Raw genomic sequence first — 57,671 nt, 5'->3', positions numbered from 1 at the left:
TCGAATCGATTCCAAAGCGGGACTTCTCAAATGAAAGAAAAGTGGAGTGGGTCCAGAGAGCGAGTGACGAGTTGACTCAGATATTGGCTACTCCTGATGTGATGATGAAAAATCTGAAAGCTCCTTTAACGAAGGAAGAAGCAGAAGTATGGGTTGATGATTTTATTAAAAAGGAACAAGATATCCTCCCGCTATATGAGGAGGAGTTGAATAAGTATAGTGAATATTGGAAGCCTTATGTTGAGAACGGAGAATTCAATATGAAGGAGTTCAACCATATGAAAAACGACTATCCCCCCAAACTATGGTTGTTACGGGATGGAATATTCAATAATGCAGTTAAGCTATCGTATAACAGTGAAACGGACCGACTTGAAACTACATTGGATGTCGAATACTTCAGGATGATCACGAATCGTGAAGCCTTACCGGAAGGATATGAATTGTATATGATTACCCGTTTTGATTCAGTCATTAAAGCAGGGGAATTTACAGGGACATGGAAGGAAGCAGCTGATCGCTTGATGGACTACGAAAAGATATTAAAGGAACTGCCGGATAACTCAAGGTTCAGAGTAGAAGTGAAGCATGAATACGATACCCTCTATCAAAACTTTACAGATGGAAATGTGTATCAACCCATCTTTGATGAAAGTGATAAATTGAAATCAAATGTAGAAGAAACCTACCTATATATATTGAAAGAGTACCCAGATTACACAACATCCCTCCATCTGAAAGAGGTATATGATGAATTAAGGCATGAAAATTTCGTTAAGCCAGATCGTTGGGTTCAGACGACACCGGTCATTTTGTCTTCAGAGACAGAAGAACTATATAAAGAGAGCTAAGTTTACTCTGTTTTAATAATTTTAATAATTGGGAAGCATAACTAGTGAGAAAGCAATTATAGGTGGAAAATCGAAGAAAATGGGTTTAGTTGCAGAGGTTTGATAGAATAAACTTTTGCCGAATCACGGATTCTATGATATAATCTACAATTGCGTGTAAAGACGAAAAATAATATATATACTAGGAGTGTTACCATGACTACAAAATTCGAAACAGGAACTGTTGTAACAGGTAAAGTTACAGGCATTCAACCATACGGTGCGTTCGTTGCACTTGACGAAGAAACACAAGGATTAGTTCATATCTCTGAAATCACTCACGGCTTTGTTAAAGACGTTAGCGAGCACCTTTCAGTAGGCGACGAAGTAAAGGTTAAAGTATTATCAGTGGACGAAGCAGCTGGTAAAATCAGCCTTTCTATCCGTGCTACAGAAGAAGCTCCTGCAGCACCACAAGCAAAACCTGCAGCAGCTAAAAAACCTCGCCGTCAAGGTCAAGGAAGTGTAAAGCAAGCTAACGAAGAAACAACACCAGCTGGCTTCAACACTCTTAAAGACAAACTTGAAGAGTGGATCGAGCAATCAGAACGTGAAGATCTAATTAAGAAATAATATAAATAGTAAAGAGACTGTCTTTCTTATAGGCAGTCTTTTTTTTATTTTCTTATTTCAAATTTCTTACAATCGTATGAATTCCTTTTATAAAAGAGGGTTTTACAAATATATTATAGAAATAGTACTACAAGAGATAAATTGGGGAGGTGGTAAAATTTGAAAGAGAAGATAAGTAAGCTTATAGCCGGCAATGAATGTACTCATGTTCTTTATCCTTATCAAGACAGAAAACGGTATTTGAATAATGCCATAACGTATACACTTGAAGGAATTGAAAACGGGGAAATCGTCATCTTAATTGAAAACGAAAGAAATATGAATGTATTACAAAAACGCCTAAACACCCAATTAACTAGTAAACAATTGGAAAAAGTCCATGCTATCAGTAACTTTGAATTTTATCAATCAAGCGGAAGTTATCATCCTCCAGCCATTTATGAGCAATTAAAGAAAACCATTGCTCCTTATTTAGAACATGGAATTTCTTTCCGATCCTGGACCAATGTCGAATGGGGGGCATTGGAAGATCCTTGTTCCATCATCGAGTGGTTCGAAACAGAAACCGATCAAGTGGTTCATGAGCATAATATGACCGTAGTCTGTGCGTATGATTCAGAAAAGATGCCGGATCATCTGGAAGAGGCACTAAAGAAAAATCATGGACATCTTATGTCTGATGAGGATATTGTGCCCTCGAAAGTATACAGTAAAATTAAATATTCATAAAAATAACGATGATACTCATGATGAGATCATCGTGTTTTTTTTTGATGAGGGGAATCTGCCTATTGGTAGAGAAATTTATCATAAATTAACGAAAAATAAAGAATTTTTGAACAATATACTTGTCCGTACCTCCTAAATGACCTATAATAATAATGAAAGCGCTTAATTAACAGAAAAATACATAATTACAGGAGGATCTTAGATGCTTTATAATAATCCGAATACTGAAGGTTCATTGGTACAATTTAAGGACAAGTATGAGAACTTTATTGGTGGAGAATATGTGCCGCCGGCAAGTGGAGAATACTTTGAAAATGTATCACCTGTCACGGGGAAAGTTTTCACGAAAATTGCCCGTTCAAACAAAGAGGATGTAGAAAAGGCATTGGATGCAGCACATGCAGCAAAAGACGCATGGGGTAAAACCTCTGCTACGGAAAGATCCATTATCTTAAATAAAATCGCGGATCGTATGGAAGAAAACTTAGAAATGCTTGCAGTAGCCGAAACATGGGATAATGGTAAGCCGGTTCGTGAAACATTAGCGGCAGACTTACCTCTTGCGATTGACCACTTCCGTTATTTCGCCGGTTGTATCAGAGGCCAGGAAGGATCTCTTGGTGAGATCGATAATGATACGGTCTCTTATCATTTCCATGAGCCGATCGGGGTTGTAGCCCAAATCATTCCTTGGAACTTTCCGATTCTGATGGGTGTATGGAAGATTGCACCTGCCCTTGCTGCAGGAAACTGTGTAGTCTTAAAGCCTGCCGAGCAAACACCGGCTTCCATCATGGTTCTGATTGAACTCATTGAAGACCTGCTGCCTAAAGGTGTACTGAATGTGGTACAAGGATTTGGAGTGGAAGCAGGAAAACCTCTTGCTCAAAGTAAGCGTGTTGGTAAGGTAGCCTTCACAGGTGAAACGACAACAGGCCGCCTGATCATGCAATATGCTTCTCAAAACATTATCCCTGTTACATTGGAGCTTGGTGGTAAATCACCCAATATCTTCTTTGAAGATGTAATGGATCAGGATGATGATTTCCTTGATAAAGCAGTTGAAGGTTTCGTGATGTTTGCCCTTAATCAAGGAGAAGTGTGTACATGTCCTTCAAGAGCGCTAATCCAGGAATCGATCTACGATAAGTTCATGGAGCGTGCAATCGAACGCGTGAAACAAATCAAGCAGGGGAACCCGTTAGATTCAGATACAATGCTGGGTGCCCAAGCCTCTCAAGAACAATTGGATAAGATACTATCTTATATTGAAATTGGGAAAGAAGAAGGAGCGGAATTACTCATCGGGGGTGAGCAAAATACCCTGGATGGAGAACAGGAAGCAGGTTTCTATGTGAAGCCGACCGTCTTCAAAGGCAACAACAAAATGCGTATTTTCCAGGAAGAAATCTTTGGCCCTGTTGTTTCCGTTACAACGTTCAAAACGAAAGAAGAAGCCCTTGAAATCGCCAATGATACTCTTTATGGACTTGGAGCAGGTGTATGGACTCGTGACATGAACACGGCTTACCGTTTCGGTAGAGAGGTTCAAGCAGGACGCGTATGGACGAACTGTTATCACCAATACCCGGCACATGCGGCATTCGGTGGATACAAAATGTCCGGTATCGGTCGTGAAAATCATAAAATGATGCTATCACACTATCAACAAACGAAGAATCTACTAGTTAGCTATAGTCCTAAAGCGTTAGGATTCTTCTAAAATGGAACAGCGACTAGAGGCAACAGAACAGGCCCTCCATCTGATTGAAACGTTAAAAGGCAAGCATGGTGCACTCTTGTTTCATCAGTCTGGAGGATGTTGTGATGGCAGTTCTCCTATGTGTTTAAGTCAGGATGATTTGATCATCGGTGACAGTGATGTATTAGTAGGTACTGTAGCCGACTGTCCTTTTTATATGAACGAACAACAATATGAGTATTGGAAGCATTTCCGGATCATATTGGATGTAAAAGAAGGAAGGGGAGGAGTGTTCTCTTTGGAATCCACGGAAGGCGTACGCTTTATCACGGATTCTAAATTGATCAAATCATGAACGTGAAGGTTCTGGTTCTACTCTTCCAAACTCGATAATATTTTTTAGAGACAACTTATAGTATAGGTTGTCTCTTTTTTTATGCCTGATTTCACTATTTTTAATGATTATTAATTTGAAATTATTATAATTTGTGATTGACTTTCATTTTCAAATGATTAAAATAAAATTATAATCATTTAATAATAATTATAATTTAAAGGAGTGTTTTTTAGTGGATAAAAGAAAACTCACAACGAATCAAGGCGCCCCGATTGGCGATAACCAGAACTCAATTACAGCTGGAGAAAGAGGACCTGCACTGCTAGAAGATTATCAGCTAATTGAGAAATTGGCTCACTTCGACCGTGAAAGAGTTCCTGAGAGAGTCGTGCATGCACGGGGGGCTGGGGCACACGGTGTATTCATTACAAAAAACAGTATGAAAAAATTTACAAAAGCCGCACTTTTTCAGGAAGCTGGCAAAGAAACCCCTGTATTTGCCCGTTTTTCGACCGTCGTCCATGGCCAGCATTCTCCAGAAACCTTACGGGATCCCCGGGGGTTTGCCGTGAAATTTTATACAGAAGAAGGGAACTGGGATTTTGTCGGGAACAACCTTCCTGTTTTCTTTATTCGTGATGCGATGAAGTTCCCGGATATGGTTCATTCATTAAAACCTAATCCGCAAACGAATATCCAAGAACCTGAGAGATATTGGGATTTCATGTCCTTGACTCCGGAATCAACCAATATGCTCCTGCATCTCTACACGGATGAAGGAATCCCCGCGAACTATAGACAAATGCGCGGATCAAGTGTGCATGCGTATAAATGGGTAAATGCAGCTGGCAATACAGTGTACGTAAAGCTTAGATGGAAGCCGAAACAAGGAATTGAGAATTTATCTGCGGAAAAAGCAGCTGAGATTCAAGGGAAAGATTTTAACCATGCAAGCCGTGATTTATATGATTCGATTGAAGAAGGAGATTTCCCTGAATGGGATCTGTATGTTCAGGTACTGGATCCAATGGATATGGATTCCTTCGATTTCGATCCTCTCGATGCGACGAAGGACTGGTCAGAAGATGACATCCCATCTCACTTTGTCGGTACGATGATTTTAAATGAAAATCCAGAAAACATCTTTGCGGAAACGGAATCAGTGGGCTTCAATCCGGGAGTGCTTGTGAACGGAATGCTGCCTTCTGAAGATAAGTTGCTGCAAGGAAGGCTATTCTCCTATTCTGATACACAGCGTTACCGGATAGGTGCCAACTACCTCCAGCTCCCGATCAACTGTCCATTTGCTCAGGTGGCGAATAATCAAAGGGACGGACATATGCCGTTTAAGCAACAGACGGGCTCAGTGAACTATGAGCCTAACAGCTTCGATGATACACCAAAAGAAGTGGCGGGATATTCGGAAATACATCAGCCGATGACGGGTGAAAGGGGAAGACAGAAAATCCGGAAAACAGATGATTTCGGTCAGGCCGGACGCATTTACAGAAGCTACCCGGATGAAGTGAAAGAGCAAGTAGTGAAGAATATTTCCAGTGAACTATCACAAATCAACGAAAGAATAGCCTTGCGCGCGGTGTGTAATTTCTTCCGGGCAGATGTAGAGCTCGGTAAGAAGCTTGCGGAGAGTATTGGGGTGGATTTGACTCCTTATTTGCAGCATATGGAATAAGCATGGAGGAGAGAGTGCTGGTCTTTTTGTCAGTGGAGTGGTGCTGATGAAGGGGCTGGTGCTCTTTTATGTTTGGGGGGATCTTAGGTGGGGATGTAAAAGGGAGAAGAAGGATTCTAAACATTGAATAGTCCTCAATAATGATTATCTGCCATATTCAAGATTTACGTGCCAATTATAATTTTATCTGCCAATACTTTCATTTTACCTGCCATTTTCCAAAATCGACAAGAATCGCATTAGCAAACAACTCCAATCAAAAAGCCACTCCCCAAAAAAAGAGAAGTGGCCACACCCTCAAAATGAATTCCGTTCGATCCCGTACTTCCTAATCCGATACTGCAAATTCTGCCGGCTCATTCCAAGTGATTTCGCCGTTTTGGTAATATTAAAGTCATGGTATTTCAAAGATTTTTGAATATAATAGGTTTCTGCTTCTTCAATGAAAACCTCCAACGGCTTGATCTCGGTTCCGGATTGGTAGAGGAACTCCGATTCATCCTGGCTTTCACCTCCATCAGCTGTGTGGTGGATGCGCTGCCTGAAACCAAATGGGAGATGATTGAAACCGATTTCCTCTTCAAAGCCAACGAGATTAAACGCTCCCTCGATGACATGCTCAAGTTCCCTCACATTGCCCGGCCAGTCATACTGTTGGAAAATCTCCCTTACTTCATTCGAAATCCCCTTGATACTCATGGCAAAATGGTGGTTGTACTGGTCAATGAAATAGTTCACGATCTCCGATAAATCTTCTTTTCTCGAACGGAGAGAAGGGATAAAGATTGAAACAATGCTCAGCCTGTAATAGAGGTCCTTTAATAACCGTCCTTCTGCGATGGCGTCGATGGGATCCTCGTTCACCGTTGCCATCACCCGCACATCGTATGGAAGGTCCGTCCCTCGGGAAAAAAAGTTTAATAGCTTCTTCTGAAGGGAAGGGGTTAAGGAGTTGATTTCGTCGAGCAGGAGGGTTCCTCCCTGTGCTTGTTGGAAGAGGGATGGTCGGTGATCTTCCGGGCTGCTGCCTTCCCTTTCCTCGTGAAATAGGATTTCTTCAAGCATATCATCGCGTAATGATGAACAGTTCTGGGTGACGAAGGGACGGTTGGCACGTGCGCTGTCGTTATGGATGCTTTGAGCGAAAAGCTCCTTGCCGGTCCCGATTTCACCACAGATCAACACAGGGGAAGAAGTTCTTGCCGCCCGCTTTCCCGTTTCGACTGCGTCCTGCAGGCGGTGATGCTTACCGATAATGCTATCAAAGGTATATAAGCTGCTCGGGCGCTTCTGTATATGATCCCTCATCACCTTTTCGAGCTTGGTGATGTCCCTGGCAATTTCAATCGCTCCAATCAACACCTCATCATGAAAAATAGGGAATGTATCGTTCATCGTGGTGATTTCGATTCCATTTATATTAAAGTAAGTTTGCTTCACGTTGAGGGTAGGCTCCTTTGTGCTTAGAACTTTAAGAAGGGTACTTTCCTCCTCGGAATGAAATTGGAAAACATCCAGCAAATTTTTATCAAGGACGTCTTCAATTTCCATGCCTTCGATTTCGCGCATTTTACGATTGTAGATGATGGTTCTCCCGGTAGAATCGATGACATGAACGCCTGATTCGAGATGTTCAGCGACTTTTTCGTACATATACAAACGCTTTTCAGATTCCAGCATGCTGTCTCTCTCCTCTTCATTTTTGTTAGATCTTACTGCAAAACGAATCGTCTATTTGTCTTCTTTTTGCGCAAATTTTCCAACCCTTCGATGTTAGATTTAGGGGGTGGTATCAAAGGAATCCGCAAAAAGAGTGGAATTATAAGAAATTTTAAAAAAACTCTTGAAAAATGCAACTATCTTTTGCATTATTATAAGTGTAAGGGTTTTCTAAATGCAAATATTTTTTGCATGTCAGTTAACTAGCCTCGTCATATGGCATTAAAAATAAAATGCTTTTAAGCAAGGAGGAACTTTCATGTCAGTAAGTACTCATTCGATTATTGAACAAACCGAAAAATATGGTGCGAAAAACTATCATCCCCTACCAATCGTTATTTCAGAAGCAGAGGGCGTATGGGTCAAGGATCCTGAAGGGAATAAGTATATGGATATGCTTAGCGCCTATTCAGCTGTAAACCAGGGACATCGTCATCCAAAGATCATCCAGGCGTTAAAAGATCAAGCGGATCGTGTGACATTGACTTCACGTGCATTCCATAACGATCAATTAGCACCTTGGTATGAGAAGATTTGTAAGATGACAGGTAAAGACATGGCCCTTCCAATGAATACGGGTGCCGAAGCAGTGGAAACGGCGATCAAGACAGCTCGCCGCTGGGCGTACGATGTGAAGGGTGTAGCAGAAAACAGTGCGGAAATCATCGCGTGTAACGGGAACTTCCACGGAAGAACGATGACAGCTGTTTCCCTTTCTTCAGAAGAAGAATACAAGCGTGGATTCGGCCCGATGCTTCCAGGAATCAATTTGATTCCTTACGGTGATCTCGAAGCGTTAAAAGAAGCCATCACTCCAAATACAGCCGCTTTCCTTATTGAACCGATCCAGGGAGAAGCAGGAATCGTATTTCCTCCTAAAGGCTTCATGAAAGCAGCGTATGAATTATGTAAAGAAAACAACGTTCTATTCATTGCAGACGAAATTCAGGCAGGTCTTGCCCGTTCAGGGAAAATGTTCGCGTGTGAGTGGGAAGACGTTGATCCTGACATGTACATTTTAGGAAAAGCACTTGGGGGAGGAGTGTTCCCTATTTCATGTGTTGTGGCTAGTGAAGACGTATTAGGCGTATTCAACCCCGGCTCCCACGGTTCTACTTTCGGAGGAAACCCAATGGCATGTGCGGTTTCTGTCGCATCACTGGATGTACTGATCGATGAAAACCTGGCAGACCGTTCTCTTCAAATGGGAGAATACTTTATGAGTAAACTTCGTGAGATAGATAATCCTATGATTAAGGAAGTTCGTGGTAGCGGATTATTTATCGGAGTGGAACTGAAAGAACCAGCCCGTAAATACTGTGAACAACTGAAAGAAGAAGGACTGCTTTGTAAGGAAACACATGATACAGTCATTCGTTTTGCTCCACCACTTGTCATATCACAAGAGGACCTGGATTGGGCAATCGAGAGAATCAAAAAAGTACTCTCATAATTTCCGCTGGGGTTAAAAGTTTTTTTCTTAAATCAACTGGAACAGGCATGAAAATAAAAATTATTTCTTTCCCCAGTCAATGGTTAAAGATACGGTAATATGTTACAATTACAACGTTTCAGATCACATAATAAAGAGGCGAATGTTTACAATGGGAGAAAACCTTAATCTGTTTACTTCTACACAGCATGTCATCAATGATGCTTTATCCAAGCTAGGATATACGGAAGAAATGTTTGAACTTCTGAAAGAGCCGATTCGTATGTTGACCGTTCGTATCCCGGTTCGAATGGACGATGGCAGTATCAAAGTATTTACGGGCTACCGTGCACAGCATAACGACGCAGTCGGACCTACCAAGGGCGGAGTACGGTTCCATCCTGAAGTGGATGAAGAGGAAGTAAAGGCTTTATCCATGTGGATGAGCTTGAAATGCGGAATTGTTGATTTACCATACGGTGGAGGAAAAGGCGGGATCATCTGTGATCCAAGAACGATGTCTTTCACTGAACTGGAAAAGCTAAGTCGAGGCTATGTTCGTGCCATCAGTCAAATTGTCGGTCCTACAAAGGATATCCCGGCACCGGATGTGTACACAAACTCTCAGATCATGGCTTGGATGATGGATGAATACAGCCGTCTTCGTGAAAATGACTCACCAGGATTCATTACAGGAAAACCGATTGTTCTTGGTGGTTCCCAAGGTCGTGAAAAGGCAACAGCTCAGGGTGTCACCATCTGTATTGACCAAGCTGCAAAGAAACGAGGCATCGACATCAAAGGTGCACGCGTCGTCATCCAAGGTTTTGGAAATGCAGGCAGTTTCTTAGCGAAGTTCATGCACGATGCAGGTGCAAAGGTCATCGCCATTTCTGATGCCCATGGTGCCCTTCATGATCCTGCTGGTTTGGATATTGATTATCTGTTAGATCGTCGCGACAGCTTCGGTACAGTAACGACTCTATTTGAAAACACGATTTCAAATAAGGAATTATTGGAATTGGAGTGTGACATTCTCGTCCCTGCAGCGATTTCAAACCAAATCACTGAAGAGAATGTCTATGATATTAAAGCATCCATTGTGGTAGAAGCTGCAAACGGTCCGACTACCTTTGAAGCAACACGAATTCTTTCTGAAAGAGGAATCCTGCTTGTTCCAGACGTACTGGCAAGTGCCGGTGGGGTAACGGTTTCATATTTCGAATGGGTTCAGAATAACCAGGGGTACTACTGGACGGAAGAAGAAGTAAACGAGAAGCTTCATGCTAAACTTGTCGAAGCTTTCAACAATGTATATGAAACATCTCAGAATCGTCGAGTGAATATGCGACTCGCCGCATACATGGTCGGCGCACGCAAAATGGCTGAAGCCTCTAGATTCAGAGGTTGGGTGTAACGATCGCATCAGATAAGAACGTATTCTCAATTTATTGGGGATACGTTCTTTTTTCGGTATGTAAAGGGATTTTCTATTTAATATCGAAATGATTAGAGAGCATTGAATTTGGGTAAAATCATTGAAATTGACAACATATGAAAATCATCGTACGATAAAAATGTTCTTATGTTTAAACTGTTGAACATTAAAGATTCGGAGGGATTCTTGTGTCAACTGAAATGATTATTGAGGAAGCTTCTATTGAAGCAGTTGAATCATCACTGCAACATCATAAGCAATTTTTTAAGTCAGGGGTTACGCGGCCATTACAATATAGAAAAGACTTGTTAGAGAAGTTCTCAACAGTCATAAAAAACCATGAAGCAGAAATCATCGATGCGTTGAAAAAAGATTTAAATAAATCTGAAATGGAGACGTATGCGACAGAAATTGGAATCCTGCTTGAAGAGATTAGATTCGTTCTGAAGAATATAGACGAATGGGCAGAACCTAAAAAGGTCAAGACGGCGAAAACCCATATAGGGTCGAAAGCCTATACAGTTCCGGAGCCTTACGGGGTTACATTGATCATCGCACCTTGGAATTACCCGATCCAGCTTGCACTTGCACCTGTCATTGGAGCGATCGCAGCCGGTAATACAGCCATCATTAAACCGTCAGAATTAACTCCTGCTACATCAGCTTTATTAGCGCAAATGATCAATACTCATTTTGATCCAAGACAGCTTTTCGTGATTGAAGGAGGAGTGGAGACGACACAGCATCTCCTGAAACAGCCATTCGATTATATTTTCTTTACCGGGAGCGTTCCAGTAGGAAAAGTGGTGATGGAAGCGGCGGCAAAGCAGTTGATTCCCGTCACTCTTGAATTGGGAGGAAAAAGCCCGTGTATCGTGGATGAAACGGCTGATATACCTCTGGCTGCCAAGCGCATCGCATTCGGGAAAGTGACGAATGCCGGACAAACGTGTATAGCACCTGACTACCTGTTTATTCATAAAAGCAAGAAAGATGAATTTATCACTGAATTTAAGAAAACGGTTATTGAATTTTATGGAACTGAACCATTAAAGAGTGATAAATTTGGTCGGATTGTTAATGAGCGTCATTTCAATCGTTTAACAAGCTATTTGGAAGATGGTGAAATCCTTTTAGGAGGGAATGTGGATTCTGGGAGCTTAAAAATTGAACCGACTTTAATGAAGCCAAGAGATTTTACCGTACCAGTGATGCAGGATGAGATATTCGGCCCGGTTTTCCCAGTCATAGAATATGAGGAGCTTGATGAAGTCATTGACTTTGTGACAGAGCGACCGAAACCGTTGGCCCTTTATTTATTTTCTAGCAATCCAATTACAGAGGAGAGAATCAACGGATCGATTTCCTACGGTGGAGGTTGTGTAAACGATACACTTATGCACATCGTTACACCATATCTTCCTTTCGGGGGAGTAGGGGAGAGTGGGATTGGAAATTACCATGGAGAATCAAGCTTTTCAACCTTCTCACATTACAAAAGTATCTTAAAACAGACGACGAAGTTTGATTTAAGCTTCCGTTATCCAAGTGGAAGATTTGGTATGCAGATCATTAAGAAGTTACTGAAATAAGAAAGGTGACCCAGAGGATGGGTCACCTTTTTTTAGGTTGTACGGGAAATCCCGCTATTAGCGGGTTGGCTCAGTATGAGGTTCTCTTTCAAGCTCTTCCGTTGGTTTAAATAACAGCCCAAGGTTTATTAGACCGGCAATACCAACTAAACCGTAAATGATTCGAGATAGAGCGGCATCTTGACCACCAAAGATGGCTGCAACAAGATCGAATTGAAAAAAGCCGATAAGTCCCCAGTTCACAGCACCAATAATGGTAAGAACCAAAGCAATACGTTGAATTGCACTCATGTTGTTTTCCTCCTTATTGAATGGCTTATATATAAGTTTCCCATTGTGCTTATTCCTATACGATATTGACTTCAATAAAATTTCCTTGTGCAAGTTCTTTGCATTTTGGGGATGATATATTCGATAATAGGAAATGTGTTGAAGACATTTTGGGTAACGAAATAGTTCGGCCCTTATAAAATACAAGGAGGTAACAAATAATGAATGAATTTACTTTTTATAATCCAACCAAATTGATTTTTGGAAAAGGGCAAGTAGAACAGCTGAAAGAATTGGTACCTCAATATGGTAAAAAAGTGCTTGTCGTATATGGTGGCGGAAGCATTAAGCGTAATGGGTTATACGATCAGGTAATGTCTGTATTAAAGGATATTGACAGCGAGGTATTCGAACTCTCCGGAGTAGAACCAAATCCGCGTCTTTCCACAGTCAGACGAGGTGTAGAGATAAGTAAAGAAAATAATATAGAATTTATTTTAGCTGTAGGTGGGGGAAGTGTCATCGACTGTACAAAAGCAATCGCTGCTGGTGCAAAATATGATGGTGATGCATGGGATCTTGTAACGAAGAAATCTTTTGCCAAAGAAGCTCTTCCATTCGGAACAGTCCTGACTCTTGCAGCGACAGGCTCTGAAATGAACGCGGGATCAGTTATCACGAATTGGGAAACGAATGAGAAATATGGTTGGGGAAGCCCGGTTACATTCCCCCAATTCTCTATCCTGGATCCGGAGAATACCTTCACAGTACCGAAAGATCATACAATCTACGGTATGGTGGATATGATGAGTCACGTGTTTGAACAGTATTTCAATAATGCAACAAACACACCACTTCAGGACCGTATGTGTGAGTCTGTTCTGACTACTGTGATTGAAACAGCTCCTAAGTTGATCAATGATCTTGAAAACTATGAGTTTCGTGAGACGATTCTGTACTCTGGAACAATTGCCCTTAATGGAATGCTGCAAATGGGCTACAACGGTGACTGGGCTAGTCATAACATTGAACATGCCGTGTCAGCCGTTTACGACATCCCGCATGCAGGTGGTCTGGCAATCCTATTCCCGAACTGGATGAAGCATAACCTGAAAGTGAATCCTGCACGATTTGCTCAACTGGCAGAACGAGTATTCAATGTCGACCCTGCCGGTAAATCAGAAGAGGAAGTGGCACTGGAAGGAATCGAAAAGCTTCGTGAATTCTGGACAAGCATCGGAGCACCGTCCCGCTTGGCAGACTATGACATCGACGACAGCAAGCTGGACCTGATGGCCGACAAAGCCATGGTCAACGGCGAATTCGGTAACTTCAATAAACTGAACAAAGACGACGTACTTGCGATCTTGAGAGCATCACTATAATGAAATGTGGGAGGGACGGACCTTGTGAAGGTCCGTCCCTCTGTATTGGTTTGTACACCAATAATTAGGGGAATATAAGACGGTGAGTACGGTTGTTGAAAAAAGTTTTCAATGCACACGCTTACATAAAGGGAGCTTTCTTGATTCTCGGGTCAGCTTTCGATAAAGTGAAATAGAAGAAAATATTTTAATCGGAGGATGGTTATGACACACATTCGTTTTGATTATTCAAAGGCGTTATCGTTTTTTGGAGAACACGAACTTACATATTTAAGTGATGCCGTAAAGGTTGCTCATCATTCGTTACATGAACAAACTGGTGCAGGAAACGACTTCCTTGGATGGATCGACCTACCTGTTGAGTACGATAAAGAAGAGTTTTCCCGCATTCAGAAATCAGCAGAGAAAATTAAAAATGATTCCGATGTCCTTCTTGTCATCGGTATTGGTGGATCTTACTTGGGAGCCCGTGCTGCGATTGAAATGCTGAACCACAGCTTCTACAATGCTCTTCCGAAAGAAAAGCGTTCCACTCCACAGGTCCTGTTTGTTGGACAAAACATCAGCTCCACATACATGAAGGACTTAATGGACCTTCTTGATGGAAAAGATTTCTCCATCAATGTGATTTCGAAGTCCGGTACTACGACTGAACCAGCAATAGCTTTCCGTATCTTCCGAAAAATGCTGGAAGAAAAGTACGGGGTGGAAGAGGCACGCAAACGCATCTATGCGACAACGGATAAATCGAAGGGTGCCCTTAAAACATTGGCATCTGACGAGGGCTATGAAACATTCGTTGTTCCTGATGATATCGGCGGTCGCTATTCTGTTCTGACAGCTGTTGGACTGCTTCCGATTGCTGTTAGCGGAGTGGAAATCGAGACAATGATGAACGGTGCTGCACAGGCCCGTGAAGACTTCGGTAAATCTGAACTTACCGAGAACCCTGCTTATCAATATGCTGCTGTTCGTAACGCGCTATATAATAAAGGGAAAACAATCGAAATGCTCATTAACTATGAGCCTGGTTTACAATACTTCTCAGAATGGTGGAAGCAGCTGTTTGGGGAAAGTGAAGGGAAAGACCAAAAAGGGATTTATCCTTCTTCAGCTAATTTCTCAACTGATCTTCATTCTCTTGGACAATATGTTCAAGAAGGACGCCGTGATATTTTTGAAACAGTCATCAAGGTTTCAGAGCCACGTCATGAGCTGAAAATCGAGAAGGCTGACAGTGATTTGGACGGCTTAAACTATTTAGCCGGTGAAACGGTGGATTTTGTAAACAACAAAGCATTTGAAGGAACATTGCTTGCCCATACTGATGGCGGCGTGCCAAACTTGATCGTGGAAATCCCTGCGATGGATGCTTTCACATTCGGTTACCTGGTGTACTTCTTCGAGAAAGCATGTGCGATGAGTGGATACCTGCTTGGTGTGAATCCATTTGATCAACCGGGAGTGGAAGCATATAAAGTAAATATGTTCGCACTTCTTGGGAAACCAGGCTTTGAAGAGAAGAAAGCGGAGCTTGAAAAACGCCTTAAATAAGGAAAGAGCACTGAGGGAAATCTCAGTGCTCTTTTTACATTTTTCTTTCACTTTAGGAGAAACTATCCCTAAAAGAAAGGGGATGGATCCACGTGATAGAGCTTTCATCTAACATTGAAGGACAGCATTACCAACTGTATAAGCTTGAACAGCTATTAAAGCCGCTTGGATATTCGATAGGTGGTAATTGGGATTATGATCACGGCTATTTCGATTATAAAATTGATGACGAAGTGGGCTATCAGTATTTGAGAGTACCGTTTACGTCTGTTGACGGACAATTGGATTCAAGGGGGGCAACGGTCGAATTCGGGAAGCCGTTCCTTCTCTCTCATAAATACCAGCGTGGCTTGGACGATTACGCATCAACCGGAACCTTCTCAGGCTCGGTCAATCAATTTTCCGAACCACAAGATCCTGATGCAAGCTTCCCGGAAGAATATATTGAAGTTGGGAAAGAACTTGTAAAAGAGCTGGAGAACGTTCTATTTTCTAGTTAGAGATCACAAGCAGCTCATCCGTTTCTTCAACCAAAGTCGTCAAAGGAGGATTCACAGTCGTGATTTCTCCTTTTTTTATGCCTAAAAGGATGATATTGTTCTTTAGAAGATTTGTACTTAACGAATGAAAGCTCTCATTGATGTGTTCTTCTGAAACAGGTATCAGCTTTAAATTGTTACCTTTTAAATGATTCAATAATTTTAAGATGGTTTTAGACATACCTTGAGAAATGATACTGTTCATCATCACATAGCTTGTTTGCATATTCGTTTGTATTACTTCATCGGCACCTGCCCGTTTTGCATTCGCCACTTGATCTTTCTGGAGGATTTCAACGACCGTATATAAATCAGGATGATTCCCTTTAATCGCCAGTAGTGTTAACACGGAATTCATGTCTGCGGTCATCTCATCCTTATTCTGGTCTGCAGTAATAATGGCAATCGAAGCTTCATGAAGGTTTACTTTTTTTAAAATAGCATCTTTAAAAGGCGTCCCTCTTACGAAATGAATATGGTTATTATTATAGGGGTTCTTTTGAAGGGTTTCATCGATCAAAATGATATCGCACTGTGATTGAAGGGAAGTCAGCTGGTTAATCACTTCCCGCGTCCGCTCGTTCCATCCTACTATAACCACATGTTCTTTTCCCTTAAAGGTTGCCCTTCCTTCCAAATAAGCATTTTGTGTCATGACCGTTTCGGCTGCCAGTGTGACAAAATAAGTTGAAAGGAACCCTGCACCTACAAGGATGAGAACAATTCCAATCAATCTTCCTTCCCAGGTCAATGGAACAAAATCCCCATACCCGACCGTAGAAGTCGTAATGATTGCCCACCATATCCCATCAAATAGAGAGGGGAAGGTATCGGGTTCTATCAAATGAATGATCGTTCCGAATGAAACCATCAACGTAATGGCGATTGAAAATATCCGTACAACTAAAGGCCAGCGCAAGAATCCATGAAACATTTGCTGCACCATACTACCAGCTCCTTTTTCATCTGCACTGACCATTATTTCCTTTTCAGGTTCGTCTAAAACTCTGAAAGCCATTCTTTCTTTAATAAACTGTACATATATGCGTCATAAGCATGTTCATCCTGAAGGATATATTCCCTCAGTAAGCCTTCCTGCTTGAACCCAAGCTTTTCAACCACTCGTGATGAAGCCTTATTATAAGGGACGATCACTGCCCCTACACGGTTCATTCCTTTATCTGTAAATAAATAGTGAAGTACCGGAGATAGCGCCTCACCCATGAGCCCATGACCCCAATGTTCCGGGGTTAGATCGTACCCGATTTCGCAGCGCTTATACGTCTTGGAAATACCGTGGAATCCGCATGTCCCGATCATTCTATTAGACTGCTTCTCCACGATCCCCCAGCGCATGGGTCCACCTGTCCCAAGGTGTTTCTCGTAGTTTTCCACCATGCTGACAGCAACATCTTTTGATTCAATCGGACTCATCCCGAAGTATTGGAGAACCTCTTCGGAAGTGTATAGTTCATAAAGAAAAGACACATCATCCATTCCGATCTGCCGTAGTACTAATCGCTCTGTTTCAAATACTGGATATTTTTCCAAAATTACCAACCCCTTTGTACAAGAAAGTATACCATGGAAGAAGTCGGGGAGGGAGACCCAAATGAATGGAACGAAAAAGCCCCTGCCATACAGACAGAGGCTGCTTTATTATGACTTCATTCCCTCAGATTGTTCCGGTCTTCCTGTCTTTGAATAAAATGATACGTTTTTCAAGTCGGTCAAAAGGGATGGATCCAATTCAGAAACAGATGCTTGACCGGAAAGGGCCAACGTCAAATCGAGGTCGGCCAGTACATTCCGGATGACTTCCTTCACCCCTTGTTCACCAGCCAGGGTCAATCCATACATATAGGGTCTGCCTAAGAGAACGGAACTCGCTCCGAGGGCCAATGCTTTCACTACATCCGCACCCCGTCGGATCCCACTGTCAAATAGTACAGGGAGCCGTCCATTCACAACCTGACAAATCTTCGGCAATGAGTCTAAAGCCCCGATGGCTCCGTCAACCTGTCTTCCACCATGATTGGACACAATGATCCCATCCATTCCGTGAACGATGGCAAGATTTGCGTCCTCGGGGTGTAGTATTCCTTTTAGAAGAATCGGCAGGCTTGTATGATCTCGCAGGAACTCCAGGTCATCCCACGTCAAACTGGCATTGCCAAACACTCGTGCCCAAAGGGTGGCAGCTGCCTTCGCGTCAACCTCAGGAGGATCTTTCAGCATTGAACGAAAGACAGGGTCATTCACATAATTCCCAACTCCTTCTCCCGACAGAAAGGGAAGATACGCGTTTTCAAGGTCTGATTCACGCCATGCCATCATCGGGGCATCAAGAGTTACGACGATAGCGGAGTATCCGGACGCTTCAGCCCTCCCCAGCATACTGGCTGCAATCTCACGGTCGTTGCTCCAATAAAGCTGAAACCATCTTCGCGAGTTACCCATGACAGAAGCGATTTCTTCCATGGTGTAAGTTGAGGCTGAGCTTGCAATGAACGGTACATTCATGGATGATGCCGCACGTGCAGACGCAAGCTCCCCATCTGGATGAACGATGGATTGGACTCCGATGGGAGCGAGCATAAGAGGGGAGGAGTAGACTTCTCCCAATAAAGTCACCTTCAGGTCACGGTTTTCAACGTTATTCAGCATTCGGGGAACGATCTGCCAGCGGTTAAACGCATTTCTGTTGGCGCGCATCGTATCTTCACCCCCGGCACCTCCCGCTACATAATAATAGGGTCCGTCTTCAAGCTTTTCACGGGCCTTTTGTTCAAGCTCTTCAAACCGGAATGGAATGGAGGGACGGACCTTCCTCTGATAGATTTCATTTTGGACATGGTTCCCATACTGATTCATGGTATTCTTCTCCTTTCTTCTTTGCCGGAACAGGTGCAAATAATAAGAAGGAAGCGTATGTAATCGGCGAGCTTTTCCTTATAAGGAAAATGTTACTTATGGGATTCAGAAAAGTCAATTTATTTTAAAAAAGTACGAATCCGATCAAACGATCGGATTCCTTTGGTATTGATAAGTAAAGACGATATCTCTCCATGCATTATAGTAGTCGACGGTCGTACATTCATTGTCACTGGACTGGATCATGAACCGTCAACCATCTAAATACATAAAAAAAGGCGCCCTTATTTACAAATAAGGACGCCTTCTTTATGTATGGAGCATAGCGGGATCGAACCGCTGACCTTTTGGCTGCCAGCCAAACGCTCTCCCAGCTGAGCTAATGCCCCGTGAATCGGTCAAGATTAATTATAAGAAATGTTGATAGCGTTCGTCAATCTTTTTTTATAATATTCTTTGATTTAATCTATATAAATGCGGCGAACCATTGTCCGCCGCCCCCAGACATGGACTAAGCATACTCACTCCACATCTTCATCCTTTCATCTATTCAACAACTCTAACCCTTTCACCATTGCCAGTGCTTCTTGATCGGCAATCACCGTGACATGCTCGTGGCGATTCAAGATGGAAGCAGGGAAATTCTCAGAGATTTCTCCTTCTACTAACTTTTTCATGGCCACTTGTTTCGCATCACCTGAAACAAGGAGAAGGATTTCTTTGCTTTTCATAATCGAAGAAATGCCCATCGTGATGGCTTGAGCAGGAACTTCATCAATCGAGTCAAAATAACGGGCATTAGCCTCACGTGTAGACTCGGCGAGCTCGACAATGTGGGTGTTGGTATCAAAAGATGTACCCGGTTCATTAAATCCGATATGTCCGTTGCTGCCGATTCCGAGTATTTGAAGGTCGATACCGCCATGTGAACGGATCTTTTCATCATAGGCCTCACATTCCTTTTCCAGGTCTACTGCTTTTCCAGAAGGAATATGGGTGTTTTTTGAATCGATATCAATATGGTTGAATAGGTGGTCATTCATGTAATGGAAGTAGCTGTTAGGGTGTTTACCGGACAATCCGATGTATTCGTCCAAGTTAAACGAAGAAACATGTCGATAGGACGTCCCGTTCTGATTATGGTCATTTATCAATGCCTCATAAAGTCCTTGTGGTGTTCCGCCTGTGGCTAATCCAAGGGTCAGCTTATCGTATGTTTTTACTTTGGATAAAAGATAGTCTGCAGCGAATTGACTCATTTCCTGGTAGTCTTTCACTTCAATTAGTTTCATGAGTATCATCCTCTCGAATATAGGCTATTATCCCTTTACATATTGTTGTGTATACGTCTTTGTTTTCGTCTAATATGACGATATCTGCGTCTTTCCGAGGAGCAAGGCTACCTTTTCGATCAAAGACATTTAACTGTCTGGCAGGGTTTTCAGCTGTCATTTTGATCGCACTTCTCATATCTCCCGTAGTGAATTCCTGGATATTTGTAAAGGCGTCCCTCATCTTCAATACGCTTCCTGCTAAAGTGTCTTCGTCCAATAATGCTTTCCCGTCCTTAACCGTCACCATTTGGCCGCCAAGATCATACTGTCCATTCTTTAAGCATTTTGCTCTCATGGAATCAGTGATGAGGATCAATCGGTCGTCTGTAATTTGATCGAATGCCAACTGGACCACTTCAGGGCGAACGTGGATGCCGTCTGAAATCAATTCCACCATTAATTCTTTTCGAAGGAAGGATGCGCCGACAATCCCGGGCTCCCGATGATGAAGTCCCGACATTTGATTGAACAAGTGTGTAACATGGGACAGGCCTGCATCGATGGCTTCCCCGACCTGATCATAGGATGCACTGGAATGACCGACTGAAGCGACAATCCCATTCTCTTTTAAGTAACGGATCAGTTCGTATTCATCATCAAGTTCAGGAGCAAGGGTCACTAATTTGATATTCTCTCCTGAAAGAGCATGCCAGTTTTTGAACACTTCCACATTTGGCTTTTGGATACGATTCAAAGGCTGGGCTCCTGCCTTATCCTGGTTGATGAATGGACCTTCTAAATGAAGACCGAGTATTTCTGCCTGACCGAATCTTTGATGGTTTGACATATAGTCTGCCGTAGCCTTCAAGGCTTTTTCGATTGCACCGGATGCTTCCGTCATGGTTGTCGCAAGGAAGCTCGTGGTTCCTTCTTTCGGAAGTGTCCCGGTCATCGTATCAAGGGCTTCCCTGGTGGCATCCATTGTGTCGGCGCCATTTACTCCATGAATATGAATATCTATCATTCCCGGGACAACACTATACCCATGGGGAAGTGAAATCACTTTATATTCTTCTGTATTGGTTAACTGGGAACGTTCACCCATCTCGGTGATCAATCCATTCTCAATTTTGATATACCCTTTTTCATATACTGTATCTTCTGCATAGATGCTTCCATTTAGAATAAGCAGCTTTTCTATATTTGAGATCATTGAAATCACTCCTTGAGTACTTTACATCTCTACAATAACACCAGATAGTATAGATGTCTATACCAGTTTATGTTTGATCCATGAATTTATAGTGAAACTGTAATCTAACTTTATTAAATCGTTAATTTAACACTTACATTCATAAAATTGGTATAGACATCTATTCCTTTATGATGATATGATATGGACTGATTAAACGCTTTCAACTGAAACAAAAGGAGAGAATGATATGTTAGGATTCTTACAACGAATCGGTAAATCCCTCATGCTTCCAATCGCGGTTCTTCCTGCTGCAGCGTTATTGTTGCGCTTAGGTCAGGATGACTTATTAGGAATCGCGTTCATGTCCGAAGCAGGAGATGCCATATTTAAAAATTTAGCATTAATCTTTGCCATCGGGGTGGCAATCGGATTTTCGAAAGATGGAAATGGTACGGCTGGATTAGCTGGTGCCATTGGTTATTTGGTATTAACGGGTGGGTTAAAAGCCCTTGATCCCGATTCAAATATGGCGATTTTCGGGGGAATCATCTCCGGGGTCGTGGCAGGTTTATTATATAACCGTTTTAATGATATTAAACTTCCGGCCTGGCTGGGATTCTTCGGAGGCAGACGTTTCGTTCCAATCGTAACCGCTGCGTCCATGGTAGTACTCGCAGGGATATTTGGAATCGTCTGGCCGCCGATCCAGAGCGGGATCAACTCCATTGGTGAATGGATCATCGGGGCCGGGGCAACGGGAGTCGGTGTGTTTGGCTTATTGAATCGTCTTTTGATCCCGGTGGGGTTACATCACGTATTGAATACACTTGTATGGTTTGAATTTGGAACATTTAAAGATGCAGCTGGAGAAATTGTGAAGGGGGACATCCCGCGTTTCTTTGCGAATGATCCGACAGCGGGAACGTTCCAAACAGGCTTCTTCCCGATCATGATGTTTGGTTTGCCTGCAGCGTGCCTTGCGATGATCGTGACAGCGAAAAAACATTTACGGGCCAATGTATCGGGGATGTTAATCGGGTTAGCCGTCACTTCATTCTTAACAGGGATCACTGAGCCGATTGAATTCAGTTTCATGTTCTTATCTCCGGTTCTTTATGGAATTCATGCTGTATTAACTGCAAGTTCTATGGTCATCACGTACGTACTTGGCATCCATCACGGTTTCGGTTTCTCAGCAGGTGCCTTTGATTACATCTTAAATTTCAACATCGGCCAAAAACCTTGGCTGTTATTAGGGGTAGGCATTCTTTATGGAATCATCTATTTCCTCATATTCACCTTCTTGATCAAGAGGTTTAATTTGAAAACTCCAGGTCGTGAAGATGATGAAGATGTGGTAGTAGCAGATGAGAATTCAGGTGGAAATAGCAAATATGAAATAATGGCTGAACATTTCTTGAAGGATCTTGGCGGGAAAGAAAACCTGGCAGTGATCGATAACTGTGCCACACGATTACGATTACAAATCAATGACGTCTCACTTGTAGATGAAAAAGCGTTAAAAGCACACGGGGCTAAAGGTGTGATGAAGGTAAACAATAAAAACCTTCAAGTCATTGTCGGGACAGATGTAGAATTTGTTGCCGATGAGTTGAGAAAGTTAAATTAATGGAGAGAGCAGACGGGTTTATCTTATTTGGCAAAATCCGTCTGCCACTTTCATATAGATCTCGGATAATTGTCTGTTATAAACAGGGTGTATATACTAAAATAAAAGATAAACCGTTATTTCGAAAGGAGAAGCGTTCGTGGTAAATAAAAATTCTCCTCTTCCTTTGTATTATCAGTTAGAAGAGCACCTAAAACATCTAATACAGTCTGAAGAGCTAAAACCAGGTGATGCCCTTCCATCTGAGCGGGAGCTGGCTGAATCGTTCAAAATCAGCAGGATGACCGTGAGACAGGCGATTACCAATCTTGTGAATAAAAATGTGTTATATAGAGAAAAAGGGAGAGGGACATTCGTCTCTCATCGAAAAATCGAACAAAGTCTCCAAGGCTTGACAAGCTTCAGCGAAGACATGAAGAGCCGAGGACTAGAGCCAGGCAACAAATTATTGCATTTTGAAATTTCTCCTGTAGGTGAAGATATTCAGGAGCTTCTCTCGTTAGAAGAGGAGGAACTTGTGTACACAATGAAACGAATCCGTCTTGCAAATGGTGAACCGATGGCACTGGAAACAAGTTATATACCTGTGAAGCTGCTCCCAGGATTGAATCAGGAAATATTGGGAAAATCATTGTATCACTATATTGAAAGCGAGCTGAATCTTCACATCAGCCATGCCACGCAATCAGTGGAAGCGGCCATTGTGACGGAAGAGGATGCGTTGCATCTAAAGGTGAAGAGCGGGGAGCCGGTGCTGCTCATCCAGCGTGATTCATTCTTAGAAGACGGTACCCCTTTTGAATTGGTACGATCGATTTATCGAGCTGATAAATATAAATTCAAAATTAACCTGGACAGACTGTGAAAAAGAGTAGGAACCCCATTTTGTAATGGGCTCCTACTCTTTTTCTCTATAATCCTTTTGTTAATAAGGGTATACGCTTACGATATTTTTCGATTAATCCTTCGTTATGATCATCTGCACCATCCACGTTTCCGCTGATGAAGATAGGCGGCTCAAACCCATCTTCCACCATGTTTTCAATGGCACCTGCCATGACGCTGTTCAATATCGCCGCGCCGATGACGGTTGAGGATGGAGAGAACGGTACAGACACTCTTGGATCAGTCATTACTGCATCACCTACAACTGAATGATTATTTATGGCAAGGTCCACTACTTCACTCAGAAATTTCCCACTGGAATGTCGGGACGTTTCCTTCTTTACGTAATCAAAGGAACTTATGGACACAACATAAGCGTTCCTTTCTTTGGCATGAAGAGCTACTTCGATGGGAACGGGATTTTTTCCTGAAGTGGAGAGAACGATCACCACATCATGAGGCTGAATATCTTGCGCATGCATAAACTCACCCGCATACCCTTTTGCTCTTTCTAACTGAGAAGATCGTACGGCTCCTTCATGAAGCATGAGCGGCTCAATCAGAATAGGATTGATCGGAACGAGTCCGCCTGCTCTGTAGAACACTTCTTCTCCAAGGATGTGAGAGTGACCGCATCCGAAGAGCTGGATGATGCCATCTTGTTGGATGGAAGAAGATATCTTTTGAGCAAGCTTTGCCATTTTTTCAGCTTCTTCTGTTTGAACAACATGTAACTTTTCCTGGATTTTTTCAAAATATGTAGAAATCATTTTCTTCCCGCTTTCATTTTTTCTCTCAGCATATCATATTTCTTGTGATCGTCTTAGAAGAGGGAATAAATACTGACAAACCCTACAAATACTGCTGCAATGAATGAAAAATAGGCAGAAGCTTTCTTGTTGGAATTGTATTCTGAAAATCCCATCACAAACATCATGGCACCTAAAGAAAGCAGCATGACGGTCATAATGAACTCAGGTGGATCCTCACTTACCAACCCGTACAGGGCAAAAGCGATAGCGATGGTGGAAAAAAGGATTCTTAACTTGAACAGCATGACATTCACTCCTGACACTATAGATAAGACAATAATAACATTTCTTTCCACTCTTATTTGAAAATCTTTGCTCTGTACACTTTACATGTTATCTTTACGCTGAATCGTGGTAACATAAGGAGTAATGAACTGTACGGAGGACATCTATGCGTATTTTTAGAATTTTAAACAACAATGCTGTTGTAGTGGTGGACGGGCCGCAGGAGAAAATTGTGATGGGGAGCGGGATTGCTTTTCAGAAGAAGAGAAATGATATCATCCCCAAGAACAAAATTGAAAAGATCTTTGTCCTTCATGAGCAATCATCAGAGAAATTCCAGCAGCTCCTGGCTACCTTGCCGGAGGAACATATAGAAATCGCTGAAAACATCATCAGCTTTGCAGAGGGACATTTAAATGCCCCTCTTAGCGATCATATCCATATCGCACTGACGGATCATCTTTCATTTGCGCTTGAAAGACTGCAGCAAGGAATCCCAATCCAAAATAAGCTCTTGAACGAAATCAAGCTGCTATATAAAAAAGAATATGAAGTCGGGGTGTGGGCAAAAGAAGAGATCAGGCAGAAAATCGGTATCGAAATCCCTGATGATGAGGCTGCTCATATTGCCCTTCATATTCATACTGCAAAGATGGATGCCCCGTCTATGAGCGAATCGTTGAAGCATGCAACGATTCTGAGGGAATTTGTCGAGCAGGTAGAGTCCTTTTTGTCCATAAAAGTAGAAGAGTCGAGCATCAACTACCAACGATTGATCACCCATCTCCGTTTTGCGTTAAATCGGATTGAGCAGGGAGACCAGTTTGATCCCATTGATGAAGACATGCTTGAACTGATACAGATGAAATACCAAAGGGCTTACGAGTGCTCAAAGGAAATTACAAAGTATCTGCAACAAGAATACAGCATTGACTTCCCACCTTCAGAGGTTGCGTATATCGCCCTGCATATAGAGCGCCTCATAAAGTAAAGGGTTGACGGTATCGCTTTCATCTTGTAGAATGAACTCATCAATTTCATACAGTAGGATTGTTACTGTTCATGCAGGCAAGACCTAGAATCTTTAAGACGATAATGGTAAGCGTCTCTCTTTGACCTACTTCTATCCTCTTGAGGGTACTAGGTCTTTTTTTATTGATTCTTTTAAAGGTTCTTTTTGAAACTTTGTTGCTTGTGCATAAGCTAGTGTTGGGTGATTTCCGCTGCAGGTGCTCGCTTTCCGCGGGGCGTGAGTTGAGCCTCCTCGGGCTTTGCCCTGTGGGGTCTCAACTTTCCCGCAATTCCCGCAGGAGTCGAGCACCTTCCGCTCCAATCAACTTAGTATGAATCCTTAAATAGGAATAAATAAAAAACAAGAAATTTAGCAAACAACCTCATTTAAGGTGATCAAAGATAGCATTCCTATTAAGGAAGGAGGATTTTGCTTTTGTTACATTGTTCAGTGACATGTTTTAGCTCTGTCACGACAAACTCTTAAAGATGGTGAGGGGAACTGCGAAGACTCCTGCGGAAGTACGGTCGTGCCGAGACCCCGGAAGCGAAGCTGAGGAGGCTCGGCCGAACGTCCGCGGAAAGCGAAGCAGTTCCCCTCACCATCCAGAACTCTCTGATTGACAGAGCCCGAGCAGACCATATGTAAAATCAACAATCTTTGAGAAAAGAGTCTTTTTAATTAAATATTTTTTTGAAAACACAGGAGGGATTCATGATGAATTATCGTGAAGTTGCAGTACAGCTTGTCCCGTTATTGGGCGGCGAGAATAATGTTGTAAGTGCCACTCATTGTGCGACGCGTCTTCGTCTCGTGATTGACGATGAAAGTCAGATAGATAAAAGTGCCATCGAGGAATTGGATGGTGTGAAAGGTGCATTCTCTAGCTCCGGTCAGTTCCAGATAATATTCGGGACAGGGAATGTAAACAAAGTATTTGAACATTTCGGCCCTATTGTTGGAGCATCGGTTGAAGATAAGTCTCCAACAGGTGAGTCTCACAGCGATGCAGCCAAACGGAAGATGAACCCGTTTGCCCGTTTTGCCCGTACACTCTCAAACATCTTTGTACCGATCATCCCGGCAATCGTAGCGGCTGGTATGTTAATGGGGCTCCTTGGCCTGATGAGAACATATAAATGGGTCGATCCTGAAAGCGGTCTATTCGTTATGCTGGACATGTTCTCTTCTGCAGCCTTCATCATTTTACCGATCTTGATCGGGATGAGTGCTGCGAAGGAATTTGGTGCGAATGGTTATCTAGGTGCTGTTATCGGGGGAATCATGACCCACCCTGCATTACTGAATCCATGGGGTCTTGCCGATGCCCAGCCGGACACCCTTGATTTCTTCGGATTTGGTGTAGAAATGCTCGGATACCAAGGTACGGTCATTCCTGTATTATTAACCGTTTACTTAATGGCAAAGATTGAAAAAGGCTTACGCAAAATTGTACCGAATACCGTTGATTTATTGGTGACTCCGTTCTTGACGGTCATCCTCACAGGATTTACTGCACTCTTGATCGTTGGACCACTTGGAAGAGTCCTTGGCAACGGAATCACAACGGTTCTGGATGTTGTCTACAACACAGCTGGTCCGATAGCGGGACTGATATTCGGTGGATTGTATTCAACGATCGTATTAACCGGTGTTCATCACAGCTTCCATGCCATCGAGGCTGAGCTGTTATCAAACATCGGCGGAAACTATTTGCTGCCGATTTGGGCAATGGCGAACGTCGCACAAGGTGGGGCAACACTCGCCGTCTTCTTTAAAACGAAAAATAAGAAAACGAAGGAAATTGCTGTACCGGCAGCCGTGTCTGCTTTCCTGGGGATTACAGAGCCGGCGATTTTCGGTGTCAACTTGAAGCATCGCCGACCATTTATAGGAGCAGCCATCGGTGGAGCGCTTGGTGGAGCGTACGTGGTATTCACTCAAGTGATGGCGAACGGAATAGGACTAACGGGTATTCCGATGTTCGCAATTGCTCAAGATCCACTTAACTATGGAATCGGATTCATCATCGCTGTAACTGGCGCATTTGCAGCAACCCTATTACTGGGGTGGAAAGAAGAAGCAAAATAGAAATCTTTATCCTTACTAGTCATCTGACTAGTAAGGATTTGCTATATTTAAAGTAGAATCCATCGAAATGAGGAGGAACTCGATATGAAACAAGGAATTATCTCACTGGGTGAAGCACTGATAGACTTCATCCCTCTAGATGAACAAAATACCACCTATCAAAAAAGTCCCGGAGGAGCTCCTGCCAATGTGGCAGTTGGACTAGCTAGATTAGGCGCGAGGTCTACCTTTTTAGGAAAAGTGGGAGATGATGTATTAGGGAGGTTCCTGCAAGAGACTCTTCAGGAATATGGGGTTCGGACCAATCAAATGCTTTTAACTCCTGATGCCCGTTCGGGAGTCGTATTTGTTACGAACGGAGACGACGGGGAGCGCAGCTTTGACTTTTATATTGATCCTAGTGCCGACCGATTCCTCCAGGTGAATGATATAGACGAAGAGGATTTCTTAACCCATAAAATTCTTCATTTTGGTTCCATCTCCATGATCAGCTCTCCGGCGAAGGAAGCGACGCATCATGCTGTGAAAGTGGCGAAAGAGAATGGCTTATTGGTTTCGTATGATCCGAATTTACGATTGGGATTATGGGATTCTGAGGAAAACGCCCGAGAAACGATTAAGAGCATGCTACCTGAAGCGGATGTATTGAAGATCTCTGAGGAGGAACTGGAATTTATCACTGGTGAAAAGGAGATTGAAGCAGGGGTAGCCAAACTGAAAGCATACAATATTCCTTTCTTGATTATCACGATGGGGGCAGAAGGAAGCTTTGTGTACGTAGGAGATGCCCGTCAGTATGTACCTGTCATGAAGGTGAAAGCAGTGGATACAACAGGGGCAGGGGATGCGTTTGTATCCGGGATCCTCTATTCCGTCGATCAATACAAAGGGGATATTGCATCCTTATCAATAGAAGAAGCAGCCCGTATGGCCAGGTTTGCAGCCGTTTCCGGTGCACTTGCTGCCTCCACTAAAGGTGCGATGACTGCTTTGCCTACTCTTAATGAAGTAAACCGTCATCTAGGGAAAGGTGAAGGACTATGACAAAAGATGAACAGCTGCGAATGGAAGCATATGAAGAAATAGAAAAGCACAAGGGTGTTGTAGAGCAGGATCCATACCGGCTTCATTATCACCTCATGCCGCCTGTGGGACTGCTGAATGACCCGAATGGATTCATCCAATTTGAAGGAGTCTATCATCTTTATTACCAATGGATGCCCTTTAAGACAGGGCATGGCGCGAAGTTCTGGGGACATTACTCGTCAAGGGACTTAGTGAACTGGACGCATGAAGACATCGCCCTCACGCCTGCAGAGTGGTATGAGAAAAATGGTTGTTATTCCGGAAGTGCCATAGAGCATGACGGGAAAATATATGCGTACTATACAGGGAACGTGAAGGACGAGGAAGGTAATCGGGAATCCTATCAGTGCTTAGCTCTTTCAGAAGACAGCATTCATTTTGACAAGAAGGGCCCCGTCGTTCACTTACCGGAAGGATTTACAGCCCATTTTCGCGATCCCAAGGTGTGGGTACAAAATGGAACGTATTTTATGGTCGTAGGTGCACAGACAACAGAATTAAAAGGGGCTGTCGCTTTATTGCAATCGGAGGATCTCCTTGATTGGGAGTATCGGGGTGTTCTTACCGGTGGAGGACAGGGGAAACTTGCCAATTTCGGTTATATGTTTGAATGTCCTGACCTTTTTAAGTTAGGAGATCAGGACATCCTGATTTTCTCCCCGCAGGGAATTGAAGCTTCTGGAATGAAGTATCAGAATGTATATCAGGCAGGGTATGTTGCCGGTCAGTTTGATTCAGCTACAGGAACGTTTAAACATGGGGACTTTGAGGAATTGGACCGCGGCTTTGACTTCTATGCTCCACAAACGACAGTCGATGACAAAGGACGCCGTATCCTATTTGCCTGGATGAGTGTACCTGATCAAAATGAACAGGATCATCCCACCACTGAACATAAATGGCTTCATACAATGACTCTGCCTCGGGAGTTGAAGTTTGTGAACGGTAAAGTGAGACAAGTCCCCCTTGAAGAATTACGGGATTTAAGAGCAGGAGAAGCGATAGAACACAAAGTTGAATTGGATAAAGAAAGCCGGGAACTCAATGGGGTAAACGGAAAAGCGTTTGAAATGGACATCAGGGATCTGTCTTTTTCTGAAGGGTGGATTGATCTTTCCATTGGAGATGGATGCAGACTCGTTTATTCTGTCGGGGAAAAGATGGTGACTCTTGAGCGTAAAAGCTATGTAAATGGAGTGGTAGAGAAGCGGCGATGTAAAGTGGTGAATTTGGATTCGTTGAGGGTATTTGTCGACACTTCTTCCATTGAAGTATTTATTAATGAAGGAGAAGAAACGTTTACAGCCCGATTCTATCCATCACCAAATAACGATACTGTAAAGTTCGGAGCCTCTAATCAGGCTCAATTTACCATTAGAAAATGGGATCTGGACCATGTAAACTTGAAGTAGACCGCCGATTCGGTGGTCTATTTTCTTTTTCAACATAATAGATAGATGTTATAGTAAGATAATATAAATCAGATTTCCTGAAAGGATTTTTCATGATGAAATATAAAATGATTGTACTAGACTTAGATGATACATTATTACGAGATGACCAAACGATTTCGGGGCGTACAAAAGATGCTTTACTTCAAGCACAGGAAGCTGGAGTGAAAGTTGTCCTGGCATCCGGCCGCCCAACGTTTGGAATGAGATGGGTTGCAAAAGATCTGAAGCTTGACCAGTATGGAAGCTATATTCTTTCTTTCAATGGATCGAAAATAATAGATTGCAAGACAAACGAAGAGAAATACAGTCGAACATTATCAGCTGAAACCGTTCATCGCTTATACGATTTGAGTAAACGGGAAGAGGTTGGCATTCTGACATATGCTGAAGATGCGATTATTGTAGAAGAACCAAGTGAATTTGCTTCTATTGAAAGTGAACTGACAGGACTGCCTGTAAAGGTCGTTCCAAACTTTAAAGAAGCGATTCAGGAGCCGGTTGTAAAGGCACTTATGTTAAAAGAAGCCGATCGATTGGTAGAAGTCGAGAAAAAGCTTCAAGCAGAACTGGAAGGTGAACTGAGTGTGATGCGCTCCAAGCCATTCTTCCTGGAGTTTACGCAGCTTGGCGTGACGAAAGGGGCAAGCCTTGACTACCTGATCAAGCCAATGGGCATGAAAGCAGAAGAGGTGATTGCCATCGGAGACAGCTATAACGACCTTACCATGATTGAATTCGCCGGTCTTGGCGTTGCGATGGGAAATGCTCCGGAGGATATTAGAGAGAGAGCTGATTTTGTTACAGCTTCTAATATGGAAGATGGTGTAGCAGAAGTAGTTGAGGAGTTCGTATTGAACAGATTGTCCCGCGTTTAATGGATTTAGGGTGATTGGAGTCCTTGAATTGGCTCTAGTCACCCTTAAAAAAAGCCGAACCTCAAAAAATCAGATTCAACCCCTATCCCTACTTATCATCGCACTCCCGATCATACTCCATTCCCCGCTCCCCACTTGAACCGCTTCCTTTAGGGGCTACCTGATCGATATCCGGAAGCTTCCTGTTGACTAATTTCGGAGGAAGGGGCTGAATTCCGAGAAAACAGTTGCAGTCGATGCTGATGCATTTGTCGGTTTGATATAGGGCAAATAAGTCATCGACATCGTCGGTAATGTATCCGTCTATATCTATTCCGGTCAGTAGACGCAGTGTTGCACAGCCATCATCGATATCGATGAGCTTAAAGAATATGGTGCAGCTGGAGTGGAGGTGTGCTCGAAACGGCTCGCTATCTTCCTTTGTGTATAGTATAAATGGAATGGTGTCTATCTTGTCGTATTCACAAATGAACGTAAATTTCTGAGTGGCCAATTGGAATTGTTCCAGTAATAATTCATTCAGGGTTTCGCATATACAGCTATCGTGATGACAAATCATCGCCTCAAATCCTCCTTTCACCTGTCTCTTATCATTAGTGTATTTTGGTCTGGAAAAGTGGTGTAGTGCATATATAACGGTTTAGATTGATTCTAAATAAAATTGAATGTCTTTAGAGGCATCTTTTGCACGCCTCTCTGATTCCTGCACGGACTCCCCGCTCGCCATAACATACCCATAGCGATGCCCCATGGAAGTTGGAGGGCGAAGTGTTTTTCCATTTTTGGGTTTTATATATACTTCAATGATGCCTTCTTGTTGTTCCGCCATGTTTTTTCCAATCACTTTTAACAGCTTGCCAGTTTTGTTGACAGTCATGTAGTAGGTGTAGATATGTTTTTCCCATTTGCGTTCGCTATGTGGAAGTTTACTAAGATATACCCTTAACGTTTCCTCCACTATGCTCAGTCCATATGCTTCTTCTATCATTTTGTTCATTGCTCCCCCGGAGATTCGGGGGTTGACTTCAATGAGTTTCCATTTATTCTTCACCAGCCGCATTTCTAGATGGCAGCTTCCGTTAACAAAGCCCAGGTCATTGACAATCTCTCCAACCTTTCTGACCAGTACCGGATGATGGTATACGGGTGAAACACTATACCCTGTGACAATGAATCGTTTATGATAGTCGATTTGCTGTTTGACGACCACTGTGATCACGGGCTTGCGGTCTTTGATGACCACTTCTATTAAGTATTGAGGTCCCTCTAAGTATTCTTCTACAAGAAGGCTTGGAGGTTTTTTTCGCTTTAATTTTTTTATGCCTGTTTTAAGCTCATCCTCATTACGAATAAGGAGGACATCTTTGGACCCGTTAGAAACAGGTGATTTTAATACAACAGGATAGGAAAAGGTCTTTACACCATCTTTAGAAAAGGGAGGCTCCATTTTCATGAAATCAGAAGAATATTCTTTTCCGGTCAGTTTCGTTCGGAGCACTGTTTTATCCATACAATCAGCAATCGGTTCCAAGGAAATTTCGGTTCCACAGAATTCATTAGACAACCGGGCTGCTACATAAACGTAAGAATCAAGAAAGCTGATGATGCACGCAATTTTCTTTCCTTCCTGCTGAAGTGTAGATATTTCTCTCCTGATTTCTTCTTCTTGCCTTAAATCTACTTCGTACATTTCGTCGACATCCTGAAAGAGTTCTCTTTCTCTAATAAACTTCCTGCGATTAGTAAATAGAATAGTGGAGTAGCCCAATTTTTTTCCTGCTTCAATACCGTCCCGTGGGGAGCCTGATTGGTTTGTACCTATATAGATGATGTATTCATTCATGGGGGAAAAGCAGCTCCTTTTTGTGTTTAATCTCTACTCAGTATATGAGCTGTTTTTTTATAAGTATGGGCAACTAAAGGTGAAAACAGATAATTGGACGAGAATTTGCTAGACTCCTGTATAAAAAAAGAAGCAGCTTGACTACCACCTGAAAGGATGGGGTGAATAGGAGGGAAGCAGCTCTTTACATATATAAAATATTTAGGAATATCATCATTGAATCAGCCTACACCCCCAAAGTATCAACAGAATAAACTGTACAGTAATGCAATGCTCGTACCCATCCTGAGCTATGAAAGAGAATATGATAAATGAAGGAGCGTACCTTGAATGAAGTCTATCATTTTTATAGAAACCACTAAGTCAGGTTCAAGCAGGGAAGCAATTAAGACGGCAGACCGACTAGGGTTTTATACCGTCCTGTTCACTGAAAGACCAAATTTTGTGGCGAAGCGGGAGGAATTTCCCGATGTCCATTTGATGAAATTATGCGATCTCAGCGATATGAATGTACTGCAAAAGGAAGTAAAATCCCTGATTTTGAAAGGGATAGAAATTTCCGCTATTGTGAGCTATGTCGATCCGCATAGTTACACAGCATGTACCCTTGCCGATCAATTTAATGTAAATCATTTTTCAACTGAAGGAATGAAAAATATTCAAAATAAAATTCAATCACGGGAACTGCTGAAGAACTCATCGGTAACTCCAGAATATTGGACGGTTGTAACAAAGGCGGAAAGTGAGGAGTTAGAACCGAAAATCAAGAATAAGTTCCCTCTGGTCATGAAATCCCCGAAATCTACCGGCTCTAAAGATGTGTACAAGGTTGGAAATCTAATAGAGTATCGGAAGCGGTATAATACGCTGAGTACCCTTTATGAAAATCAGCCGATATTAATAGAAGAATACCTTCCGGAACCGCAGTATCTGGTGGAAGTGGTGGTACACAAAGGGAAGGTTCATATTATGGCAATCATCAAACAGGATATTCAATACAATAGACGCTTTATTGTGATGGGCTATAAATTAATACTGAATCCAAGGGTAAGCTTTTCAAATGGTCTGATGAAAGCGATAAAAGAGATCGTTTCCAAGCATGGGCTCGAGACCGGACCTTGTCACTTAGAGCTTCGCCGCAAAGGAAATCAGTGGAAGTTGATTGAAATAAATGCACGTATTTCAGGTGCCGGAATGAATAATATGATCAAAGCAGCCTATGGAATCAATCTGGTTGAAGAAATGTTGAAAATGGCGCTGGGAAATGATCCGGATTTAACGCCTAAGTTTCAAAAGAATGTGTACATGCAGTACGTCACGGTGGAGAAAAAAGGGACACTTGAGAAAGTTACAGGAAAAAGTAAAGCCCTTGAGTCCAAGGGGGTTGTAGAAGTTTATGTCAAGCCCCGTAAAGGATCAGTGATTACACCGCCCTTGTCTATGGGACACCGGTATGCCTATGTAACCGCTGTTGGAAATACAGCAATAGAAGCTGAGGCGAACGCGAAGAAAGCAGCTGCAGAGATTCAGTTTTGGATTAAAGAGTCTCCGAAGGAAAAGATCACAACAGTCATTCAATAAGAAAAAGGGAGGGTGAGGGTGTACATTTTCCTCCCTTTTTTTACGTACATGTCAAAAATGTTTACCTGGTAGATAAAAACGCCTTGTTTAAGCTTTAGCGGCTTTAAACAAGGCGTATCATTTTTATATTCATCTTTTCTCTTGCGATGGTGTTCAATCTGTTAGGTGTTAACCAAAAATCTTCTTGCAATGTTCCACCGTATCCACCATCTCAAGGCCGCTTGCTCCTTTAATCAGAAGCGTCCAGTTTGGTTGGATGATCTTTTCCAGTTTTGCATTTAATTCATTCATATAATGTCGGTTAAAATGAAAGATTCGCTGCTTGTTCATACCGGCTTCCCTGGCGCCGGCTCCAATGTTTTTGGAAAGGTTGCCATAGGTAAAGAGGTAATCAATCTTTTTTTCAGCAACATATCTTCCTATTTCCTTATGAACGGCTTCATGTTTATCTCCAAATCCGGCCATGCTTCCCAAGACGGCCACTTTCTTTTCGCCCTCCAATTGCGTAAGTACGTCGAGTGCGCCTTTCATGGCATCAGGGAAAGCATGTACCGTATCGTCGATCAGCGTGATGTTGTTTTTCAGCTGCATAACATCAAGCCTGTGCTTTGGCTTTTTCACTTCATTCAAACCTTGTTTAATCTCTTCAGGCTTAAAGCCGAGAAGGTCCGCAATGGCGATGGCGAGAAGGGCATTGTAAACATAAAATTCTCCATGGTATGGAATGGAAAAGGTATGCGATTTACCAGAAAGCTTTAGGTCAAAGCTGATTCCTTCCACGTTGTAGCGGAGATTTTTTGCCTGGTAATCTGATGGGGAATGAATGCTGACCTTCTTCAGTACTCCCGTGAAATTCTTAGTGTGAAGAAGCTTCGAATTCTTGTCATCTCCATTTAAGAATAAATGTCCATCACGATCCATTCCTTTAATAAGCTCAGATTTAGCAGCAGCTATTCCTCTGATATCGCCATTGAAGTTGCCAATATGGGCAGTACCGATATTGGTGATCGCTCCTATATTAGGCTGGATTATCTTGCAATGCTTTTGGATTACTCCGGGAAACGCCATTCCATACTCAAGTACAATAGCCCGATGAATGAAGTTGATTTCATCCTGGTGCTTTTCTGTATGATCGGTACGGTTCCAATAATCACTGGATTCGAAGATAATCCAGCGGGTTCTTAGAATCGCTGCGATGAATGATTTGGTCGTTGTTTTGCCAGAACTTCCAGTTACAGCAATGATCGGTCTTTCAACGGAGAAATCTTTATCCATAGTAATCCTCCTTTCATTATTTACTTGGATTTTTCCTTGGCTAAATAGATGCAGTATTGTATGGTGTTTTTGACAACATCCATCTCAAGATAAAAGGTCGGGGGACATCCTGGTCTCCAGTTCACTTCATAGATCCATATTTTCCCCAGGTCATCCAAAGCAACATCAATTCCAAGCTCATCAATGCTTTCTGAATAACGTTCCTGTTGCAATTCGTCCAAATGACGGGCAAGGAGCAAAGAAAAGTTTTCTAAATAGCGCTTAATGTTAAAGTAATCATGATCTCCAAATTCCTGCTTCAAAAAAGGAACCAGATAATTCATCGAACCACCGCTGTTAATGTTTGAGACAATTGTTCCCGGTGCGCCGATTCTCGGATAGATAGAGGTAATGACCCATTTCCCATCACCGTCTTTTTGAACGTGTAGACGAAAGTCAAATACGCTTCCATCTTTTGTCCTGCAATTGATATAAGGCTGGACGAGAAATTCTTCTTCTTCAATATTAGCTGAAACAAATGCCTTTAATTCATCATAGGAATAAAGATGATCGTCTGAGTTCAGTAACACTCTGAAATCATTTCCGACACGTTCAATATAAATGATAGATATACCTTTACGCCCGTTTACAGGTTTAAAGACAATCTTCCGATAGGCTTCCAAAAAAGAAAAGAAGTGATTCGTCCCTCTTACGACCTCTGAGGGAATCAAATATTGTGTGAACTCTCCAGCTTCCTTCAGTCGTTTATAGACCGCCATTTTATTGCCGATCGAATGGGTGGTAAATGGAATAGTCTTCTTCAGCTTCTGAATAACGTCATTGGATTTAGCAAGCTTTTCAGGGCTTCCTGTGTTATAGATAACATCAGGAAACGGAAAGGTTCCCTCCACCCACTTTCCGTCTTTATATTCAAATCCGGAAATGGTTTTCGTTATTAAATTTACTCCCCCTGGAGAAAAATAGACCATCTGCGTTCCTTCTGCTTTGGCAACAGCTGCATAAGCGTATGATTTAATAACACTATCAGGATGCTTTCGGTGGTGCAGCATTCCAATTCGAATCAATTGACTAACCTCCCTAAAGTATTTTCTTCTTTACTAGTAAATGATGGTCGTCCTGTTTAGGGAACGACACTTGTGATGAGGAACATCGCCTTTTTTACATCATTCAACTCATGAATAGATGCTATTCCATAAAAGTCTATAGAGATAACTTGTGTGTCCCCTGAAGCAAACCTCCAGCCCAAAAAGAATGACATTTCCCGATTGGCTCGTGATGATTGCAGCCTTTCCTTGTGCTTGATCATAGTCAGGCCAGTATCCTGCAAGTAACGAATCAGGATTATTCTTAAATCTTGCGACCACCTTCATATTGCCCGTATTCGTAAACCAGGCTGGCCGGTATACAAAACCGGTATCTTCAGCGGGATATCCTTTCGTTATCGGATGGTTCTCATAGTGAATCTGCAATAATGCATTTTTATTCCAGCCGCCTGAATGAACTTCAGCTTCACTCAGCTCAAGAATTGAGGTCAAGGCCTTGGAAGCACCAGCGCCTATTCCGATCACTTTTCCACCCTTTTGTACAAAGGTATGAAGGTTATTACGGCAGGCTTCCTGTTGAGCGGGGGAATCAAGTACGAAATCGCGGTAAACACTCCTTATTTTTAATGGAGGATAAAATAAGTGCTCATACCCGTTGTAAACAAGAACATTCACAGAGGATAATGCTTTTTCTGAGGCTAAATCCTTCGCCCTGAATTCGTGGAACGGGATATTCATTTGCTGCAGGGCAAGCTTCAACCCTGAATGAGCCTTTTTATGAAAAAGACCATCATCTATAAGGATGCCTACAGAAACAGGTGCAACAGCTTCTTCGGGTTTAGAGCCTTTCTCCACAAATTTGAAAGGTTTCATACCTGCATCTACCTTTTCAAATACAGGGTGACAGTTTACCCCCCAGCTTAATGGAAGACTCCAGGCGCAAAATTCAGATATTCTTTCAGATCCTGACGAGAGATCTTCCCCTTGCGTTAGGAAACAGTAAGCTAAATTCGCACGTGCTTGATTCATTGGAACGATGGTGGTGCCTGCTGGAAATGACTGTCCTTCATACGTGAAATCTTTCGTAGAGGAGTATAGCTTTATTCCATTCTTCTGGAGATGTCGGGTTAGTTTCCTGAAACCTGATTGACGCTCGCCCTTTTCTGCCAGTAAGTAGTACTTGGGGAAGTGACCAGGTGAGTGCGTGGGATGAACATTCTTGATTCCACGCTGGAAAAAGGCAGCTTGATTGTTGTTCATTTCCTCTCTGTGCTTTGAAATATAGCTAAGAGCAGCTGAAAGAGCTAATAGAAGCCAGGTGATGCCATCCTCTGAGCGGCTCGGTGATTCAATGGTCATCCCGAGTGCACCATGCAGCATGGAATACATCGAACAGCCATATGGACTATAGTCATCCCATCCCCCTTTTCCATCTCGGTAAGGGATGTACGTCCCTTTTATCGACTTGAACCTCTTTGAAGAAAACTTTTCCTTTTCTTCTATTAGAAAGGCTTCCATGTGCTGAGCAAGGGGCAGTGCCCCTTTCAGATATAAATCATATTCATATGCCGGGTTGTGAGGTGGGGTACAGGGTTCGATCAAACCTATGTGAGAGGATTCTTTCCATACATACCCATGCAAGTCCAATACGACTGCCGGTTTTTCCTTCACAATGAGCTTGACGATGCTCTCTGTTTCAGGCTGTGATTGCGTAATGAAATCCCTGTTAATATCAAATCCCTCTGCATTATAGCGGGTATTATGCACATATCCGTCCGGGTTACAGCAAATGACACAAAATACGATCAAATCATCCAGCCATTTCGTACTATCGCCATCTCTTTGAATCTTATTCAAAAAACGCAGTAAAGCTGTCGATCCGGTGGCTTCATGTCCATGAATGGAAGCGGTAATGACAATGGGTATTTTCTTACGTCCCCTTACAGAGCTTTTCCTGTTTTGAACTATTTTTGTTCCGGAATCGGTTGGCTTTTGAATCGTAACACACCAAATGTCCCGCCCCTCAATGGACTTGCCGATTGAGGAGAGGGAAAGGAGTGGACACTGTTTCGTTTTCTTCTCTATTAATGCTTCTAGTTTTCTATAAGAAAGTATAGTACTTCCCATGTAGTCAAAGCCTCCTTTCTATAGTTAATTCAAGGGGAGGTCATTCTGCTATGGACAAGTGTCCCTTTAGGACAAAATGATGCATTTTCACTGCCGGATGACTTTGCAAACCTCACCTGCTTTTCGACTCACCCGATTTCTTGAAAACACAAGGGGCAGCAATCTTGTGGCAACAGCCTTATGTAAATAGCCTTTAGCCGTTTCCTCCTGGAAAACTTGTACATACACTAATACATAGAAGCTATTAACAGGTCAGAAAGAGGTGTATACCCATTAATATATCGATCGAGAAATCCACATTTAAGGAGCTGGAACCTCTCATTCTACTTGCTGGTAAAGATGGAATGAGGGTGAATGACGTACCGGGATCTGTGTGGTTTTGTGCAATAGTGGATGGAGAGATGGCTGGCTTTGTTTCTTGTTATATAAGAGAGAAGCATGGAAAAGCGGTATTTAAAAGTGATTATGTACGGGGGGAATACAGACGGAGGGGCATCTATCGAAAACTCTTTGAAACGAGATTGAACTACGTAAAGAAATTCAATGTGAGAAAGATTAAAGCTTCCTGTACCAAAATGTCTTTAGGATGCTTCTTATCTTACGGATTTAAGAAAACAGAAAGCAGGTCAACGAAATATACAGATGTTTTGATGTTTGTAGATTAGATTACTAGATGAGCAGGAGGAACGAAATGATAACGCTGAAATTAACGGATATCAAAAGGCTGTTGAATGGAAGGCTGATAAGCGGCTCTGAAAATATGGACATCCATGATGCGATCATTTTCCATCAGCATAAGTTAAAGAAGAGTCATACACTGGTTTTCATGGATAAAAGGAAGGCGATCAGTGAGAAAAAATGGAAGAGAATGATAAGAAATGCTCCTTGCGCCGTGATAACAGATCATGATCAAGATGCTGTAATAGGGGATGAGGGATTGACCATCATCCAAGTAGGAAATGTTAGAGAAGCCTTTATGAAGTTTGTAACAGATTACCGGAAAGTATGCTCACTCCCGATAGTGGCCATCACAGGGACATGCGGGAAAACAACGACCCGGGAGATGCTTACTCATATTATGGAGGAGAATCATTCTGTCACTTCAACGGAGTGGAATGATAACGCCCCCCATAGGTCTTTTGAATACCTTATGAAGATAAATGAAAGCACAGACTTCGGGATATTCGAAACAGGCTTGGGCGGACCGGGTGATCTACGCTATCACTGTAAGGTTTATCAACCGGACATAGGGATCATTACCAACATCGGAAGTTACCATCTTGATCGTTGCAAGACCTTCGAAGGATACCTTGCAGCTAAAGCTGAAATGCTTGAAGGATTGCAGAATAAAGGAACGCTACTCTTAAATGCAGATGATCCGAACATTTCTAAAATCAGCTTGGAGGAGTATAAAGGAACCGTTCATTATTTCAGTATCCATAAGCATTCTGACTTCAGGGGAACCTCAATATCCATCAGTGAAGAAGGAACCCGTTTCACCTTACAAGCAAACGGCAAAGAATACCCTGCCTTTATCCCTCAAATCGGGGAGCATCACGTCTACAATGGATTGGCTGCTTTACGGGCAGCGATGGAACTTGGGGAAGACATTGAAACGGGAATCAGAAGGTTAAGTAGCTTTGAAAATATTGAAAGACACTTTGAACTGTGTAAGGGACGGAACGGTTCAACCATCATCGATGATACTTGGAACGTCAACCCTACCTCATTAAGGGAAGCCATTAAAACCCTTTCTATTATAGGAAAAGGTAAGAAACGGGTTGCTCTACTCGGAAATATCGAAAGGCTTGGCGAAGAGTCAAAGGATGTACACAAGCAAATCGGAAAATACGTGGTCGAATGTGGAATAGATGTCCTGATCACGTATGGAAAGAAAGCGCAGTATATAGCGGAGCAGGCAGCAAGGGAAAGTCAAGATATCATCGTGTATCCTTTTACCAGTATAAAAGGGATGGAAAAAACGATTTTGAATCATCTGGATGAAGACACATATGTGCTGGTGAAGTGCCGGGCCGGAAGTAGACCCTTGATGAGATTAAGAAAACGCTTGATGGAACCTGAGTAAGAATGGAAAAGGGAGGGGTGAATCGTGAAACGTTTACAGCTAAAGGAAGTAATAGAGGTGGTGGGAGGGCACTTGGTTCATGGTTCAAAGGATGTAGTGGTGAAAGATGCAGTCATTCATCATCTCCATCCCATCATTCAGAGCCACACCATGATCTTTTTAGATAGAAGGAAGCCATTCAACTATGAAAAAATACAACATCTAGAACCCTTTGTCATCATTAGTGATGCAAAGAATAGCAGGGAGAAATATCAGGAAGCCTTTGCGGTGATTGAGGTGGAAAATATAAGAAAGGCCATATTTGCATTTGCTGAATATTATAGAGGGTTATTCAGCATACCCGTTATTGCCATTACTGGAACGGATGGTAAAACAACGACTAAAGATATGATTGTTCATATTTTACAAAAGCAGTATTCCGTTCAGTCCACTGTAAGAAGCAGAAATGCGCCAAGGAAGTCCTTCGAATATCTGATGGGAATCGATGAGGATACAGACGTTGGTGTCTTCGAAACCGGCTTGGGGGCTCCCGGGAATCTTCGATATCATTGTGATATCTTCCAGCCTACCATCGGAATCATCACGAACATAGGAATCTTTCATTTGGATAAATGTAAAACATTGGATAATTATATTTTGGCAAAGGGAGAAATCATTGAAGGTTTAAAGAACAAGGGGACTTTACTGATAAATGGAGACGATGAAAATATTGCAACACTTCCATTAAAAGACTATAAAGGGAAGCTGGTTTCCTTTGGAAAATCTACAGGGTCAGATTTGAGAGCTACTGATATAAAAATGGATTCAAGTCAAACCAAGTTCACGATGACATATGAGTATAAACAATATTCCGTGGTTCTGCCTTGTTTGGGTGAGCATCAGGCTTATAATGCGATGGCAGCGATCGGTGCTGTCATGGATGTGGGTGTGGAAATATCTGATGCCATCAACGCATTACAAACGTTTAATGTACTGGAGAAACACTTGCAAGTGAAGAAGGCGATCAATGGTTCAACTATCATTGATGATACATGGAGTTTAACTCCCGGAGCATTAAGAGAAGCATTGAAAGTTCTTCAATCGATTGCGGATGACAGGAAAAAGATAGTATTGATCGGAGATATCGGGCGGTTGGGAGATCACACGGCAAACACTCATTTAGAAGTGGGTGAGATGATCTCGAGGCAAGACATAGATGTTCTGATAACCTATGGACATAACGCTAAAAGAGTCGCTGAAAGAGTAGCAGAAAAAAACTTTTTCATTGAAGTATACCCATATTTAAATATTAAAGACGTCTATCAAAAGGTCATCTCATTATTATCACCAGATAGTTTATGTTTGTTTAAGTGTTCAAATACAGATAATGACCTAATGGGCCTCAAAGAACATTTTTATCAAGAAAGATGACATGGAAAGGAATCAGCATGATGAACGATAACATTAGGACAGGAGTGAGAGAATGAAACCTCTGCCACTGAAAGAATTGATCGGTGTGATGAATGGAAAGCTCGTATACGGGGATGAAAATTTCATCGTGAAGGATGCAATGGTTTCACACTTACACAGAATAAAAGAGAAACATACGTTAATTTTTCTAAAAAGACGCAAAGCCTTTCACATTGATAAGGTGAAAAGATACTCGCCTTATATCATCGTAACCGATAAAAGCGATGAGGAACTGAAGGAGATAGAAGCTGCCGGTATCATAAGGGTCCAAAATGCGGATGACGCCTTCTGGGCCTTTACCCGATATTACCGGCATTTATTTGAACTGCCGGTCGTCGCGGTTACAGGTACATGTGGAAAAACCACTACCAAAGAAATGCTTTCCCACCTCTTATCCCCCACACATTCCATTCAATCTACCACTAGAAGCAGGAATGCCACCAGGAAATCCTTTCAATATCTAATGGGAATCGACGAAAATACAGATGCGGCCGTATTCGAAACGGGTCTGAACGGACCGGGGAATCTTCACTATCATTGCAAAGTGTTTCAGCCTACGATTGGAATCATTACGACGATCGGTGTCGATCATTTGGATAAATGCAAGACGTTAGACGGATATATTAAAGCAAAATCCGAGATCGTATCAGGTGTCAGGAAGGATGGCACTCTTATATTAAACAGTGAGGATAAAAACACAAAGAAAATATCTCTCACAGGTTTCACCGGGGATATTATCTATTGTGGAACAAGTGAAGGTGCTGATTATAGGGCAAGTAATATTGTTTACAAAAAGAACGGAATGTCATTTATCTTGCATCATAAAGAGAAGACATACAGAACGTACTTACCGGGTTTTGGGGAACACCAGATTTACAATGCGCTGTTTGCTCTTGCAGCAGTCCATAAAATCGGGCTTAATCTTCGGGAAGCCGTTTTACGATTGCGGACGTTTGAAAATCTGGAACGGCATCTCCAGGTTGAAGAGGGCATCAATGCCTCTACGATCATCGATGATACGTGGAGCTCAAACCCAACATCAGTCGCAGCAGCCATAGAAGTACTGGAAACTCTGGGAAATAATAAAACAAATGCTTTACTATTAGGTGATATTGCCTATTTAGGAAATCATGTCAGGAAAGTTTATCATGATTTGGGAAAATTAATTGCTTCTGCAAAAATCGATATCTTAATTGCAGTCGGGGAAAATACGAAGCATTTAGCAGATCAGGCGAAAAAATACGGGTTTAAAGGAAAAGTATTCACAGCAGCAACAACAGCTCTTGTAAAGGAGTATGTCGAAAATCTGCTAGATGAAAAAACCATCCTTTTAGTTAAGGGTTCTATGATGGATACAGAATTAATAGGGCTTGCAAAGTCTTTTAAAATGAAAGAGTAAACAAGTGGGTTTAAAGTCCTATAATCTTACCCCTGCATGTATGACAAAGCATCCTTGGCAATTATTACATCCATTTTTGGGTGAAAATCAATGTTATACTTTCTGTGGATAATTATTAGAAAATTTCACTTTATTCACAGGAGGTAGAAACATGAAGAAATTAATGACAACAGCGGTATGCACAGTTGCTTTGACGTTCAGCTCTGTGTCTATTCCGCTTGTGCAGCAAGCAAATGCAGCAACGGCTCCCCAACAAGCTGAGGTAGAGCAAAAAGCTGATAATATTATATCGACTGCAAAGGGTTTAATAGGTAAAGCGACATACGAAAGGTATGTTTATAATCCGCCACATCAATTTGGCTGCAGTGGATTCATTTACTATGCCTTCAAACAGAACGGTATCGACCTTGCAACAAGGGATACGAACGTACAGGCTCAATTAGGTGAGTATGTACCAAAGGATCAGCTTCAAAAGGGAGACATTGTTTTCTTTGACTCAAATCCCAATGATAATGATCCTGTTACTCATAATGGAATTTATATAGGCGATAACAAGATCATTCACATGGCAGACGAAGAGAATGATATTCTTATTTCAGACCTGGATGGAAAAGAGTATTACCAGAAAAACTATAAAACCGCACGCCGTGTACTTCCTTCCTTCATGTATGATCAAGCAACTTCATCAACTGCAGAAAAGGTAGTTGAAATTGCGGAAGGTTTAATCGGGAAAGCTTCCTACGGTACGCCCTATAATGAAGAAACCTTGACCTTCAATGGTGCAGGACTGACTTATTATTCGTTTAAGCAAGTAGGAATCGACCTTAAGTCAAAAACAGCCAGTGAACAGTCAAAACTGGGTGAACCGGTTAAACGTCAAGACCTTCAAAAAGGTGACCTTGTGTTCCTTTCGAATAATTCAAGTAACGGAAAGATTGTTCATGTAGGTGTTTATGCCGGGAATAATCAGATCGTACACGCTGCCGGTTCTCAATCTGGAATCAAGAAGAGCGTTATTCTTAACGGCTACTACGATGAACATTATGTTACTGCGCGCCGGGTGATTGATGTTCAAGCAGCCAATACAGAAGATAATACTGAAACGACAGAAACTGAGGCACCTTCTGCCCCTCAGGAAAAACCTGAACCAGGGACTGATGTTCAACCATCAGCACCTGAAGAAAAACCAGAGAACACTGAAGACAAGCCTGCTCCTGCCCCTGCCCCAAATAAAGGCACAGAAGTTTCAAGCCTGGCAGAAGATCTTTTGGATAAGGCTCAATATGGATATTCATATGATGAAAGTACATTGAGCTTCAACAGTTCGGGACTTGCTTATTATGTATTTAAACAGAACGGCATCGATCTTCAGGATAAAACTGCAGCAGCTCAAGCAACAAAAGGACAAGCCGTCAGTAAATCCCAGTTGGAGAAAGGCGACTTAGTGTTCTTCTCGAATTCTTCAAGTAATGGAAAGATTGTTAACACGGCGATTTACGTAGGCAACAATGAAGTAATCATGTCCGCCGGCAAGAGCGTGGGGGTAGTTAAGCGAAACCTGGATAGAAGCTGGTATCAAGAAAATTACGTAACAGCCCGCAGAATCATCGAATAGAGCTTGTATACAAGAGTCTAATTCTAAAATGACCGGAGTCCTTGAGGGGAATCCGGTCATTTTTTTGGGTTATGGCGACTTTGAATAAACAGGAAAAATATGTATAAAATCCAGTGATCTATGATACTATTAAAAATAATAATCCAACAGGGGGACAATCCATTGAGGGGTATTGGCAGTATTTTACTTAAATTCTTCTTATCGATCATAGGCATTATTTTTATCGGGGGACTCCCCGTTCTTCTTTCCGGCATCGGTCACCGTGAATTGAGGTTGCAGGCGTATTGGCAATCCATTAAAGAGATCGTATTTGCCCTGTTTAACCCAGGGGAATTAACATATGTCATTATCGGTGGCCAAAAGGAACGCGACTTGTTTCCTTATTTATGGGAGCCGATCACCTATTCGTTATTAGTCTTGTTTTCTGCCTTTCTTCTGGCCAGCTTCTTAAGTATTCTCCTCACGATCCTCACCATGTTGTTTTCTCAAAAAAACCGGAATCGAATCAAGTTTATGTTTTATTTATTCGAATCTGTTCCGGATGTATTGGTTATCCTGAGTGCTCAATTACTTGTTCTTTTTGTCTATAAGCAAACGGGGGTACTGTTTTTTGAAATTGCTTCAGTTGATATGGAACGCGCCTTTCTTCTGCCGGTTCTGGTTTTGGCGATTCTGCCCACCGTTCAACTGTTTAGGATGTCTATTCTTTCATTTGAGACTGAAGAAAGAAAAGACTATGTCACATTGGCACAATCCATCGGCCTCGGGAAACTGGTGATATTAACTTTTCATATATTAAGGAATGCGGTTATCTCCGTGTTCTTTCAATCAAAAAAGACCATCTGGTTTATGCTATCTAATTTATTTGTGCTGGAGCTGCTATTCAATATAGCGGGAATAACACGCTTCTTAAAGTCGACGTTACAGCCAAAAATGTTTACAATTGCGGTTCTTTCCATTTTCATTCCTTTGTTTGTCTTCTACTCAGTGGGAGAAATCGTTCTCTCTAAAAAAGCGAATAAGGGGGAGGAAATATAATATGAAGAAAAGTGTGTGGAAAAATCCATTATTTCTAATCGGATTTACATTTATAGCCCTCATGCTCGTGTCCAGTTTTATATATACGCTGGTGTGGGGGAATGAAGTAAGAAGATTGTATTTCATTAGTGTTGAAGGTGTTGTCATGGAATCCTCCCCGATTTCACCGAAATGGCTATTTCCATTTGGAACCGATCCACTGGGGCTTGATATGCTCGGTAAGATCATCATCGGGGCCAAGTACACGATATTAACCGCATTAGTGATTGCCTTTTTACGTGTATTATTAGCACTTCCGATCGGATTCATTCTCGGGACCTTCCTGGTGAAGTATAAGAAATACATCAATGGCTGGATCGATTCCTTCCATTACATCCCCTTGACGATACTAGCCTATTTTTTGTTGGAACCGATTCTTTGGGAACCGTTTGGCGGGTTTCCTAACTCAATCGTTGAACGTTTTATCATTGAAATATTGATTTTGACCTTCCTTATTGTGCCCATTTTGTCATCTTTGTTTGGCAATGAAGTCTCTATGCTCTACAAACAGGAATTCATCATGAGTGCGAAAACACTTGGAGCGGGAAACTGGAGAATCATTTTTAAACATATTTTACCCGGAATGAAAGAGAAGCTTGTGGTCGTATTCGGACAGCAATTCATGCAGACCCTGATCATCTTTATTCATTTAGGGTTACTGACCCTGTTCCTCGGGGGAACCGATGTAGATTATCAAATGGTCCATGATCCTCCAAGGTCCATCACCTACGAATGGTCAGGGCTGATCGGGGACTCCTTCAGGTACCTTCAAGGAGCACCGTGGGTTCCACTGACACCGATTCTTTTCTTTTCTGCCACAATGCTATCAGTTTCTTTGATGATAGAAGGATATGTTCAGGCAACGAGCGGCCAATCTTATTATAAAGAGAAATTCAAAGCGGCTTATCGCCCATTTAATGAAAGAAAAAATCCACCGGTGCAGGCAGACTTTGAAAAAGTAAAAATGTAGAGGGGATTGCGCATAGTACTAGTGTAAGAAAATAAAAGAATATGGTAAAAATTTCAGTGTATCTATAGGTTTGTAAAAGAGAATTCCGGGGAATAAGTTTACACTGTGTAAACAATATAGAAACACTATTAACATTTCTAGTATATATATCCACAAGATTGGGAAAGTATGGGTCGTTCACGAATCGTTCAAAATGAACAAAGCCTTGACAGCTCAAGCTTTCCTGCTTCTTTTAATACGGAATGTCGAATTTTCATGAAATATTTTTGTTACGAATCTCAACAAAATGTTATACACATGAAATTATTTTTTGTTATAATACTCGTTGTTGATTCAAATGAATTTACATTTGCTAAACAAATTCTTAATAAACTTTCAGTCATACATGATTTAAATAAATTCTAATTAAAAAGGTGATGAAGCATGAACTTCTTAAAAAGACAGTTTGATGATATGCGTACTGGGAAGTTATCGTTCTTCTTTACAGTCGTTATACTATTTTGGATTAAGACTTATGCCGTATATTTAGCTGAATTTAACTTGGGAATACAAAATGCGCTTCAGCATTTTCTTTTATTTTTCAACCCATTAAGTTCTGCCCTATTATTCTTTGCCTTCGCATTATTCTGGAAAGGCAAAGGACGATATATTGCGTTTATTGTTATTAATTTATTAATGTCCTTCGTTCTATACGCGAACGTCGTGTACTACCGATTCTTTAATGACTTTATTACAGTACCTGTTATTTTACAGGCTAAAACGAATAACGGTCTTGGTGGCAGTGCGCTTGAATTGATCAGTCCGATCGATATTTTATATTTCTTAGATCTATTCATTATCATTGGATTGATGGTTCTTAAGAAAGTGAAGCCACAGGAGAAATTGCGTTTCCGTTCAGTATTTGCGGTCATGACATCTGCAGTCCTGGTGTTCTTATTGAACTTAGGGTTGGCAAACATTGATCGTCCTGAATTATTGACTCGCAGTTTTGACCGTAACTATCTGGTGAAGTATCTTGGTACTCACAACTTTACGATTTATGATATTGTTCAAAACTCTAAAACGTCTGCTAAGCGTGCTATGGCCGACAGTAATGAAGTGTCAGAAGTTGAAAATTACGTAAAAGCAAATAAAGTAGAGCCAAATCCTGAATACTTTGGTAAAGCCAAAGGGAAAAACGTTATCTACATCTCCATGGAATCCCTGCAAACATTTATGATTGGCAGAGAGTTAAATGGAGAGGAAGTTACACCATTCTTGAACTCTCTAGTGGATAGTAAAGAAGCGATGTACTTTGATAACTTCTTCCATCAAACAGGTCAGGGGAAAACATCTGATTCTGAGTTTATTATTGAAAACTCATTATTCCCTCTTCCTCAAGGTGCTGTATTCATGACGCATGCTAACAATACGTATCAATCAGCTCCTTCGATCCTAAAGGGAAAAGGGTATACGTCAGCGGTATTCCACGGTAACTACAAAACATTCTGGAACCGTTCTGAGATGTACCGTTCAATGGGGTATGACAAATTCTTCGATGCAACGTATTATGATATGAGTAATCCAGAAGAACAGCTTCCTTATGGATTAAAGGATAAGCCGTTCTTTGAAGATTCAATTCCGATGCTGGAAAGCTTAAAACAACCGTTCTACACAAAATTCATTACGTTATCCAATCACTTCCCGTTTGACCGTCATGAGGAAGATGCTAATTTCCCTCAGGGTGAAACAGGTAACGGTGTAGTAGATCGATATTTCCAAACGTCTCATTACATGGATCAGGTATTAGAAGACTTTGTGAATGATTTAAAAGAAAAAGGTCTATATGAAGATACGATGATCGTCCTTTATGGTGATCACTATGGAATTTCTGATAACCATAATAAGGCGATGTCCGAGGTATTAGGTAAAGAAGTGGGTAACTATGAAAGTGCTCAGCTGCAACGTGTACCATTGTTCATTCTTAACTCTGGCGCAGAAGGTGGAGTTAACCATACGTATGGTGGACAGATTGATCTTCGCCCTACAGTTATGCACCTTCTGGGAGAAGAGACCAAAGACTATCTAAGCTTTGGTCAGGACCTTCTTTCTGAAGAGCGCAAGCAAATCGTACCTTTCCGTAATGGTGATGTCATTACAGATAAGTACTCTGAAATTAAAGGAGTTTGCTACGATAACGAAACAGGTCAACCTGTAGAAGAAGGAAACAATGCATGTGAAGAAGCAAGTAAGGAAGCGAACAAACGCTTAGAGCTTTCCGATAAAGTGGTTTATGAAGATTTACTTCGTTTCTATAAACCCCAAGGGTATAAACCGATAGATCGTTCAGATTATCAGTATAATAATCCTAATCCAAAGAGCTCAGAAAATCCTGAAGCTTCACAAGAAGAAAATCACGAATAAAATATGTATCTTTAAGCAAGCTCCATTCACCAGTTTTGGTGAGATGGAGCTTGCTTTTTTTATTGTGTAAGTCGTTTGGTCTAATTCAACAGGAGAATAAACGGAGAAACTTAACAGGTAACTTCATGGTTGATTTTGATTGATTTATGAAAGAAAATGATTACTTTTGATTAAAAATGATTGATTTTTGTAACCGTTCTCATTATAATGAAAGTAACAAGAAACGGAGAAAGTAGGAGAATGCTATGTTAACGGAGGAAAGACATCGAATCATCTTAGACTTGTTGAAGGAGAAAGATGCGATAAAAATCCAAGAGATTGTGGATGTTACGAACGCTTCTGAGTCAACGATCCGCCGGGACTTAACACAGCTCGAGCAAGAGAAGTTTCTGAAACGTATACATGGTGGGGCTGCTAGGCTTCAAGGGAAATTGAAGGAATTGAGCGTTTCTGAAAAGTCATCCAAAAGCTTTCATGAAAAGCAGTCCATCGGTCAATATGCTGCTTCCCTCGTAGAAGAAGGCGAATGCATCTTTTTGGATGCCGGTACGACAACATTGGGTCTCATCGACCATCTTCCGGAAATGGATATTGTGGTTGTGACGAACGGGTTGACCCATGTGGAGGCACTCATTCAAAAAGGATTTAAAACGTATATGGTCGGTGGATACGTAAAGCCGGTGACAAGAGCGATGGTCGGAAGTGGAGCGGTGGAATCCTTACGCCAGTATCGATTTGATAAAGCATTTATGGGGGCGAACGGGGTTCATGCTCAATATGGATTCACGACTCCGGATCCCGAGGAGGCCCAGGTGAAACGGATAGCCATTGAATTATCAAGGGAAGCCATGTTTTTAACGGATGACTCCAAATTTGGAGAAATTGCTTTCAGTAAAATCGTGGATCTAGATAAAGCCATGATTATAACGAACGCACTTGATGGCGAACATGACACGGCAATGATGAAACAAACTACGATAAAGGTTGTGACACCATGATATATACCTTAACACTAAACCCTTCTGTCGATTACATTATGGAACTTGACTCCTTTCAAAAAGGCGGTCTAAACCGAAGTCAGAAAGAAAGTGCATTTCCCGGAGGCAAAGGAATCAATGTCTCCCGTGTTTTGCATGTACTGAATGTAAAAAGCGTTGCTCTTGGATTTGCAGGAGGATTTACTGGTGAGTACATTAAACAATTTTTAAATAAAGAAAAAATACAAACTGACTTTGTAGAGGTTGAAGAAGCTTCACGGATTAACGTAAAGGTTAAGTCTGATGATGAAACGGAAATCAACGGTAGTGGACCGACGATTCGTGAGGGACATATACAACAGTTACTCCAGCAAATATCATCATTAACAGAAGAAGACATGATCGTTCTGGCGGGAAGTATACCTGGATCGTTGCCTGAATCATTTTACCAGGATATTGCTGCACAATGTAAAGAGCAAGGAACGAAAGTGATTATCGATGCCGAGAAGAACTTGATTCAGCCAGTTCTTTCCTTGAATCCCTTCTTGATCAAACCGAATCATCATGAGCTGGGGGAGATGTTTGATGTGAAGATTGAGTCAGTTGATGATGCGATTCACTACGGAAAGAAGTTGAAGGATTACGGAGTCGAAAACGTGATGGTTTCAATGGCGGAAAAAGGTGCCCTCTTACTGACCAGTAAAGAAGTATTGTATTCTTCCGTACCAAGTGGAGAGTTGCAAAGCTCGGTCGGAGCAGGAGATTCTACCGTTGCCGGATTCCTTGCGGGACTAACAAGGGACTGGAGCATTGAGGATGCATTCCGCTTAGGAACATCGGCTGGATCTGCCACGGCTTATTCTATTGGTCTTTGCTCATCGGAAAAAGTAGAAAGCTTATTTACAGAAATTCAGATTACGAAAAAATAGGGGGGGAACAAACATGAGAATTACGGAATTATTGACGAAAGATACGATTCAGCTAAATATATCTTCTGCATCCAAAACGGGCGTTATCGATGAATTGGTATCCGTATTAGATAAAAGCGGTAAGCTGGAGGACCCTAAAGAATTTAAACAAGCCATTCTTAATCGCGAAGCACAAAGTACTACAGGTATTGGGGAAGGTATCGCCATTCCTCACGCGAAAACATCGGCAGTCAAAACACCTGCGATTGCATTTGGGAAATCAGAACAAGGAGTAGACTATGAATCTCTCGATGGGGCTCCTGCTCATTTGTTCTTCATGATTGCAGCAACAGAAGGGGCCAATCAAACACATTTAGAAGCGTTAAGCCGTCTTTCTTCTATGCTGATGGACTCCGAGGTACGCAAAGCGTTAGTGAATGCTTCATCAAAAGAAGAAGTTTTAGAAATTATTAATGTTCATGATCAAGAGGACGAGGAAGAGATCCCTGCTGAAACTCCCACAAGCGAAGGAAAGGTCCTGGCCGTAACGGCATGTCCTACAGGGATTGCTCATACGTATATGGCAGCAGATGCGTTGAAAGCCAAAGCGAAAGAAATTGGTGTGAATCTAAAAGTAGAGACGAATGGTTCCGGGGGAGCAAAGAACGTCTTAACTTCCGAAGATATTGAAAACGCTGTAGCTATAATCGTAGCTGCCGATACGAAAGTGGAAATGAATCGTTTTAAAGGAAAGCCTGTGATTGAAGTTCCTGTGGCAGAAGCGATTAGGCGTCCTGAAGAATTATTGAATCAGGCTATGAAACAAGAGGCGCATCTATATAAAGGTGAAGAGCAATCTGGTGAGACTCAGGCAGGTCCTGAAAAAAAACCAAAGTCAGGCTTTTACAAGCATTTGATGAATGGTGTTTCTAACATGCTTCCATTCGTTGTAGGGGGAGGGATCCTGATTGCGATCTCATTCTTATTCGGCATTCAGTCAGCGAACCCTGACTCTCCTGAGTACAATGAATTTGCAGCCATGCTAATGAAAATCGGAGGAGATAATGCCTTCTACTTAATGGTTCCTGTCTTAGCGGGATTCATTGCCATGAGTATAGCTGATCGACCTGGCTTTGCTCCTGGTATGATTGGCGGGTTGATTGCTGCAACGGGTCAAAGCGGGTTCTTAGGTGGAATTATTGCCGGTTTCTTAGCGGGTTATGTAGTTCTCGGAATCAAGCGTTTAACAAATAATTTCCCCCCTTCATTGGAAGGGATCAAACCGGTATTGATCTATCCGTTGCTGGGGATTTTCATTACTGGATTCATCATGCTTCAGTTCCTTGTGGAGCCACTGAGTGCAGTCAACACGGGTATTCAAAACTGGTTGGATGGATTAGGAACAGGGAACCTTATTTTACTCGGACTTGTTCTAGGTGGAATGATGGCAGTCGATATGGGTGGTCCGATCAACAAAGCGGCCTTTACATTCGGGATCGCCATGATTGAAGGAGGAAACCTTGCTCCCCATGCAGCCATCATGGCTGGAGGAATGGTACCGCCACTGGGGTTGGCACTGGCAACGACACTATTCAAGAAGAAGTTCAATGATAATGAGCGGAAAGCGGGTATCGCGGCTTACTTTATGGGGGCATCCTTTATTACAGAAGGAGCGATTCCGTTTGCTGCAGCCGATCCATTCCGGGTCATCCCTTCTATTGTGACAGGTTCAGCGGTCGCAGGAGCGTTAGCGATGTTCTTTGGGATTGGATTACCTGCCCCTCACGGTGGATTATTCGTATTCCCGGTAGTGGAAGGGAATCCGTTTTTATATCTGTTAGCAGTACTGATTGGTTCTGTCATTACAGCCGTGATGGTTGGACTATTAAAAAAGCCGATTAAATGATTTATGAAAGAACCAGGTGAACTTCACCTGGTTTTTTTGATTTTTGCGTTTTAAAAGCTTCATTCCAGGTAAAAAGTATAGGTAGATGATGGAGAGGGGAAAGACAATGGAGATGATAGAATATCTGGAGATTCCAGATGAGTTTTACACTGCTCTTATTCGTATTATGTTAGTCGTTCTGCTGAGCGGCTTAATTGGTATAGAGAGGGAATTTAAAAATCACCCGGCTGGTTTACGCACTCATATTCTTGTGGGTGTCGGCTCCTGTTTATTGATGCTTGTTTCCCTATATGGATTCGAACCGTTTTTAGACGAACACCCTCAATTAGTAGGCTTTGATCCAAGCCGGATTCCCTCCTATGTTATCTCCGGAATCGGCTTTCTTGGTGCGGGAACGATTATGGTTCATGGAGGCGTGACGGTTAGAGGCTTAACAACTGCCGCAAGCATTTGGGTTGTTGCTGGATTAGGGTTGGTAGTCGGCATTGGGATGTATTATTTAGCCATCTTTACAACCCTGGTAATTGTCGTGACGTTATTCTTCTTGAATAACCTGGAAAGCTTTTATAAGGAAAAAGTGAAGCATAAGAAGCTTCTACTCCTTAGTCTGATCGTTCAAAAGGGGAAGGGTAATATCACGTCAATAAATGACGCACTTCATGATCATGGAATCGAGATCACTCAATACCAAATTGAAGAAGGAGATGAAATGGAGGGGGTGGATGCCTTTAAATATTCCCTTCTTATATTAACTCCGAGTGCCCTTCGGTTTAATGAAGTACTGGAAGTTGTTCAAGATTTAGAATGTGTGAAAAAGTTCCAGCTTCATAAGAAATAAAAAGGAACGAGGGTGTTTATGCATCCTCATTCCTTACCTTCTATAAGCTTTCAATTTCAACATCTTTTATCCCTTCTATTTCTGAAATCGTATAGTATATGTCTACCGTCTTCTTTCTGAAGTCCACAATGATTTTCAATTCCAAAAGGTGCTGCTGATTCTTTAAGTCTTTGATCCGGATATTTTCAATAGAAATTTCTTCAGCTTTAATTCGTTCAATAATTGATTTGATCTCTTTTTTCTCCACGATCGTAGCACGCAGTGACAGCTCTTTTTCCCGCAATCGTTTCGGACCTAAATACGTAATAATAATAGGCACCACTTCAACGGAGACAATCAAGAGAATCACACCTGCCGTAGCTTCCATATAGAAGCCCGCTCCAACAGCGATCCCGATCCCGGCTGCTCCCCAGATCATAGCTGCTGTCGTTAACCCGGAAATGCTGTCATTCCCTCTTCGTAAAATGACACCGGCCCCTAAGAAACCGATCCCTGAAACAATCTGAGCTGCCAGTCGCAAAGGGTCCATCGTGATGTTTACTTTATCCGATCCCTCAGAAATATAAGCAGATTCTATAGAGACAATCGTTAATAAACAGCTCACGATACATATAACGAGAGACGTCTTTAAACCTACAGGCTTTCGCTTTAACTCTCTCTCCAGCCCTATAATTAACCCCAATACCGCAGATACACCCAGCTTTATCATGAATGTCGTATCTAATAGTTCCATCAAGCCCCCTCCAGTTCTACATTTATCCCTGAAAATTCATGTAGTAATTTAACCTCGCTGATTATAAAATAGGAGCAACGAATACATATCAGGAGGTTTGTCATGTCAGACACAAAGGTTAATCCGTATCTATTACTCGCAATCGGAGTCATCTCCGTATCAACCTCTGCCATCCTGGTAAAAGTATCGAGTGCACCATCAGGTGTTTTGGCCTTTTACCGGTTGTTTTTCACAGTTCTATTAATGTCCCCTGTATTTTTCTTAAAGTATGTGAAGGAACTGAAAGTTATTACACTAAGAGATTGGATGTTTTCAATTTTAGCCGGGGTCTTTCTGGCATTTCACTTCATACTCTGGTTTGAATCCTTGAATTATACTTCTGTTGCCAGTTCTACGGTACTCGTCACATTGCAGCCGTTATTCGCTTTTATCGGGGCTTACTTGTTCTTTCAGGAAAAATTAACAGGGAGAGCCATCATTTCGGCGGTTTTAGCTGTCAGTGGGAGTATCATCATAAGCTGGGGAGATTTTAAGATAAGCGGAAGCGCGCTATGGGGAGATATTTTAGCCTTGGTGGCGTGCGCTCTTGTAACAGGATACCTGTTGTTCGGGCAGACGATAAGAAAACGGCTATCCCTCATTACCTACACGTATTTGGTCTATGCGATAAGCTCAGTCGTTTTATTCCTGTATGTCATGATGCGTTCCGAAAGCCTAGGGCCATATCCGAAAGAGGATTGGGTCTACTTTCTATTGCTTGCCATTATCCCGACACTATTAGGTCATTCATTATTCAATTGGTCCCTGAAGTGGTTAAGCACCTCAACCATCTCCATGGCCATTCTATTTGAACCAATCGGCGCTTCAATCCTTGCTTATTGGCTCTTAGCTGAAAAAGTGATGATGACTCAAGTGGTTGGAGGTCTTGTCATTATCATCGGTGTTACCTTCTTCTTAATAGAAGAAAGGAAATTAAAAAAGATGGTCCAAAAAGTCAAAGAGGTGAAGAAGAATGAAGAACTTCCGCTTTAGAAAGGCAAACCTTCAAGACTCTCCAGGGTTAGCATACGTACACGTCCATAGCTGGAGAACGACGTACAAAGGAATCGTTTCAGAAGAATATCTTCAATCTTTATCAATAGAAGAAAGAGAACAAAAGTGGGTGCAAATTCTTTCCGGACCTCATCATACGTATGTTTGTGAAGAGGATGATGGGAAAATCATCGGCTTTGTTTCATTTGGGAAAGAGCGTTCAGGGGAGTACGAAGGGGAATTGTATGCCATTTATCTTCTTGAAGAATATCAAGGTAAAGGCATCGGGAAAGAGCTCTTAGGAAATGCCGCTGCAGGTCTAAAAAAACAAGGATACAACTCAATGTGGATCTGGGTGCTGAAAGAGAATCCATCCAAACATTTCTATTATGCCTTAAAGCCCACCCTCATTAAGGAAGAGGTATTAACCATTGGTGGTGAGTCGCACCAGGAAGAAGGGTTGCTGCTGGCACTGCATTAAAAAAGGAGTAAAGGAGTGACGGCCCCTTTACTCCTTTTTACATTATTCATTTAAACAGAGTCTCTTTAAGAAAATACGTATGTAAAACCAGAAAACACAAACGCCATGACGACTGAAAAGATGAACGTTAATCCTCTTACCGGAGTAGTGCTTTCACTTATCTTAAGAGCTTGTACATATGAATACGCAAACAGATACACAGCCATGATGAAAGATAGAGATAATGCAACGTTAGAAAGCATGATTAATAGATCTCCTTTCAGGAATGCGTAGTAATAATATATATGGAAGTTTACTGTTAAACAGAACAACAGAAATGATTGATTAAGTTTTTAAAGTTTTCCTTAAAAATATATTGCAATAACATTAACAGCATGTTATATTTATAAACGTCGCTGATGCAGCAAACGACATTTTGGAAAAAATAAAATGTAAAAGTTGTTGACGCGAGAACGAAAGATATGTTACATTAATAAAGTCGCTTCTTGTCGGAGTGGACAAGCCTTGAACCTTGAAAACTGAACAAAACAAGACAATACGTCAACGTTAATTCTAGATTTATTTTTAAAAGAGCTATTCAAACTTTTATCGGAGAGTTTGATCCTGGCTCAGGACGAACGCTGGCGGCGTGCCTAATACATGCAAGTCGAGCGGATTGATGG

50 protein-coding genes, 1 tRNA gene and 1 rRNA gene (1 of these 52 running past the window's edge) are annotated in these 57,671 nt (G+C 42.0%); 35 read left to right on the top strand and 17 right to left on the bottom strand.

Annotated elements, in window-relative coordinates:
• The 6 genes from ACQKFO_RS12290 to ACQKFO_RS12265 all read left to right on the top strand — a co-directional run.
• A protein-coding gene (locus tag ACQKFO_RS12290) for a hypothetical protein (protein WP_427598975.1) crosses the window boundary here: on the top strand, nt 1-851 show its 3' portion. Its footprint begins 406 nt before the window's first position; only the last 851 of its 1,257 coding nucleotides appear in the window; its start codon lies beyond the left edge, outside the window; it ends in the stop codon at nt 849-851.
• A 195-nt stretch (nt 852-1,046) separates the two neighbouring features.
• Nucleotides 1,047-1,463 (top strand): S1 domain-containing post-transcriptional regulator GSP13, encoded by a 417-nt coding sequence (yugI, locus tag ACQKFO_RS12285; RefSeq protein ID WP_044338107.1) that lies wholly within the window; start codon nt 1,047-1,049, stop codon nt 1,461-1,463.
• A gap of 159 nt (nt 1,464-1,622) precedes the next feature.
• Nucleotides 1,623-2,192, top strand: a complete 570-nt coding sequence (locus ACQKFO_RS12280) for an MEDS domain-containing protein (RefSeq protein WP_427598974.1) — start codon at nt 1,623-1,625, stop codon at nt 2,190-2,192.
• A gap of 202 nt (nt 2,193-2,394) precedes the next feature.
• Nucleotides 2,395-3,915, top strand: coding sequence for an aldehyde dehydrogenase (adh, locus tag ACQKFO_RS12275; RefSeq protein ID WP_427598972.1), 1,521 nt, complete (start codon nt 2,395-2,397; stop codon nt 3,913-3,915).
• A 1-nt stretch (nt 3,916) separates the two neighbouring features.
• Entirely contained in the window at nt 3,917-4,249 is a 333-nt protein-coding gene (locus ACQKFO_RS12270; protein WP_397554241.1) for a DUF779 domain-containing protein, read from the top strand.
• 214 nt (nt 4,250-4,463) lie between these two features.
• On the top strand, nt 4,464-5,924 hold the full coding sequence (locus tag ACQKFO_RS12265; RefSeq protein WP_427598971.1) for a catalase: 1,461 nt from the start codon (nt 4,464-4,466) through the stop codon (nt 5,922-5,924).
• A gap of 297 nt (nt 5,925-6,221) precedes the next feature.
• Here ACQKFO_RS12265 and ACQKFO_RS12260 read toward each other — a convergent pair whose 3' ends face one another.
• Complete coding sequence (locus ACQKFO_RS12260) at nt 6,222-7,604, bottom strand: sigma-54 interaction domain-containing protein (protein ID WP_427598970.1); 1,383 nt, start codon at nt 7,602-7,604, stop codon at nt 6,222-6,224.
• A 298-nt stretch (nt 7,605-7,902) separates the two neighbouring features.
• Between ACQKFO_RS12260 and ACQKFO_RS12255 the strand changes: the two genes are divergently transcribed.
• The 3 genes from ACQKFO_RS12255 to ACQKFO_RS12245 all read left to right on the top strand — a co-directional run bounded on the left by ACQKFO_RS12255 (nt 7,903) and on the right by ACQKFO_RS12245 (nt 12,105).
• Nucleotides 7,903-9,096, top strand: coding sequence for an ornithine--oxo-acid transaminase (locus tag ACQKFO_RS12255; protein ID WP_427598969.1), 1,194 nt, complete (start codon nt 7,903-7,905; stop codon nt 9,094-9,096).
• A gap of 151 nt (nt 9,097-9,247) precedes the next feature.
• The gene (locus ACQKFO_RS12250; protein ID WP_427598968.1) at nt 9,248-10,492 is read left to right on the top strand and encodes a Glu/Leu/Phe/Val family dehydrogenase; all 1,245 of its coding nucleotides are present in this window, start codon (nt 9,248-9,250) and stop codon (nt 10,490-10,492) included.
• A 221-nt stretch (nt 10,493-10,713) separates the two neighbouring features.
• Nucleotides 10,714-12,105 (top strand): aldehyde dehydrogenase, encoded by a 1,392-nt coding sequence (locus tag ACQKFO_RS12245; protein ID WP_427599501.1) that lies wholly within the window; start codon nt 10,714-10,716, stop codon nt 12,103-12,105.
• A 57-nt stretch (nt 12,106-12,162) separates the two neighbouring features.
• Here the strand turns inward: ACQKFO_RS12245 and ACQKFO_RS12240 are convergent, their stop codons facing one another.
• Nucleotides 12,163-12,396, bottom strand: coding sequence for a DUF378 domain-containing protein (locus ACQKFO_RS12240; RefSeq protein ID WP_044338099.1), 234 nt, complete (start codon nt 12,394-12,396; stop codon nt 12,163-12,165).
• Between the two features lie 200 nt (nt 12,397-12,596).
• Here ACQKFO_RS12240 and ACQKFO_RS12235 point away from each other — a divergent pair, with 200 nt between their 5' ends.
• The 3 genes from ACQKFO_RS12235 to ACQKFO_RS12225 all read left to right on the top strand — a co-directional run bounded on the left by ACQKFO_RS12235 (nt 12,597) and on the right by ACQKFO_RS12225 (nt 15,814).
• Nucleotides 12,597-13,760, top strand: a complete 1,164-nt coding sequence (locus ACQKFO_RS12235; RefSeq protein ID WP_427598966.1) for an iron-containing alcohol dehydrogenase — start codon at nt 12,597-12,599, stop codon at nt 13,758-13,760.
• Between the two features lie 204 nt (nt 13,761-13,964).
• Nucleotides 13,965-15,314, top strand: a complete 1,350-nt coding sequence (locus ACQKFO_RS12230; RefSeq protein WP_427598965.1) for a glucose-6-phosphate isomerase — start codon at nt 13,965-13,967, stop codon at nt 15,312-15,314.
• Between the two features lie 92 nt (nt 15,315-15,406).
• On the top strand, nt 15,407-15,814 hold the full coding sequence (locus tag ACQKFO_RS12225) for a YugN-like family protein (RefSeq protein WP_397554247.1): 408 nt from the start codon (nt 15,407-15,409) through the stop codon (nt 15,812-15,814).
• Here the strand turns inward: ACQKFO_RS12225 and ACQKFO_RS12220 are convergent.
• From ACQKFO_RS12220 to nagA, 6 genes are all read right to left on the bottom strand, one after another.
• Nucleotides 15,807-16,799, bottom strand: a complete 993-nt coding sequence (locus tag ACQKFO_RS12220) for a potassium channel family protein (protein WP_427598964.1) — start codon at nt 16,797-16,799, stop codon at nt 15,807-15,809. The genes ACQKFO_RS12225 and ACQKFO_RS12220 overlap by 8 nt on opposite strands.
• Nucleotides 16,800-16,852: 53 nt before the next feature.
• Nucleotides 16,853-17,404: a GNAT family N-acetyltransferase gene (locus ACQKFO_RS12215; RefSeq protein WP_427598963.1), complete on the bottom strand. Its 552-nt coding sequence runs from the start codon at nt 17,402-17,404 to the stop codon at nt 16,853-16,855.
• A gap of 108 nt (nt 17,405-17,512) precedes the next feature.
• Complete coding sequence (locus tag ACQKFO_RS12210; RefSeq protein WP_427598962.1) at nt 17,513-18,727, bottom strand: lactate 2-monooxygenase; 1,215 nt, start codon at nt 18,725-18,727, stop codon at nt 17,513-17,515.
• A gap of 316 nt (nt 18,728-19,043) precedes the next feature.
• Nucleotides 19,044-19,116: transfer RNA gene (locus ACQKFO_RS12205), tRNA-Ala, on the bottom strand.
• A 153-nt stretch (nt 19,117-19,269) separates the two neighbouring features.
• Nucleotides 19,270-20,019, bottom strand: a complete 750-nt coding sequence (nagB, locus tag ACQKFO_RS12200) for a glucosamine-6-phosphate deaminase (protein ID WP_427598961.1) — start codon at nt 20,017-20,019, stop codon at nt 19,270-19,272.
• Nucleotides 20,006-21,214: an N-acetylglucosamine-6-phosphate deacetylase gene (nagA, locus tag ACQKFO_RS12195; protein ID WP_427598960.1), complete on the bottom strand. Its 1,209-nt coding sequence runs from the start codon at nt 21,212-21,214 to the stop codon at nt 20,006-20,008. Before nagA ends, nagB begins: the two co-directional genes overlap by 14 nt.
• A 229-nt stretch (nt 21,215-21,443) precedes the next feature.
• Here nagA and nagE point away from each other — a divergent pair, with 229 nt between their 5' ends.
• The gene (gene nagE / locus ACQKFO_RS12190) at nt 21,444-22,826 is read left to right on the top strand and encodes an N-acetylglucosamine-specific PTS transporter subunit IIBC (protein ID WP_427598959.1); all 1,383 of its coding nucleotides are present in this window, start codon (nt 21,444-21,446) and stop codon (nt 22,824-22,826) included.
• A 139-nt stretch (nt 22,827-22,965) separates the two neighbouring features.
• The gene (locus ACQKFO_RS12185) at nt 22,966-23,691 is read left to right on the top strand and encodes a GntR family transcriptional regulator (protein WP_427598958.1); all 726 of its coding nucleotides are present in this window, start codon (nt 22,966-22,968) and stop codon (nt 23,689-23,691) included.
• Nucleotides 23,692-23,737: 46 nt separating this feature from the next.
• Here the strand turns inward: ACQKFO_RS12185 and ACQKFO_RS12180 are convergent, their stop codons facing one another.
• Both ACQKFO_RS12180 and ACQKFO_RS12175 read right to left on the bottom strand, forming a co-directional pair.
• Nucleotides 23,738-24,481: an SIS domain-containing protein gene (locus ACQKFO_RS12180; RefSeq protein WP_427598957.1), complete on the bottom strand. Its 744-nt coding sequence runs from the start codon at nt 24,479-24,481 to the stop codon at nt 23,738-23,740.
• A 53-nt stretch (nt 24,482-24,534) separates the two neighbouring features.
• Nucleotides 24,535-24,768 carry a YczI family protein gene (locus ACQKFO_RS12175; RefSeq protein WP_427598956.1) on the bottom strand — a complete coding sequence of 78 codons (234 nt, stop codon included), beginning with the start codon at nt 24,766-24,768 and terminating at the stop codon, nt 24,535-24,537.
• Nucleotides 24,769-24,914: 146 nt separating this feature from the next.
• Here ACQKFO_RS12175 and ACQKFO_RS12170 point away from each other — a divergent pair, with 146 nt between their 5' ends.
• The 5 genes from ACQKFO_RS12170 (at nt 24,915) to ACQKFO_RS12150 (ending at nt 31,266) form a co-directional block, all read left to right on the top strand.
• Complete coding sequence (locus tag ACQKFO_RS12170) at nt 24,915-25,739, top strand: PRD domain-containing protein (RefSeq protein ID WP_427598955.1); 825 nt, start codon at nt 24,915-24,917, stop codon at nt 25,737-25,739.
• Between the two features lie 738 nt (nt 25,740-26,477).
• A complete protein-coding gene (locus ACQKFO_RS12165; RefSeq protein ID WP_427599499.1) occupies nt 26,478-27,851 on the top strand; it encodes a sucrose-specific PTS transporter subunit IIBC in 1,374 nt (457 codons plus the stop codon).
• Nucleotides 27,852-27,935: 84 nt separating this feature from the next.
• A complete protein-coding gene (locus ACQKFO_RS12160; protein WP_427598954.1) occupies nt 27,936-28,895 on the top strand; it encodes an aminoimidazole riboside kinase in 960 nt (319 codons plus the stop codon).
• Nucleotides 28,892-30,349: a glycoside hydrolase family 32 protein gene (locus tag ACQKFO_RS12155; RefSeq protein ID WP_427598953.1), complete on the top strand. Its 1,458-nt coding sequence runs from the start codon at nt 28,892-28,894 to the stop codon at nt 30,347-30,349. The genes ACQKFO_RS12160 and ACQKFO_RS12155 overlap by 4 nt, the downstream gene beginning before the upstream one ends.
• A 95-nt stretch (nt 30,350-30,444) precedes the next feature.
• Entirely contained in the window at nt 30,445-31,266 is an 822-nt protein-coding gene (locus tag ACQKFO_RS12150; RefSeq protein ID WP_427599497.1) for a Cof-type HAD-IIB family hydrolase, read from the top strand.
• Nucleotides 31,267-31,354: 88 nt separating this feature from the next.
• Here ACQKFO_RS12150 and ACQKFO_RS12145 read toward each other — a convergent pair whose 3' ends face one another.
• Both ACQKFO_RS12145 and ACQKFO_RS12140 read right to left on the bottom strand, forming a co-directional pair.
• The gene (locus ACQKFO_RS12145; RefSeq protein WP_427598952.1) at nt 31,355-31,825 is read right to left on the bottom strand and encodes a CotY/CotZ family spore coat protein; all 471 of its coding nucleotides are present in this window, start codon (nt 31,823-31,825) and stop codon (nt 31,355-31,357) included.
• 81 nt (nt 31,826-31,906) lie between these two features.
• Nucleotides 31,907-33,109 (bottom strand): ATP-grasp domain-containing protein, encoded by a 1,203-nt coding sequence (locus tag ACQKFO_RS12140; RefSeq protein WP_427598951.1) that lies wholly within the window; start codon nt 33,107-33,109, stop codon nt 31,907-31,909.
• 330 nt (nt 33,110-33,439) lie between these two features.
• Between ACQKFO_RS12140 and ACQKFO_RS12135 the strand changes: the two genes are divergently transcribed.
• The gene (locus tag ACQKFO_RS12135; RefSeq protein ID WP_427598950.1) at nt 33,440-34,690 is read left to right on the top strand and encodes an ATP-grasp domain-containing protein; all 1,251 of its coding nucleotides are present in this window, start codon (nt 33,440-33,442) and stop codon (nt 34,688-34,690) included.
• Nucleotides 34,691-34,858: 168 nt separating this feature from the next.
• Here the strand turns inward: ACQKFO_RS12135 and ACQKFO_RS12130 are convergent, their stop codons facing one another.
• From ACQKFO_RS12130 to ACQKFO_RS12120, 3 genes are all read right to left on the bottom strand, one after another.
• The gene (locus ACQKFO_RS12130) at nt 34,859-35,965 is read right to left on the bottom strand and encodes a UDP-N-acetylmuramoyl-tripeptide--D-alanyl-D-alanine ligase (protein ID WP_427598949.1); all 1,107 of its coding nucleotides are present in this window, start codon (nt 35,963-35,965) and stop codon (nt 34,859-34,861) included.
• Between the two features lie 20 nt (nt 35,966-35,985).
• Nucleotides 35,986-37,029: a YheC/YheD family protein gene (locus ACQKFO_RS12125; RefSeq protein ID WP_427598948.1), complete on the bottom strand. Its 1,044-nt coding sequence runs from the start codon at nt 37,027-37,029 to the stop codon at nt 35,986-35,988.
• A 108-nt stretch (nt 37,030-37,137) separates the two neighbouring features.
• Nucleotides 37,138-39,135 (bottom strand): DUF2817 domain-containing protein, encoded by a 1,998-nt coding sequence (locus ACQKFO_RS12120; protein ID WP_427598947.1) that lies wholly within the window; start codon nt 39,133-39,135, stop codon nt 37,138-37,140.
• Nucleotides 39,136-39,485: 350 nt separating this feature from the next.
• On the opposite strand from ACQKFO_RS12120, the gene ACQKFO_RS12115 reads away from it, so the two are divergent.
• From ACQKFO_RS12115 to ACQKFO_RS12060, 12 genes are all read left to right on the top strand, one after another.
• Entirely contained in the window at nt 39,486-39,800 is a 315-nt protein-coding gene (locus tag ACQKFO_RS12115; RefSeq protein ID WP_427598945.1) for a GNAT family N-acetyltransferase, read from the top strand.
• Between the two features lie 26 nt (nt 39,801-39,826).
• Complete coding sequence (locus ACQKFO_RS12110) at nt 39,827-41,221, top strand: UDP-N-acetylmuramoyl-tripeptide--D-alanyl-D-alanine ligase (RefSeq protein WP_427598944.1); 1,395 nt, start codon at nt 39,827-39,829, stop codon at nt 41,219-41,221.
• Between the two features lie 24 nt (nt 41,222-41,245).
• Nucleotides 41,246-42,631, top strand: a complete 1,386-nt coding sequence (locus ACQKFO_RS12105; RefSeq protein ID WP_427598943.1) for a Mur ligase family protein — start codon at nt 41,246-41,248, stop codon at nt 42,629-42,631.
• A gap of 52 nt (nt 42,632-42,683) precedes the next feature.
• Nucleotides 42,684-44,069, top strand: a complete 1,386-nt coding sequence (locus tag ACQKFO_RS12100; RefSeq protein ID WP_427598941.1) for a Mur ligase family protein — start codon at nt 42,684-42,686, stop codon at nt 44,067-44,069.
• Between the two features lie 151 nt (nt 44,070-44,220).
• On the top strand, nt 44,221-45,684 hold the full coding sequence (locus ACQKFO_RS12095) for a C40 family peptidase (protein ID WP_427598940.1): 1,464 nt from the start codon (nt 44,221-44,223) through the stop codon (nt 45,682-45,684).
• A 162-nt stretch (nt 45,685-45,846) separates the two neighbouring features.
• Nucleotides 45,847-46,722, top strand: coding sequence for an ABC transporter permease subunit (locus tag ACQKFO_RS12090; protein ID WP_427598939.1), 876 nt, complete (start codon nt 45,847-45,849; stop codon nt 46,720-46,722).
• A 1-nt stretch (nt 46,723) separates the two neighbouring features.
• Complete coding sequence (locus ACQKFO_RS12085; RefSeq protein WP_427598937.1) at nt 46,724-47,731, top strand: ABC transporter permease; 1,008 nt, start codon at nt 46,724-46,726, stop codon at nt 47,729-47,731.
• Between the two features lie 423 nt (nt 47,732-48,154).
• Nucleotides 48,155-50,134 (top strand): LTA synthase family protein, encoded by a 1,980-nt coding sequence (locus tag ACQKFO_RS12080; RefSeq protein ID WP_427598935.1) that lies wholly within the window; start codon nt 48,155-48,157, stop codon nt 50,132-50,134.
• A gap of 245 nt (nt 50,135-50,379) precedes the next feature.
• Nucleotides 50,380-51,132, top strand: coding sequence for a DeoR/GlpR family DNA-binding transcription regulator (locus ACQKFO_RS12075; RefSeq protein WP_427598933.1), 753 nt, complete (start codon nt 50,380-50,382; stop codon nt 51,130-51,132).
• Nucleotides 51,129-52,040, top strand: coding sequence for a 1-phosphofructokinase (gene pfkB, locus ACQKFO_RS12070; protein WP_427598931.1), 912 nt, complete (start codon nt 51,129-51,131; stop codon nt 52,038-52,040). The genes ACQKFO_RS12075 and pfkB overlap by 4 nt, the downstream gene beginning before the upstream one ends.
• Before the next feature lie 13 nt (nt 52,041-52,053).
• Complete coding sequence (locus ACQKFO_RS12065; protein ID WP_427598929.1) at nt 52,054-53,925, top strand: PTS fructose transporter subunit IIABC; 1,872 nt, start codon at nt 52,054-52,056, stop codon at nt 53,923-53,925.
• Nucleotides 53,926-54,037: 112 nt separating this feature from the next.
• Nucleotides 54,038-54,763: an MgtC/SapB family protein gene (locus ACQKFO_RS12060; RefSeq protein ID WP_427599495.1), complete on the top strand. Its 726-nt coding sequence runs from the start codon at nt 54,038-54,040 to the stop codon at nt 54,761-54,763.
• A 40-nt stretch (nt 54,764-54,803) separates the two neighbouring features.
• Here the strand turns inward: ACQKFO_RS12060 and ACQKFO_RS12055 are convergent, their stop codons facing one another.
• Complete coding sequence (locus ACQKFO_RS12055; RefSeq protein ID WP_427598927.1) at nt 54,804-55,496, bottom strand: MgtC/SapB family protein; 693 nt, start codon at nt 55,494-55,496, stop codon at nt 54,804-54,806.
• 102 nt (nt 55,497-55,598) lie between these two features.
• Here ACQKFO_RS12055 and ACQKFO_RS12050 point away from each other — a divergent pair, with 102 nt between their 5' ends.
• Together ACQKFO_RS12050 and ACQKFO_RS12045 are read left to right on the top strand one after the other, a co-directional pair.
• A complete protein-coding gene (locus ACQKFO_RS12050) occupies nt 55,599-56,528 on the top strand; it encodes a DMT family transporter (protein ID WP_427598925.1) in 930 nt (309 codons plus the stop codon).
• Nucleotides 56,509-57,009: an N-acetyltransferase family protein gene (locus ACQKFO_RS12045; RefSeq protein WP_427598924.1), complete on the top strand. Its 501-nt coding sequence runs from the start codon at nt 56,509-56,511 to the stop codon at nt 57,007-57,009. Before ACQKFO_RS12050 ends, ACQKFO_RS12045 begins: the two co-directional genes overlap by 20 nt.
• A gap of 65 nt (nt 57,010-57,074) precedes the next feature.
• On the opposite strand, the gene ACQKFO_RS12040 is transcribed toward ACQKFO_RS12045, so the two are convergent.
• Nucleotides 57,075-57,251, bottom strand: a complete 177-nt coding sequence (locus tag ACQKFO_RS12040) for a hypothetical protein (RefSeq protein WP_427598923.1) — start codon at nt 57,249-57,251, stop codon at nt 57,075-57,077.
• Between the two features lie 343 nt (nt 57,252-57,594).
• Between ACQKFO_RS12040 and ACQKFO_RS12035 the strand changes: the two genes are divergently transcribed.
• Nucleotides 57,595-57,671, top strand: a 16S ribosomal RNA gene (locus ACQKFO_RS12035); the annotation flags it as partial.

The sequence above is a fragment of the Rossellomorea sp. NPDC071047 genome (assembly GCF_050270195.1).
Classification (GTDB): domain Bacteria; phylum Bacillota; class Bacilli; order Bacillales; family Bacillaceae_B; genus Rossellomorea.
This window is presented reverse-complemented; position numbering and strand designations above follow the sequence as displayed.

Excerpts from the sequence above, each read along its gene's own strand:
- ACQKFO_RS12245 (WP_427599501.1), top strand. The coding sequence starts at position 10,714 with ATGATTATTGAGGAAGCTTCTATTGAAGCAGTTGAATCATCACTGCAA.
- ACQKFO_RS12040 (WP_427598923.1), bottom strand. The coding sequence starts at position 57,251 with ATGCTTTCTAACGTTGCATTATCTCTATCTTTCATCATGGCTGTGTAT.
- ACQKFO_RS12045 (WP_427598924.1), top strand. The coding sequence starts at position 56,509 with ATGAAGAACTTCCGCTTTAGAAAGGCAAACCTTCAAGACTCTCCAGGG.
- ACQKFO_RS12075 (WP_427598933.1), top strand. The coding sequence starts at position 50,380 with ATGTTAACGGAGGAAAGACATCGAATCATCTTAGACTTGTTGAAGGAG.
- ACQKFO_RS12180 (WP_427598957.1), bottom strand. The coding sequence starts at position 24,481 with ATGATTTCTACATATTTTGAAAAAATCCAGGAAAAGTTACATGTTGTT.
- ACQKFO_RS12085 (WP_427598937.1), top strand. The coding sequence starts at position 46,724 with ATGAAGAAAAGTGTGTGGAAAAATCCATTATTTCTAATCGGATTTACA.
- ACQKFO_RS12255 (WP_427598969.1), top strand. The coding sequence starts at position 7,903 with ATGTCAGTAAGTACTCATTCGATTATTGAACAAACCGAAAAATATGGT.
- ACQKFO_RS12110 (WP_427598944.1), top strand. The coding sequence starts at position 39,827 with ATGATAACGCTGAAATTAACGGATATCAAAAGGCTGTTGAATGGAAGG.
- ACQKFO_RS12100 (WP_427598941.1), top strand. The coding sequence starts at position 42,684 with ATGAAACCTCTGCCACTGAAAGAATTGATCGGTGTGATGAATGGAAAG.
- ACQKFO_RS12165 (WP_427599499.1), top strand. The coding sequence starts at position 26,478 with ATGAATTATCGTGAAGTTGCAGTACAGCTTGTCCCGTTATTGGGCGGC.
- ACQKFO_RS12095 (WP_427598940.1), top strand. The coding sequence starts at position 44,221 with ATGAAGAAATTAATGACAACAGCGGTATGCACAGTTGCTTTGACGTTC.
- ACQKFO_RS12155 (WP_427598953.1), top strand. The coding sequence starts at position 28,892 with ATGACAAAAGATGAACAGCTGCGAATGGAAGCATATGAAGAAATAGAA.
- ACQKFO_RS12220 (WP_427598964.1), bottom strand. The coding sequence starts at position 16,799 with ATGGTGCAGCAAATGTTTCATGGATTCTTGCGCTGGCCTTTAGTTGTA.
- ACQKFO_RS12065 (WP_427598929.1), top strand. The coding sequence starts at position 52,054 with ATGAGAATTACGGAATTATTGACGAAAGATACGATTCAGCTAAATATA.
- ACQKFO_RS12250 (WP_427598968.1), top strand. The coding sequence starts at position 9,248 with ATGGGAGAAAACCTTAATCTGTTTACTTCTACACAGCATGTCATCAAT.
- ACQKFO_RS12060 (WP_427599495.1), top strand. The coding sequence starts at position 54,038 with ATGATAGAATATCTGGAGATTCCAGATGAGTTTTACACTGCTCTTATT.
- pfkB (WP_427598931.1), top strand. The coding sequence starts at position 51,129 with ATGATATATACCTTAACACTAAACCCTTCTGTCGATTACATTATGGAA.
- ACQKFO_RS12175 (WP_427598956.1), bottom strand. The coding sequence starts at position 24,768 with ATGCTGTTCAAGTTAAGAATCCTTTTTTCCACCATCGCTATCGCTTTT.
- ACQKFO_RS12240 (WP_044338099.1), bottom strand. The coding sequence starts at position 12,396 with ATGAGTGCAATTCAACGTATTGCTTTGGTTCTTACCATTATTGGTGCT.
- ACQKFO_RS12230 (WP_427598965.1), top strand. The coding sequence starts at position 13,965 with ATGACACACATTCGTTTTGATTATTCAAAGGCGTTATCGTTTTTTGGA.
- ACQKFO_RS12160 (WP_427598954.1), top strand. The coding sequence starts at position 27,936 with ATGAAACAAGGAATTATCTCACTGGGTGAAGCACTGATAGACTTCATC.
- ACQKFO_RS12080 (WP_427598935.1), top strand. The coding sequence starts at position 48,155 with ATGAACTTCTTAAAAAGACAGTTTGATGATATGCGTACTGGGAAGTTA.
- ACQKFO_RS12050 (WP_427598925.1), top strand. The coding sequence starts at position 55,599 with ATGTCAGACACAAAGGTTAATCCGTATCTATTACTCGCAATCGGAGTC.
- ACQKFO_RS12130 (WP_427598949.1), bottom strand. The coding sequence starts at position 35,965 with ATGGATAAAGATTTCTCCGTTGAAAGACCGATCATTGCTGTAACTGGA.
- yugI (WP_044338107.1), top strand. The coding sequence starts at position 1,047 with ATGACTACAAAATTCGAAACAGGAACTGTTGTAACAGGTAAAGTTACA.
- adh (WP_427598972.1), top strand. The coding sequence starts at position 2,395 with ATGCTTTATAATAATCCGAATACTGAAGGTTCATTGGTACAATTTAAG.
- ACQKFO_RS12145 (WP_427598952.1), bottom strand. The coding sequence starts at position 31,825 with ATGATTTGTCATCACGATAGCTGTATATGCGAAACCCTGAATGAATTA.
- ACQKFO_RS12055 (WP_427598927.1), bottom strand. The coding sequence starts at position 55,496 with ATGGAACTATTAGATACGACATTCATGATAAAGCTGGGTGTATCTGCG.
- ACQKFO_RS12170 (WP_427598955.1), top strand. The coding sequence starts at position 24,915 with ATGCGTATTTTTAGAATTTTAAACAACAATGCTGTTGTAGTGGTGGAC.
- nagE (WP_427598959.1), top strand. The coding sequence starts at position 21,444 with ATGTTAGGATTCTTACAACGAATCGGTAAATCCCTCATGCTTCCAATC.
- ACQKFO_RS12270 (WP_397554241.1), top strand. The coding sequence starts at position 3,917 with ATGGAACAGCGACTAGAGGCAACAGAACAGGCCCTCCATCTGATTGAA.
- ACQKFO_RS12140 (WP_427598951.1), bottom strand. The coding sequence starts at position 33,109 with ATGAATGAATACATCATCTATATAGGTACAAACCAATCAGGCTCCCCA.
- ACQKFO_RS12150 (WP_427599497.1), top strand. The coding sequence starts at position 30,445 with ATGAAATATAAAATGATTGTACTAGACTTAGATGATACATTATTACGA.
- ACQKFO_RS12235 (WP_427598966.1), top strand. The coding sequence starts at position 12,597 with ATGAATGAATTTACTTTTTATAATCCAACCAAATTGATTTTTGGAAAA.
- ACQKFO_RS12210 (WP_427598962.1), bottom strand. The coding sequence starts at position 18,727 with ATGAATCAGTATGGGAACCATGTCCAAAATGAAATCTATCAGAGGAAG.
- nagB (WP_427598961.1), bottom strand. The coding sequence starts at position 20,019 with ATGAAACTAATTGAAGTGAAAGACTACCAGGAAATGAGTCAATTCGCT.
- ACQKFO_RS12260 (WP_427598970.1), bottom strand. The coding sequence starts at position 7,604 with ATGCTGGAATCTGAAAAGCGTTTGTATATGTACGAAAAAGTCGCTGAA.
- ACQKFO_RS12120 (WP_427598947.1), bottom strand. The coding sequence starts at position 39,135 with ATGGGAAGTACTATACTTTCTTATAGAAAACTAGAAGCATTAATAGAG.
- nagA (WP_427598960.1), bottom strand. The coding sequence starts at position 21,214 with ATGATCTCAAATATAGAAAAGCTGCTTATTCTAAATGGAAGCATCTAT.
- ACQKFO_RS12135 (WP_427598950.1), top strand. The coding sequence starts at position 33,440 with ATGAAGTCTATCATTTTTATAGAAACCACTAAGTCAGGTTCAAGCAGG.